This window comes from Halomonas sp. KAO, assembly GCF_015595025.1.
Lineage (GTDB): Bacteria > Pseudomonadota > Gammaproteobacteria > Pseudomonadales > Halomonadaceae > Halomonas.
This window is the reverse complement of the sequence record NZ_JADNRL010000037.1, coordinates 178,474-235,442: the sequence shown is the minus strand read 5'-3', so window position 1 is coordinate 235,442 and position 56,969 is coordinate 178,474. Positions and strand designations below refer to the sequence as shown.

49 protein-coding genes and 1 pseudogene (2 of these 50 only partly in view) are annotated in these 56,969 nt (G+C 65.5%); 34 read left to right on the top strand and 16 right to left on the bottom strand.

All coding sequences use genetic code 11. The features are described 5' to 3' along the window. Positions 1-65 carry the 3' portion of a PhnE/PtxC family ABC transporter permease gene (locus IOC61_RS17070; protein WP_195689926.1) on the top strand. 1,423 nt of this gene lie to the left of the window's left edge, so only the last 65 of its 1,488 coding nucleotides appear in the window; its start codon lies off the left edge, out of view; it ends in the stop codon at positions 63-65. Positions 66-77: 12 nt separating this feature from the next. On the opposite strand, the gene ilvD is transcribed toward IOC61_RS17070, so the two are convergent. Further along, positions 78-1,763: a dihydroxy-acid dehydratase gene (gene ilvD, locus IOC61_RS17065; protein ID WP_195689925.1), complete on the bottom strand. Its 1,686-nt coding sequence runs from the start codon at positions 1,761-1,763 to the stop codon at positions 78-80. Between the two features lie 174 nt (positions 1,764-1,937). Here ilvD and IOC61_RS17060 point away from each other — a divergent pair, with 174 nt between their 5' ends. The 8 genes from IOC61_RS17060 (at position 1,938) to IOC61_RS17025 (ending at position 9,581) form a co-directional block, all read left to right on the top strand. After that, a complete protein-coding gene (locus IOC61_RS17060) occupies positions 1,938-2,405 on the top strand; it encodes an Lrp/AsnC family transcriptional regulator (RefSeq protein WP_229333214.1) in 468 nt (155 codons plus the stop codon). Next, positions 2,335-4,056 (top strand): aminotransferase class V-fold PLP-dependent enzyme, encoded by a 1,722-nt coding sequence (locus tag IOC61_RS17055; RefSeq protein ID WP_195689924.1) that lies wholly within the window; start codon positions 2,335-2,337, stop codon positions 4,054-4,056. Before IOC61_RS17060 ends, IOC61_RS17055 begins: the two co-directional genes overlap by 71 nt. Continuing rightward, on the top strand, positions 4,053-5,507 hold the full coding sequence (locus tag IOC61_RS17050; protein WP_195689923.1) for an NAD(P)-binding domain-containing protein: 1,455 nt from the start codon (positions 4,053-4,055) through the stop codon (positions 5,505-5,507). The genes IOC61_RS17055 and IOC61_RS17050 overlap by 4 nt, the downstream gene beginning before the upstream one ends. A 45-nt stretch (positions 5,508-5,552) precedes the next feature. After that, positions 5,553-6,083, top strand: a complete 531-nt coding sequence (locus IOC61_RS17045; RefSeq protein ID WP_195689922.1) for a CMD domain-containing protein — start codon at positions 5,553-5,555, stop codon at positions 6,081-6,083. Then, on the top strand, positions 6,080-6,658 hold the full coding sequence (locus tag IOC61_RS17040) for a peroxidase-related enzyme (RefSeq protein ID WP_195689921.1): 579 nt from the start codon (positions 6,080-6,082) through the stop codon (positions 6,656-6,658). Before IOC61_RS17045 ends, IOC61_RS17040 begins: the two co-directional genes overlap by 4 nt. Positions 6,659-6,722: 64 nt before the next feature. Then, positions 6,723-7,712 (top strand): TRAP transporter substrate-binding protein, encoded by a 990-nt coding sequence (locus tag IOC61_RS17035; RefSeq protein ID WP_195689920.1) that lies wholly within the window; start codon positions 6,723-6,725, stop codon positions 7,710-7,712. 61 nt (positions 7,713-7,773) lie between these two features. Continuing rightward, positions 7,774-8,286, top strand: coding sequence for a TRAP transporter small permease (locus tag IOC61_RS17030; protein ID WP_195689919.1), 513 nt, complete (start codon positions 7,774-7,776; stop codon positions 8,284-8,286). Next, positions 8,283-9,581: a TRAP transporter large permease gene (locus IOC61_RS17025; RefSeq protein WP_195689918.1), complete on the top strand. Its 1,299-nt coding sequence runs from the start codon at positions 8,283-8,285 to the stop codon at positions 9,579-9,581. The genes IOC61_RS17030 and IOC61_RS17025 overlap by 4 nt, the downstream gene beginning before the upstream one ends. A gap of 167 nt (positions 9,582-9,748) precedes the next feature. Here the strand turns inward: IOC61_RS17025 and IOC61_RS17020 are convergent, their stop codons facing one another. The 4 genes from IOC61_RS17020 to IOC61_RS17005 form a co-directional block, all read right to left on the bottom strand. Beyond that, positions 9,749-10,396 carry a DsbA family oxidoreductase gene (locus tag IOC61_RS17020; protein WP_195689917.1) on the bottom strand — a complete coding sequence of 216 codons (648 nt, stop codon included), beginning with the start codon at positions 10,394-10,396 and terminating at the stop codon, positions 9,749-9,751. 106 nt (positions 10,397-10,502) lie between these two features. Beyond that, on the bottom strand, positions 10,503-11,090 hold the full coding sequence (locus tag IOC61_RS17015) for a peroxidase-related enzyme (RefSeq protein ID WP_195689916.1): 588 nt from the start codon (positions 11,088-11,090) through the stop codon (positions 10,503-10,505). A 102-nt stretch (positions 11,091-11,192) separates the two neighbouring features. Beyond that, a complete protein-coding gene (locus tag IOC61_RS17010; RefSeq protein WP_195689915.1) occupies positions 11,193-14,309 on the bottom strand; it encodes a DUF3427 domain-containing protein in 3,117 nt (1,038 codons plus the stop codon). A gap of 189 nt (positions 14,310-14,498) precedes the next feature. Continuing rightward, a complete protein-coding gene (locus IOC61_RS17005; RefSeq protein WP_195689914.1) occupies positions 14,499-15,998 on the bottom strand; it encodes a CoA-acylating methylmalonate-semialdehyde dehydrogenase in 1,500 nt (499 codons plus the stop codon). A gap of 254 nt (positions 15,999-16,252) precedes the next feature. Between IOC61_RS17005 and IOC61_RS17000 the strand changes: the two genes are divergently transcribed. After that, the gene (locus IOC61_RS17000) at positions 16,253-17,200 is read left to right on the top strand and encodes a LysR family transcriptional regulator (RefSeq protein WP_195689913.1); all 948 of its coding nucleotides are present in this window, start codon (positions 16,253-16,255) and stop codon (positions 17,198-17,200) included. 161 nt (positions 17,201-17,361) lie between these two features. On the opposite strand, the gene IOC61_RS16995 is transcribed toward IOC61_RS17000, so the two are convergent. Both IOC61_RS16995 and IOC61_RS16990 read right to left on the bottom strand, forming a co-directional pair. After that, entirely contained in the window at positions 17,362-18,840 is a 1,479-nt protein-coding gene (locus IOC61_RS16995; RefSeq protein ID WP_195689912.1) for a protein adenylyltransferase SelO, read from the bottom strand. 277 nt (positions 18,841-19,117) lie between these two features. Further along, a complete protein-coding gene (locus IOC61_RS16990; RefSeq protein WP_195689911.1) occupies positions 19,118-20,014 on the bottom strand; it encodes a LysR substrate-binding domain-containing protein in 897 nt (298 codons plus the stop codon). Between the two features lie 122 nt (positions 20,015-20,136). Here IOC61_RS16990 and IOC61_RS16985 point away from each other — a divergent pair, with 122 nt between their 5' ends. The 4 genes from IOC61_RS16985 to IOC61_RS16975 all read left to right on the top strand — a co-directional run bounded on the left by IOC61_RS16985 (position 20,137) and on the right by IOC61_RS16975 (position 24,087). Further along, the gene (locus tag IOC61_RS16985; RefSeq protein ID WP_195689910.1) at positions 20,137-21,072 is read left to right on the top strand and encodes a DMT family transporter; all 936 of its coding nucleotides are present in this window, start codon (positions 20,137-20,139) and stop codon (positions 21,070-21,072) included. Between the two features lie 484 nt (positions 21,073-21,556). Continuing rightward, positions 21,557-23,260, top strand: a complete 1,704-nt coding sequence (locus tag IOC61_RS16980; RefSeq protein WP_195689909.1) for a sodium:solute symporter family protein — start codon at positions 21,557-21,559, stop codon at positions 23,258-23,260. Positions 23,261-23,323: 63 nt separating this feature from the next. Next, the gene (locus tag IOC61_RS17735; RefSeq protein ID WP_229333213.1) at positions 23,324-23,452 is read left to right on the top strand and encodes a putative transporter small subunit; all 129 of its coding nucleotides are present in this window, start codon (positions 23,324-23,326) and stop codon (positions 23,450-23,452) included. Positions 23,453-23,589: 137 nt separating this feature from the next. Further along, positions 23,590-24,087, top strand: a complete 498-nt coding sequence (locus IOC61_RS16975) for a methylated-DNA--[protein]-cysteine S-methyltransferase (RefSeq protein ID WP_420706363.1) — start codon at positions 23,590-23,592, stop codon at positions 24,085-24,087. 12 nt (positions 24,088-24,099) lie between these two features. Here the strand turns inward: IOC61_RS16975 and IOC61_RS16970 are convergent, their stop codons facing one another. Continuing rightward, positions 24,100-24,792 (bottom strand): GntR family transcriptional regulator, encoded by a 693-nt coding sequence (locus tag IOC61_RS16970; protein ID WP_195689908.1) that lies wholly within the window; start codon positions 24,790-24,792, stop codon positions 24,100-24,102. Between the two features lie 144 nt (positions 24,793-24,936). On the opposite strand from IOC61_RS16970, the gene dctP reads away from it, so the two are divergent. The 5 genes from dctP to IOC61_RS16945 all read left to right on the top strand — a co-directional run bounded on the left by dctP (position 24,937) and on the right by IOC61_RS16945 (position 30,746). Beyond that, positions 24,937-25,938, top strand: a complete 1,002-nt coding sequence (gene dctP, locus IOC61_RS16965) for a TRAP transporter substrate-binding protein DctP (RefSeq protein WP_195689907.1) — start codon at positions 24,937-24,939, stop codon at positions 25,936-25,938. 67 nt (positions 25,939-26,005) lie between these two features. Beyond that, positions 26,006-26,527, top strand: coding sequence for a TRAP transporter small permease subunit (locus IOC61_RS16960; protein WP_195689906.1), 522 nt, complete (start codon positions 26,006-26,008; stop codon positions 26,525-26,527). 1 nt (position 26,528) lies between these two features. After that, positions 26,529-27,863 carry a TRAP transporter large permease gene (locus IOC61_RS16955; RefSeq protein ID WP_195689905.1) on the top strand — a complete coding sequence of 445 codons (1,335 nt, stop codon included), beginning with the start codon at positions 26,529-26,531 and terminating at the stop codon, positions 27,861-27,863. A gap of 13 nt (positions 27,864-27,876) precedes the next feature. Beyond that, positions 27,877-29,232: a malonyl-CoA decarboxylase gene (locus tag IOC61_RS16950; protein ID WP_195689904.1), complete on the top strand. Its 1,356-nt coding sequence runs from the start codon at positions 27,877-27,879 to the stop codon at positions 29,230-29,232. Continuing rightward, positions 29,229-30,746, top strand: coding sequence for a malonate--CoA ligase (locus IOC61_RS16945; protein ID WP_195689903.1), 1,518 nt, complete (start codon positions 29,229-29,231; stop codon positions 30,744-30,746). Before IOC61_RS16950 ends, IOC61_RS16945 begins: the two co-directional genes overlap by 4 nt. Positions 30,747-30,791: 45 nt before the next feature. Here the strand turns inward: IOC61_RS16945 and IOC61_RS16940 are convergent, their stop codons facing one another. Beyond that, positions 30,792-31,121, bottom strand: a complete 330-nt coding sequence (locus IOC61_RS16940) for a hypothetical protein (RefSeq protein ID WP_195689902.1) — start codon at positions 31,119-31,121, stop codon at positions 30,792-30,794. A 5-nt stretch (positions 31,122-31,126) separates the two neighbouring features. Then, a complete protein-coding gene (locus tag IOC61_RS16935; protein WP_195689901.1) occupies positions 31,127-31,777 on the bottom strand; it encodes a flavin reductase family protein in 651 nt (216 codons plus the stop codon). Between the two features lie 257 nt (positions 31,778-32,034). Here IOC61_RS16935 and IOC61_RS16930 point away from each other — a divergent pair, with 257 nt between their 5' ends. The 8 genes from IOC61_RS16930 to IOC61_RS16895 all read left to right on the top strand — a co-directional run bounded on the left by IOC61_RS16930 (position 32,035) and on the right by IOC61_RS16895 (position 45,677). Continuing rightward, positions 32,035-32,481, top strand: a complete 447-nt coding sequence (locus tag IOC61_RS16930) for a DoxX family protein (RefSeq protein ID WP_195689900.1) — start codon at positions 32,035-32,037, stop codon at positions 32,479-32,481. Positions 32,482-32,649: 168 nt separating this feature from the next. Then, the gene (locus tag IOC61_RS16925) at positions 32,650-33,339 is read left to right on the top strand and encodes a pirin family protein (protein ID WP_195689899.1); all 690 of its coding nucleotides are present in this window, start codon (positions 32,650-32,652) and stop codon (positions 33,337-33,339) included. Positions 33,340-33,423: 84 nt separating this feature from the next. Further along, complete coding sequence (locus IOC61_RS16920) at positions 33,424-33,993, top strand: NADPH-dependent FMN reductase (protein ID WP_195689898.1); 570 nt, start codon at positions 33,424-33,426, stop codon at positions 33,991-33,993. Next, positions 33,990-34,916: a pirin family protein gene (locus tag IOC61_RS16915; RefSeq protein ID WP_195689897.1), complete on the top strand. Its 927-nt coding sequence runs from the start codon at positions 33,990-33,992 to the stop codon at positions 34,914-34,916. Before IOC61_RS16920 ends, IOC61_RS16915 begins: the two co-directional genes overlap by 4 nt. A gap of 189 nt (positions 34,917-35,105) precedes the next feature. Continuing rightward, positions 35,106-38,798: an exodeoxyribonuclease V subunit gamma gene (recC, locus tag IOC61_RS16910; protein ID WP_195689896.1), complete on the top strand. Its 3,693-nt coding sequence runs from the start codon at positions 35,106-35,108 to the stop codon at positions 38,796-38,798. After that, positions 38,795-42,889 carry an exodeoxyribonuclease V subunit beta gene (recB, locus tag IOC61_RS16905; RefSeq protein WP_195689895.1) on the top strand — a complete coding sequence of 1,365 codons (4,095 nt, stop codon included), beginning with the start codon at positions 38,795-38,797 and terminating at the stop codon, positions 42,887-42,889. Before recC ends, recB begins: the two co-directional genes overlap by 4 nt. Next, the gene (gene recD, locus IOC61_RS16900; protein WP_195689894.1) at positions 42,886-45,153 is read left to right on the top strand and encodes an exodeoxyribonuclease V subunit alpha; all 2,268 of its coding nucleotides are present in this window, start codon (positions 42,886-42,888) and stop codon (positions 45,151-45,153) included. The genes recB and recD overlap by 4 nt, the downstream gene beginning before the upstream one ends. Before the next feature lie 287 nt (positions 45,154-45,440). Next, a complete protein-coding gene (locus tag IOC61_RS16895; RefSeq protein ID WP_195689893.1) occupies positions 45,441-45,677 on the top strand; it encodes a hypothetical protein in 237 nt (78 codons plus the stop codon). A gap of 290 nt (positions 45,678-45,967) precedes the next feature. Here the strand turns inward: IOC61_RS16895 and IOC61_RS16890 are convergent, their stop codons facing one another. Next, positions 45,968-46,270 (bottom strand): hypothetical protein, encoded by a 303-nt coding sequence (locus tag IOC61_RS16890; RefSeq protein ID WP_195689892.1) that lies wholly within the window; start codon positions 46,268-46,270, stop codon positions 45,968-45,970. 352 nt (positions 46,271-46,622) lie between these two features. Between IOC61_RS16890 and IOC61_RS16885 the strand changes: the two genes are divergently transcribed. Continuing rightward, complete coding sequence (locus IOC61_RS16885; protein ID WP_195689891.1) at positions 46,623-47,897, top strand: GGDEF domain-containing protein; 1,275 nt, start codon at positions 46,623-46,625, stop codon at positions 47,895-47,897. Beyond that, positions 47,885-48,067 (top strand): annotated as a pseudogene (locus IOC61_RS17995) (hypothetical protein); the annotation flags it as partial. The gene IOC61_RS16885 and the pseudogene IOC61_RS17995, both read left to right, overlap by 13 nt. Positions 48,068-48,172: 105 nt before the next feature. On the opposite strand, the gene IOC61_RS16880 reads toward IOC61_RS17995, so the two are convergent. The 4 genes from IOC61_RS16880 to IOC61_RS16865 form a co-directional block, all read right to left on the bottom strand. Continuing rightward, positions 48,173-49,228: an alcohol dehydrogenase family protein gene (locus tag IOC61_RS16880; RefSeq protein WP_229333212.1), complete on the bottom strand. Its 1,056-nt coding sequence runs from the start codon at positions 49,226-49,228 to the stop codon at positions 48,173-48,175. A gap of 170 nt (positions 49,229-49,398) precedes the next feature. Continuing rightward, positions 49,399-49,800, bottom strand: coding sequence for a VOC family protein (locus IOC61_RS16875; RefSeq protein WP_195689890.1), 402 nt, complete (start codon positions 49,798-49,800; stop codon positions 49,399-49,401). A gap of 136 nt (positions 49,801-49,936) precedes the next feature. Further along, complete coding sequence (locus tag IOC61_RS16870; RefSeq protein ID WP_195689889.1) at positions 49,937-50,269, bottom strand: DUF427 domain-containing protein; 333 nt, start codon at positions 50,267-50,269, stop codon at positions 49,937-49,939. Between the two features lie 108 nt (positions 50,270-50,377). Then, the gene (locus IOC61_RS16865) at positions 50,378-51,664 is read right to left on the bottom strand and encodes an MFS transporter (protein ID WP_195689888.1); all 1,287 of its coding nucleotides are present in this window, start codon (positions 51,662-51,664) and stop codon (positions 50,378-50,380) included. 201 nt (positions 51,665-51,865) lie between these two features. Between IOC61_RS16865 and pncB the strand changes: the two genes are divergently transcribed. The 4 genes from pncB (at position 51,866) to IOC61_RS16850 (ending at position 54,652) form a co-directional block, all read left to right on the top strand. Next, the gene (gene pncB / locus IOC61_RS16860) at positions 51,866-53,086 is read left to right on the top strand and encodes a nicotinate phosphoribosyltransferase (RefSeq protein WP_195689887.1); all 1,221 of its coding nucleotides are present in this window, start codon (positions 51,866-51,868) and stop codon (positions 53,084-53,086) included. A gap of 109 nt (positions 53,087-53,195) precedes the next feature. Further along, positions 53,196-53,324 (top strand): hypothetical protein, encoded by a 129-nt coding sequence (locus tag IOC61_RS17845; RefSeq protein ID WP_267491324.1) that lies wholly within the window; start codon positions 53,196-53,198, stop codon positions 53,322-53,324. After that, positions 53,321-53,614 (top strand): coiled coil domain-containing protein, encoded by a 294-nt coding sequence (locus IOC61_RS16855; protein ID WP_195689886.1) that lies wholly within the window; start codon positions 53,321-53,323, stop codon positions 53,612-53,614. The genes IOC61_RS17845 and IOC61_RS16855 overlap by 4 nt, the downstream gene beginning before the upstream one ends. A 36-nt stretch (positions 53,615-53,650) precedes the next feature. Further along, on the top strand, positions 53,651-54,652 hold the full coding sequence (locus tag IOC61_RS16850) for an ion transporter (RefSeq protein ID WP_195689885.1): 1,002 nt from the start codon (positions 53,651-53,653) through the stop codon (positions 54,650-54,652). On the opposite strand, the gene IOC61_RS16845 is transcribed toward IOC61_RS16850, so the two are convergent. Continuing rightward, entirely contained in the window at positions 54,643-55,116 is a 474-nt protein-coding gene (locus tag IOC61_RS16845) for a MerR family transcriptional regulator (RefSeq protein WP_195689884.1), read from the bottom strand. The genes IOC61_RS16850 and IOC61_RS16845 overlap by 10 nt on opposite strands. Positions 55,117-55,241: 125 nt before the next feature. On the opposite strand from IOC61_RS16845, the gene IOC61_RS16840 reads away from it, so the two are divergent. Continuing rightward, positions 55,242-56,969, top strand: partial view of a heavy metal translocating P-type ATPase gene (locus IOC61_RS16840; RefSeq protein ID WP_195689883.1) — the 5' portion only. The gene runs 456 nt beyond the window's last position; the window shows 1,728 of its 2,184 coding nt (coding positions 1-1,728); the start codon lies at positions 55,242-55,244; its stop codon lies beyond the right edge, outside the window.

Genomic DNA, 56,969 nt, shown 5'->3' with positions numbered 1-56,969 from the left:
ATATCCTGGCGCGCCGCCTGCGCAACCGGCTGCGCCTGCGGCACACCGCCAGCTGCGAACCCTGATGCCTCCCGACGCTACTCCGGAAGGTCGGTCAGCGCCCCGGTGCTAGCCGAGCTGACCAGCCGGGCGTACTTGGCCAGCACCCCACGGGTGTAACGCGGCTCAGGCGGCTGCCAGGCGGACTTGCGGCTCTCCAGCTCCTCGACGGTGAGGGCGACGTCGATGGTGTCGGCCTCGGCATCGATGGTGATCCGGTCACCATCCTCCACCAGGGCCAGGGGTCCACCGTCGAACGCCTCGGGGGTCACGTGGCCCACCACGAAGCCGTGGCTGCCGCCGGAGAAGCGCCCGTCGGTGATCAGCGCCACCTCGCTGCCGAGCCCCCGGCCCATGATCGCCGAGGTGGGGGTGAGCATCTCGCGCATGCCGGGGCCGCCTCGCGGTCCCTCGTAGCGGATCACCACCACGTCTCCCGCCACCACGCTGCCATCGTTGATGCCTGCCTGGGCCTCCTCCTCGGAGTTGAACACCCGCGCCGTGCCGGCGAAGCGCGTGCCCTCCTTGCCGGTGATCTTGGCCACCGCCCCTTCCGGCGCCAGATTGCCATGCAGGATACGCAGATGGCTCTCCGCCTTGATGGGGTTGTTCAGCGCCGCGATGATCCGCTGGTCATCAGGATAGGGGGCCACATCGGCCAGGTTCTCGGCCAGGGTCCTGCCGGTCACCGTCAGACAGTCGCCGTGCAGGAGGCCGGCATCGAGCAGCATCTTCATCAGCGGCTGGATGCCGCCGATCGCCACCAGCTCGCTCATCATGTAGTGGCCACTGGGGCGCAGGTCGGCCACCACCGGCACGCGCTTGCCGATCTCGGTGAAGTCGGCGAGCGACAGCTCGACGCCGATGGTGCGCGCCATGGCGATCAGGTGCAGCACCGCATTGGTGGAGCCGCCCAGGGCGATCACCACGCTGATGGCGTTCTCGAAGGCCTGGCGGGTCATGATGTCCGAGGGCTTGAGGTCGCGCTCGAGCAGTTCGAGCACCGCGGCACCGGCCGCATCGCAATCCTCGCGCTTGTCGTTGGAGACGGCGTTCTGGGCCGAGCTGCCCGGCAGGCTCATGCCCAGCGCCTCGATGGCCGATGCCATGGTGTTGGCGGTATACATGCCGCCGCAGGAGCCGGGGCCGGGTATCGCGGTCTCCTCGATCTGCTTGAGCTCGATCAGGTCGATATCACCCCGACCATGAGCGCCCATGGCCTCGAACACCGAGACGATATCGGTGTGGTTCTTGCCGGGCTGGATGGTGCCGCCGTAGACGAACACACTGGGACGATCGAGGCGCGCCAGGCCCATCAGACAGCCGGGCATGTTCTTGTCACAGCCCCCGATGGCCACCAGGCCATCGAAGCCCTCGCAGCCGGCCACCGTCTCGATGGAGTCGGCGATCACCTCCCGCGACACCATCGAGTACTTCATGCCCTCGGTACCGTTGGCGATGCCGTCGGAGATGGTGATGGTGTTGAAGATCACCCCCTTGCCGCCGGCGCTGTCCGCCCCGTCGCTGGCGTGACGCGCCAGCTCGTCGATATGGCTGTTGCAGGGGGTGAGGTTGCTCCAGGTCGAGGCGATGCCCACCTGGGGCTTCGCGAAGTCCTCGTCCTGAAAGCCTACCGCTCGCAACATGGCACGGCTGGCCGCCTTGCCGGGGCCATCCACCACCCGGGCGGAGTGGCGGCGGATATCTTTCGGGGAATCGGACATGACAGGTCTCCTGAGCATACAAGCAATGACGACCTATTAGAGTGGACTGCGAAGCCAACGGCTGTCCATGGCGACGGCTGTCCATGGTGATGCGTCTGCAGTAGCGCACCTTGACCTGCCGCCCCCTTTTGCCTGAAATAAAATTTCTAAAAGACGGGAAAATCAGGAAATATCATGCCAATCGACAGCTTTGACTCCAAAATCCTTGATCAACTTCAGCGCGATGCTAGCTTATCCATTGCAAAGATCGCTGACCGCGTCGGCCTGTCGCCGACCCCCTGCTGGCGGCGAATTCAGCGCCTAGAGAAGGAAGGCTTCATCGAACGGCGTGTCGCGGTGCTCAACCCCGTGAAGCTGGGCCTGGGGTTGACCGTGTTCGTGATGATCAAGACCGACAAGCACAACCAGGCCTGGCTGGACCGCTTTCAGGCGGTCACCCAGGCGCTCGATGAGATCATCGAGGTCAATCGCCTGGCCGGCGAGTACGACTATCTGCTCAAGGTGATCACCCGTGACAACCAGTCCTTCGACGCCTTCTACAAGCGACTCATTTCCAGAATCGAGCTGAGCAATGTCACATCCTGTTTCTCCATGGAGCACGTCAAGCGCACCCACGCCCTCCCCCTCTCCACGGGCCAATGAGTGGGTCGCGCGCATCCGTCACGACATCATCGGCGAAGGCCGAGCCATTCCCGGCCCCTTCGGACCGCGCCCCCAGGTCTACACCGACTACACTGCCTCGGGCCGTGCCCTGCACATGATCGAGCGGGTCATCCAGGAGGAGGTGCTGCCCAACTACGGCAACACCCATACCGAGACCTCCTACACCGGGATGCGCACCACCCGGCTGCGCGAGGCGGCCCGTCAGGCCGTGCGCGAGGGAGTGGGGGCCGGCCCCGAACACGCGGTGATCTTCGCCGGGAGCGGCGCCACCGCGGCCATCGACCGCTTCTCGCGCATTCTCGACCTGCCCGGCCTGCACCGGCCGGCCGAAGCGGCACGCCCGGTGATCTTCATCGGCCCCTTCGAACACCACTCCAACGACCTGGCCTGGCGCGAGGCCGATGCCGACCTGGTACGCATCCCGCTTGACGCCGACGGCCTGCCCGACCTGGTCGAGCTGGAGCGCGCGCTCCAGGCCCATGCCGAGCGGCCCCTGAAGGTGGCGGCCTTCTCCGCGGCCTCCAACGTTACCGGCGTGCTGACCGACGTGCGCCAGCTGGCCGCGCTGGTCCACCGCCACGGCGGCATCCTGGCCTGTGACTATGCCGCCGCCGGCCCCTATGTGCCGATCGACATGGCGGAAAGCGCCCCCGGCGCCAACGATCATATCGACGCCATCTTCCTGTCGCCGCACAAGTTCATCGGCGGGCCCGGCACCTCCGGCGTCCTGGTCATCGACCGCGCCCTGTGCCGCAACGCCGTGCCCGGTGTGGCCGGTGGCGGCACCGTCTCCTATGTGACCGACGGCGAACACCACTACGTCACCGACCCCGAACGGCGCGAGGAGGGTGGCACCCCCGGCATCGTCGAGAACATTCGCACCGGGCTGGTCTTCACCCTCAAGCAGCAGGTGGGGGCTGCGCACATTGCCGAACTCGAGACGGCATTGACCCAACGAGCCATGGAGCGCTGGTCGCGACTCGACAACCTACACATCCTGGGGCCGCGGCACACCCCGCGCCTGGGCATCGTTTCGTTCAATATCTCCGCCGGGTCGCGCCTGCTGCACCATAACCTGGTGGTGGCACTGCTCAATGACCTGTTCGGTATCCAGGCCCGGGGCGGCTGCTCCTGCGCCGGTCCCTATGCTCACTCCCTGCTGGACATCAGTGAGACCCAGGCCCGACAACATGCCGAACTAGTCCATAAGGGAAAAAGCTTATTCCGCCCAGGCTGGGTAAGACTCGGTTTTAATTACTTCTTTAACAGTGAGACGGCTTGCTATATTATCGATGCCGTCGAATTTATCGCCCGTCATGCCGCCGTGCTGATGCGGCTCTATCGTGTCGATGTGCAGAGTGGTACCTGGCGTGCTCGCCAGGCTCAGGCGCCCTGCGAAACGCCCTCGCTGAGCGCTCTGCTGAGCCCCGACGCACCCCACCCCGAACCGACTCCGCCAGACTTCGAGCAGTGCTTCGCCCAGGCTCAGGCGCTGGTCGATAGCGCGCGCACGTCTGTCATCGAGCCGCCCCCGAGCAGCTGTAAAGACGAAGAGGCGCTGCGCTGGTTCTGGTGGCCACACGAATCCGGCGAGGCCGCCTCCGCCCAAGACGAGAAGATGACTCCATGACCCAGACGCCATCCTTCGCCACCGCCGGCCTCGACCAGCTCAACGCCCGGGTGCGCCACGACCTGGCGTGTCTCAATCTGCCCGCCGCCAACTGGGTGCCCTCCCGGCACACGGCCACTGGCAGGCATGTCCACGACGTCGTGATCATCGGTGGTGGCCAGTGCGGCATGGTGGCCGCCTTTGCCCTGCTCTCCGGCGGTATCCGCAACATCCGCATCCTCGACCGCAGCCCCGAGGGCCATGAGGGACCCTGGCTGGACTACGCGCGCATGGAGACGCTGCGCTCTCCCAAGACACTACCCGGCCCCAGCTACGGCATGGGCTCGCTGACGTTTCGCGCCTGGTACGAGGCCCAGTTCGGCAATGAGGCCTGGGAGGCCCTGGACAAGATCCCGCGCCCGATGTGGATGGACTACCTGCGCTGGTATCGCCGGGTGCTCGAGCTGCCCGTCGACAACGAGGTGAAGGTGGAGCATGTGCGCCCCGAAGGCGACCTGCTGCAGCTGGAGCTCTCAGGCCGCAACGCCCCCGATGAGCCCCTGTTCACCCGCAAGCTGATCATGGCGACCGGCCGTGAAGGCACCGGCGGTCCCAAGATTCCGGCCTTCGTCGACCCGCTGCCGCGCCACGTCTGGGCCCACTCCTCCGACGAGATCGACTTCGCCAGCCTGGCCGACAAGCGAGTGGTGGTGGTCGGCGTCGGTGCCTCGGCGGTGGACAACGCCGCCGAGGCGCTCGAGCATGGCGCCCGGGAAGTCCGCCACCTGATTCGCCGCCCGGCGATGCCCACCATCAACAAAATGATGGGCATCGGCTCGTTCGGTTTCACCCATGGCTACGCCGGGCTGCCCGACGAGTGGCGCTGGCGCTTCATGCACTACTCCTTCGTCACCCAGACGCCGCCGCCCCGCGGCTCGACCCTGCGCGTCAGCCGCCACCCCAATGCCCACTTCCACTTCAATGCCGGCGTCACCGCCACGCGCATGGAGGGCGACGAGATCGTCATCGAGACCTCCCGGGGCAAGGAGCTGCGTTGCGACTACCTGATCCTGGGTACCGGCTTTCAGATCGACCCCATGGCACGCACCGAGCTGGCCGGCTATGCCGATCGGATCCTGCTGTGGAAGGATCGCTACAGCCCGCCTGCGGAACTCGAGCACGCCGAGCTGGGCAACTTCCCCTATGTGGGGAGCGACTTCGCCTTCCAGGAGCGCCAGCCCGGCACTGCTCCCTGGCTTGGCAACATTCACTGCTTCAACTACGGCGCCTCGCTGAGCATGGGCAAGGTGAGCGGTGATATCCCCGGCATCAGCGAGGGCGCCAGCTGGCTGGCCAGCGCCATCGCCGCCCAGCTCTACCGGGAGGATATCGAGACCCACTGGCAGACCCTGCAGGCCTACGACACCCCCGAGCTGCTCGGCGACGAGTGGCAGCCCGAACCGCTGCCCTGATCTCGCGCCCGTGAACCATCGCCCCGTTATCGACAAGGAGTCGTCATGACCTCCCCCTCTTCATCCGCGGACTCGACTCCGCAGCACGTACTCGAGCAGGCCGCCGGCGTGGCGGCGGCCCAGAGGCCGCTGGGTGACGCCCTGGCACGGCGCCAGGCGCTGATGAGCCGCACCCAGGCCTCCTACGAAGCGGCCCTGCTGCCCGAGGATCCGGGCGGGCTCTCCCATGCCGAGCGTGCCGTGCTCGCCTGCCGCATGGCGCGGATCTGTCAGCAGTCCGGACTGACCGAGCACTACGCCGCCCTGCTCGACGAAAAAGGCAGCAGCGCCGAACTGGCCGTACTGGCCACGCCCGGCGCCCAGCCCCCGGCGGAGGACGCCCGGCTCATGGCCATCGTCGCCTATGTGGACCTCGTCACCGAGTCCCCTCGCGACGCCAGCCCCGAGGATATCCAGCGCCTGCAGCAGGCCGGCATCGCCGAGAGCGATATCGTGCGCCTGGCGGGTCTGGTCGCCTTCGTCAACTACCAGCTGCGCGTGGCCGCGGTGCTGGCCGTGATGGGAGAGCCGACATGAGCCGTGTGATCCGCAAGTTCACTACCCGTGTGCCCCAGTGGCGTCCGCACCTGACCCCGGTGGATCTCGACAACGCGACCCCGGCCCAGCGTGAGGCCCTCAAGGAGACCCCGTCGAACACCAAGGTCTCCGACTATGTACTGGTGCTGGCTCATGATCCCGAGTCGCTGCGCATTCGCACGGCGCTGTTCAACGGCATCATGTATGACCCCGACGGCCTGTCTCGTGCCGAGCGCGAGCTGGGCGCCGTGGCCGCCTCGTTCGTGAACCGCTGCATCTACTGCGCCGCCGTGCATGCCCAGCGCTACAACCAGCTGACCGGCGAGGACGCCGTGATGCAGGAGATCTTCTTCCACGGCGAGAAGGCCCGGCTCGACCCCCGCCAGCAGGCCATCCTGCGCTTTGCGGTGGGCCTGTCCGAATGCCCGCCGAAGGTCGGCGCCGATGACATCGCCAGCCTGCGCGAGGCCGGCCTCGACGAGCTGGAGATCCTCGACCTGACCCTGGCGACCACCCTGTTCGGCTGGGCCAACCGCCTGATGCACACCCTGGGCGAGCCGGTGGCCGCCTCCTGAACGACAACGAAACCCGCGCCGGCCTGCCGGCGCACCCCCTCTGACGACCAATGGAGCGCCTGTCATGGCCATAACAACACGTCTTACCCAGTTCACTCTGCTCTCCGCCGCCACCCTGCTGGCCGCCTCCCCCGCCCTGGCCCAGAAGCTGCGCCTGGCCACCGTGGTCAGTGCGCCCCACCCCTGGGTCGATGCCGCCGAGGCCTTCAAGACCGAGGTCGAGGAGGCGACCGACCAGCGGATCACCGTGGAGCTGTTCCCCGGCGGCCAGCTGGGCAATGACCAGACCGTGGTCGACGAGATCCGCATCGGCACCACCGACATGATCATCGGCGGGGTCCAGAACATCGCCCCCTACGTGCAGGACTTCGAGATCTTCAGTCTCAACTACCTGTTCGACGACATGGACGCCTTCCGTGCGGCCACCGACCCCGACTCAGCGGTGTTCGCCCACTTCGCCGAGGAGATGGAGAGCGCCGGCACCGGCCTCAAGCTGCTGGCACTGACCGGCGGCGGCACCCGCAACCTGAGCACCAACACCGGACCGGTCACCGAGCCTGCCGATCTGGACGACGTCAAGATGCGCATCACCGGCTCGCAGCTGGACGCCAAGATGTGGCAGGCGGTAGGCGCGCTGACCACCTCGCTGCCCTGGACCGAGATCTACACCGGCATGCAGACCGGGGTCATCGGCGCTTTCGAGAGCACCATCAGCGGCTTCTACTCCAGCCGTCTCTATGAAGTGGCGCCCTACCACGCCAAGACCGAACACCAGGTGATGATGAGTCACTTCTCCATCGGCGAGCGTAGCTTCTCGCGCCTCTCCGAGGAGGATCAGGCCATCGTGCTGGCCGCCGCCCAGCGGGCCGGCGAGCTGGGTACCGAAAAGGGGGTGGAGTACGACGCCGCCCTGATCGACACCCTGAAGGAGCAGGACGTGACAGTCACCGAGGTGGACAAGCAGGCCTTCATCGATGCCAGCGTGCCCCTTCATGACGAGTATGCCGCCGAGCGCGGTGTGGATGACCTGCTGACACTGATCCGCGAGCTGTAACAGTGCCGACACGGCCGCGGCATGCCCCCGCGGCCGTGTCGTTTCGGGAGAGCAACACGATATGCGGCGACTCAACGATCTTATCGAAACCCTGTTCCTGCTGGTGAGCGGGACCCTGTTCGCGGTCTTCATCACCACCATTCTGTATCAGGTACTGGCACGCAACTATCTGAAGATCTCGGTGGCCTGGTCCGACGAAGTGGCCATGGCCTGCTTCATCTGGTCGGTCTTCCTGGGCGCCGCGGTGGCACTACGCCGGCGCAGCCACTATGTGATCGAGATGCTGCCCCCTCGCTTCGCGATCACCAACCGGGCCCTGCGCCTGTTCGGCGGCCTGGCCTGCCTGCCCTTGATCTATGTACTGGTGGTCCACGGCCAGATCCTCACCGACATGGGCTGGGGGCGCCGCTCGGTATCGCTGGGCACCCCCATGGCCTACGTCTTCATGGCGATGCCGATCGCCGGCGTGGCCATGGCGCTGTTCTCCCTCGAGGTGCTCCACGAGGATATTCGCGCCCTGATCGGTCGACCCGCCTCGACGTCCACCGCAGCCGAGGAGAGCACCTGCTCATGAGTCCCATCGTTACGCTTATCGCCAGCTTCCTGCTGCTGATCGCGCTGAGCGTCCCCATCGCCTTCGCCATCGGCCTGGCCTCCATCATCACCATCTGGCAGCTCGATATTCCGCTGACCTCGGTGGTCAACCAGATGTTCGCCAGCATCAACTCCTTCCCGCTGCTCGCGGTACCGTTCTTCCTACTGCTGGGACGGCTGATGAACGATGGCGGCATCACCGACCGCCTGCTGCGCTTCGCCGACAGCACCGTGGGCCATATTCGCGGTGGCCTGGGCCATATCAACGTCATGGTGTCGATGATGTTCGCCAGCCTCTCCGGCTCGGCTGCCGCCGACACGGCCAGCGTCGGCGCGGTGCTGATCCCGGCCATGAAGAAGGCCGGCTACCCCTCGCCCTTCGCGGTGGCACTGACCGCCGCCTCCTCGGTGCTGGGCGGCATCATCCCGCCGTCGATCCTGATGGTGATCTACGGTGCCTTCGGCAACGTCTCGGTAGGCGCACTGTTCCTGGGCGGCGTGGTACCGGGGCTGCTGATCGGCCTGGCCCAGATGGGCTACGCCTACAGCGTGGCCCGACGCCACAACCTGCAGGCGGAGAGCGAGTTCTCGCTGCGCCAGGTCGCTCGCACCGGCCTGGTCGCCGCCCCGCCGATGATCCTGCCCATCGTGGTGCTGGGCGGCATCACCGCCGGGGTGTTCACCGCCACCGAGGCGGCCTCGGTAGCGGTGCTGGTGGGCCTGTTGCTGGCGGTGGTGTTCTATCGCGCCATCCGTCTGCGCGCCCTCCCCGGCATCCTCGCCGAGTCGGTGATCGCCTACTCGCTGCCGATGTTCGCCGTGGCTGCCGCCGGCATCATGGGCTGGCTGATCTCCTATCTCGGCATTGCCGACGAGGTGGCCCGCTTCATCCTCTCGGTCACCCAGACACGCATCGGCATCATGCTGATGGTCATGGCCTTCATGCTGATCATCGGTACCGTGCTCAGCCCGGTCACCGCGGTGATCATCTTCCTGCCGATCATCCAGAGCATCTGCGTGGCCGCCGACATCAACCAGATCCATATGGCGCTGATCGTGATCCTGTCGCTGACCCTGGGCCTGGTGACGCCGCCCTACGGCATCTGTCTGCTGATCGCCAGCCAGATCGGCGCGGTCTCCACCCCCCGGGCCTTCGTCGCCATCCTGCCGCTGATCGGCCTGGTGATGCTGATCATTATGGCCGGCATCCTGATCCCGGACCTGTTCCTATTCCTGCCCCAGACGATCATGCCCGAGGCGTTCGGCGGTCGCTGATCCCCGTCCTACGGCACCCCTGACACCAGCGACGCCCTGCCGGTCACCCCCGGCAGGGCGTCGTTGGTGTCAGGGGGCTACAGATCCAGGCCGGTTATCGGTGCCGACCGGATAACGCCAAGGGCCATCCCCCGGGCCGCGTCGGTACAATAAACCCACGCTGCCGGCTATGGCGACTCCGCGGCGATCTCCTGCAGTGCGCCCACCAGGGTGTCAGGCTCCTGCGCCCCGGCAATCAGGTACTTGTCGTTGATAATGAAGGCCGGAACGGACGAGACACCGGCATGCTGATAGCGGGCCTCATCCTCGCGCACGGCATCGGCATACTGCGCCGACTCAAGCACTTCCCCGGCGCCTTCCGGGGACAACCCCGCGGCCTCAACGCAGCGGACAAGCACATCGGGGTCCGAGACATCTTCCGCCCTGCCGAAATAGGCCTCGAACAGCGCCTGCTTCACGGCGGTGGCCTCGCCCTTCTCACCGGCCCACTTGACCAGCCGATGGGCATCGAAGGTATTGCAGGTGCGTCGCTCCTGGATCTTCGCGAAGTTGATGCCGAGCTCCTCCGCGATGGTCATCATCTGACCCTGAGACGCGCTCATCTCCTCCTCGCTGCGCCCATACTTGCGCGCCAGCGCCGGCAGGATCGGCTCCCCCTCTCCGCTCTGTTCAGGATTCAGCTCGAAGGCGTGCCAGCGGATCGTGAATGCGAACTCTGACGCCAGCCGCTGCATGGCCAGCTCCAGCCGAGCATAGCCGATGGCACACCAGGGGCAGGCAATATCCGAAACAATATCTATATCGATCTTCTTCATGACGGTCACACCTCCAATAACTGGTTGTTCGCCCGGTATATGACCCTTTTCGATGATTAGCCTACCAGCCTATACATCGCGCCAATCAATTATTGGAGCTCGCTGTCTACTTCTCCCGCGGTACCCGCCCCATCAGGTAGAACTCCTCGTTGGGTGGCGTGCCGGTCAGGGTGACCAGGCGGTTGGAGAGGCCGAAGAAGGCGGCGACGGCGCCGATATCCCAAATATCGTCGCGAGTGAAGCCGGCCGACTCCAGGCGAGTCTCCCACTCCTCGGTAAGCTCCCCCACCTCCAGGGCGCAGTACATCGCGAAGTCGAGCATGGTGCGATGCCGCTCGCTGATCGGCGCGGTGCGATGGTTGATCGCCACCTGGTCGGCCAGCAACGGGTCCTTGCTGTAGATACGCACCAGGGCACCGTGGGCCACCACGCAGTAGAGGCACCGGTTGCGGGCGCTGGTGGCCACCACGATCATCTCCTTCTCCGCCTTGGTCAGCGTATCGGACTCACGCTCCATCAGGGCGTCATGGTAGGCGAAGAAGGCGCGGAACTCGGCCGGGCGATGCGCCAGCATCAGGAAGACATTGGGCACGAAGCCGGCCTTCTCCTGCACCGCCAGGATGGCGTCGCGGATATCGTCGGGCAGGTCGTGGATCGACTCCGGTACGGGAAAACGGCTGATTGAACTGGTCATGGTGAGTCCTGGTTTGTGGTTGTTGTCGCCTCGCTCACGATATCAGCTTACGTTAACGTCAACACGCCTGCTAAAGTCGCATGCGGTTTGTCGAGGCCTCGGCTATGCCGGCCTCGCCTCCTCGAACATCCCGGCCGGCATGGGGTGGGCCAACTCCCAGGTCATGGCGATGGGCCGGTCCCCCTGAAGGCTCGTCAATGCCTTCGCGGGCCCCAGGAAGATAAAGGGTGCCGTTTCGCCCTCGATTCGCTTGGTCAAGCGTGCGAAGAAGAGAATGGTATAACCGCGTTCCTGAAAGTGGATGTAGTTCTGCCCCGTAGAGCTAAGCTGCGTGGTGTTCGACTGACTCTCCCAGTGAAGTAGCGTACGGCTGATGGGGTAGTCGCGATAACGCGTCGTGGGGGAAAAATCGCTGTCATCTTTCTGGAAGGTCACCAGGTGGATATAGGCGCGAATCTCCTTAGCATGGATCACCCCCACGCCGGTCGAGCCCGGCTTCTCCAAGCTTGCTAGCCCAAGTGCTGCCTTGATTTCTGCCATCCCATAGGCGCCATGCAATAGCAGCCCACAGTCGAATGGAAGATCGTTAAGGGGACGCAGCGGTACCTGCTGGTGGCCGCGTCGCCATGCAGCCACTTCTGCGGCATCTGCCGCCACATTGGGGTTATCTCGCCACTTGTGCAGCGACTGCTCGAGAGTGTCGATACCTACCAGACCGCCCTTCCTTCCCCACAGCAGATAGTGCAACGCCGTCTGTTGCGCGGTGTCGTAGCGCCCCAGCGCTTCCTCGACGCCCTCGGGTTGTCCCAGGGTTTCGATGGCCGTGAGCAGTTCGGGGTCGCTACGCAGTGCGATACGCGGCAACGCCTTGCGCGCCTGATCGAGATCGGGGTCCTCGGGCATCGCTCGCCGCTCCGCCAACGCCTTCCACTCGGTCCAGCTACGGCGTGACAGCACCTGGACAGGCGTCAGCCCGGTCGCCTCCAGGAAGCGTCCGAAGGTGAGCGGCTGCCCCACCTCTTCCGACCAGGTGCGCAGCGTCTCGGGAATAAAGTGGTTAAGGTCGGCCAGTACCGAGCGGATTTTGCCAAGCACTCGCTCTCGCGCCACCCGCTCGAGTTGGATGCTGCAGCCGGGCGGTAGGCTGGGAAAGTCGGCTTCCACCTCTCGATCCAGGCGTTGGCGCCGCCCGGTTAGCAAGGCCGTAAACCGGGTATCCAGTCGGTAGCGACGATGGGGTTGTCCAACGAAGTCCAGAACGGTGAGGCACTCCTTCCCTGGCGCATGACGAAGACCACGACCCAGCTGCTGCAGAAACACCGTCAGACTCTCGGTAGGGCGCAGGAACATCACTAGGTTGATATCGGGAACATCGACCCCTTCACTCAGTACATCGACGGTGAAGAGAAAGGGGAGTCTTCCTTCGCGGAACTCGCGCAGTCGCTCGGCACGCAGCTCGGTCGGCGTGTCACCAACAATCACGGCGGCCCGGTACGCTTCGCCCAGCCGGTTGAAGCACTCCGCCATATACTCGGCGTGGCGTACCCCGGCACAGAATCCTACGGCGCGCACACCGTGCAGGTCGGGCTGATAACGCTCCAAAGCCTGCACAACGGTATCCACCCGCTGCTTGGCACGGAAGTCGTCTCCGGTCAGCAGATGCTCCAGCTGACGAGCATCATATCGGCCGTTACGCCACAGGCTGTCATCGCTGAGATCGACGCTATCGCTGACCCCGAAGTAGTGAAAGGGACACAGCAGCTTCTCTTCGAGGGCCTCGGGGAGTCGAATCTCCGCAGCAAAGTCGCCATCGAAGTCCGGCAGGATGCTGCTTCCATCCATTCGCTCGGGCGTGGCCGTCAACCCAAGCAGCACGGCCGGCTCAAGCTCCTCGAGGAGTGCCCGATAGCTGCTGGCGGTCTCATGATGGGCCTCGTCGATCACCACATAGTGGAAGTGGTCGGCTCCCAATGATGCCCATGGCCGCTGTCTGTTCAGCATTTGAACCGAGGCAAATAAATGACGATGTTCCGTCGGCACGTACCCACCGACCCAGAGCTCACCGAAGTTCTGGTCGCGAAGCACGGTGCGGTAACAGGACTGAGCCTGCTCCAGGACCTCCTTGCGATGGGCAACAAATAGCAAAGGCACCTGACGCCCCTCCCGCTCGCAGATCCGCCGATAATCCAGCGCCGATATCACCGTCTTGCCGGTACCGGTGGCCGCGACCACCAGATTACGATACGAGCCGCGCTGGCGTGCTGCATCGATCGCCTCAAGAATTCTGAGCTGAAAAGGCCGTGGTGTGATTTCGGCAAAGAACGTTGCCCCTCTCTGCGCGCGCTCTTTATGGGCCGCGATCGCACGCCGAAATCGCGTGAAATCAGACTCCGTGTAGGGCTCAAACTCGTCGCTCTCCCAGTAGGCGGCAAACTCCGCCTCGAAGCGCTCAAGAATATGCGGCATGTCCTGGGCGGTAACCTTGACGGTCCACTCAAGCCCCTGGGTCATCGCCGAGTGAGACATATTCGCGGAGCCGATATAGGCGGTTGAATACCCACTTGCACGTCGAAAGTGATAGGCCTTGGCGTGCAGTCGCGTGCCACCGGTATCGTAGGAGACTCGCACGGTGACATTGGACTGTTGGGTCAGCCACTCCAGCGCCGTCGGGTCACTGGCCCCCATATAGCTGGTGGAGATCAAGCGAACCGGTATATTACGGTCGGCCAAGTGCTCGAAGGCGGGCATCAACAGCCTTAGCCCCGACCACTTGATAAATGACACCAGGATATCGACGCTATCGGCCGTAGCCATTTCGGCACGAAGCTCGTGCTCCAAGGGCGGGTCATGCCCCAGCCCGGTCAACAGAGCACTGGTCGCCAGTGGCGTAGCCGGTCGGGGCAGACGCTGGGCACCCTGCACCAGCTCGCCAAGCACCGGCTTATCCGTCTCCAGCAGTTTCTTTCGCGCCAGATAATCGAGGCCATCGGTAGCCGACATTAGCTCGATAAGGCGATTGAGAAGAGGAAGGCGATGATCGCCATCGACGATTCGCAAGGCTTGATGAAGTAACTGGCCGAGGAACTGGGCGTAGACGTGGGGAGCCGTCTCATCATCGAGCTTACGTAACACTGGCTTGAGATCAGGCTGCGCCTCCAGCTGCTCCCTGAGCTCTTCATCGAGAAGCCGCTCATAGAGGCCTTCCGGTAACCGTTCCATGGTGTTCCTCTCCCTGCCCTATCGACGGCTACCCAGGGTAGCAGCTATAGGGTCCGGCTGGGCGTCATGGCGACCCTCACTGCGAGCCCGCAGCCGGGCCACTTACTGGGTTCGCTGCCAGCGTCTACTTTGAACGCAGGCGGCCCCGCCTCTTTCGAGACGGGGCCGCTGTTCACTGGGCCGAAAGGATCAGCCCAGAGAGATGGTGCTGTTGATGCCGCTGGAGACGTTCTCGGGCTCGAACCAGCGAGCGGTTACGGTCTTGGTCTGGGTCCAGAAGGCGATGGCCTGCTTGCCGTTGGGGCCCAGGTCGCCGAGCTTGGAAGCACGCGAACCGGTGAAGCTGAAGTAGGCGACCGGCACCGGGATCGGCACGTTGATACCGATTTGGCCGACGTCGATATCGGTCTCGAAGCGACGCGCCACCCAGCCGGAGTTGGTGAAGATCGAGGTGCCGTTGCCGTTGGGGTTGGCGTTGATGAACTCGATCGCCTCGTCCAGGGTCTCGACACTTACCACGCAGAGCACGGGGCCGAAGACCTCTTCACGGTAGATGGTCATCTCCGGAGTGACGTCGGCGAACAGGGTCGGGCCGACGAAGTTGCCGTTCGGGTAGCCTTCCACCTCGTAGCCGCGGCCGTCGACCAGCAGCTTGGCCCCCTCCTTCTCGCCGGCGGTGATCAGGCGCTCGACGCGCTCCTTGGCCTGGGGCGAGACCAGCGGACCGAGGTCGGCGTCGGTCTGGGTGCCGGGGCCCACCTTCATGTTGCGGGCGCCCTCGACGATATCGTCCAGCCACTCGCGCGCCTCACCCACCAGCACCACCACGGAGTTGGCCATGCAGCGCTGGCCGGCGGCACCGAAGGCGGAGCCCAGCAGGTTGTTGATCGCCTGGCTGCGGTTGGCATCCGGCATCACGACACAGTGGTTCTTGGCGCCCATCATCGACTGCATGCGCTTGCCGGCGGCCGCGGCGCGGTTGTAGAGCAGCGAGCCCACGTGGGTGGAACCGATGAAGGAGAGCGCCTTGATGTCCTGGTGGTCGGCGATCTGGTTGGCCACGTCCGGGCCACCGTGAACCACGTTGAGCACGCCGGCCGGCACGCCCGCCTCGTGGGCCAGCTCGACGAGACGCATGGAGGAGCTGGGATCCTGCTCGGAGGGCTTGAGCACGAAGGTGTTGCCGGTGGCGATGGCCAGCGGGAACATGAAGCAGGGCAGCATGATCGGGAAGTTGAAGGCGGTGATGCCGGCGCCCACGCCCAGCGGCTGGTGCATGGTGTAGACATCCACCTCGTTGGCGGCATTCTCGGCCAGCTCGCCCAGCTGCAGGGAGGTGATCGAGCAGGCGTGCTCCACCACTTCCAGGCCGCGACCCACTTCACCGGCAGCATCGGGCAGGGTCTTGCCGTGCTCCTCGGTGATCAGCGCGGCCAGCTCATCGGTATGCTCGCGGATCAGCGCCTGCAGCTTGAGCATGATGCGCATGCGCTTGCCGAGCGGCACCTTGCGCCAGGTCTTGAAGGCCTCCTTGGCGCTGGCCACGGCACGCTCCACCTCCTCTGCGGTACAGAACGGCACCCGAGCCACCACTTCCTGGGTAGCGGGATTGACCACATCGCGCCACTCCTGGCTGGCGGACTGGATGGGCTGGCCGTCGATGTACATGGGGATTTCGCGGACTGACATGGGCGTGCTCCTCTGGATTGTCGCTACCGGCATCGAGTCGTGTCGGTGTCATGCTGTGGCTGGCGGAGGACTGGCTTGTCGTTGTGGGCCGTATCGGCGGCCGTTGCCATCATCCGTCATTAGACTTTGTGTGTAGAAATACACGCAAGAGAGTGAAGATGAGTCTATCCAGAGGTCGCATGGCATGACAACGGGTACTCGGGCACATTGCTTGTGCATTAATGCACAAGCAAACCACCCGGTGGAGAGCCATCATGCTCGACTGGCACGACATCCAGATCTTCCTCGAGGTCGCCCGCAGTCAGCGGCTTACCGATGCCGCCCGACGCCTGGGGCTGGACCACTCCACCCTGTCGCGGCGCACCCGGCGCTTCGAGCAGAGGCTCAACACCCAGCTCTTCGAGCGCAGCACCCATGGCTATCACCTCACCGAGGCCGGCCAGCAGCTGCTCGCCCACGCTGAGGAGATGGCCCGTCACGCCTTCGAGGCCGGCGAGAGCCTGACCGACAAGAACCACCAGATCAGTGGCCAGATCCGCCTCGGCGTGACCGAAGGCTTCAGCACCTGGGTGATCGCCCCCCTGCTCTCGGCCTTCTGCGAGCGCCATCCAGGGGTCACCCTGGACCTGCTCGCCCTGCCCCGGGTGGTCAACCTGAGCCGCCACGAGGCGGACCTGGCGATCACCGTGGAGCGCCCGGTCAGCCCAGGCCTGGTGATCTCGCGGCTGTGTGACTATCGCCTGCGGCTCTATGGCAGCGAGGGCTATCTGGCTCGCCACGGCACGCCGCAGCACCTCTCCGAGCTGGGCGAACATCGTCTGGTGGGCTATGTCGACGATCTGATCTTCAGCGAGCAGCTCAGCTATCTGGAGCCGCTGCTCGAGCCGTCGACCATCGGCAAGCCGCCCCACTTCACCATGCGCAGCACCAGCGTGACCACGCAGCACGCCGCGTGCGTCCACGGTGCGGGGCTCGCCATCCTGCCCTGTTTCATGGCCAGCACCTCGCCGATCCTGCACAACGTGCTGGAGCAGGAGATCGCGGTGGACCGTCAGTTCTGGATCACCGCCCGGCAGGAGCAGCGCCGGCTGGCCAGGGTGCGCCTGCTGTGGGACTACCTGCGCGAGGCGCTGGAGGCCAACCGCGCCTTTCTGATGGGGGCGACGAAGGAGATGGTGATCCCGGCGACCGGCGCCGGCTGATGCCTGAAACGGAAGCAGAAACGAAATGGCCTGGCCCCCAAGAGATACAGGGCCCAGACCATGACCGACGATTGAAACTTGAGACCGCCGGGCCGGCCATTCAATCATTGAGGGTCAGTTGGCGATCCGTGCGCCCAGCTTCGGCTTGTGGCAGTGGCCTGTCAGGTCCCGCAGAAGGTGCGAAAGACCCGCTCGGTGGACGGGGCAGGCTGCGTATACTCCTCCCGGCCAGGCTGCTCGGTAAAGGGCTCTGCCAGCACTTCACCGAGGGCCTCGAAGGGACCGAAGTCGTCGTGTTCGACGGCGGCGGCAATCACTCTTTCCACCTGGTGGTTGCGCGGGATATAGAGCGGGTTGACGCCGTTCATGCGGGCGGCGATCGCGCCGGCATCGGCCGTCTCCCGAGCCAGGCGCTCGCGCCAGCGCGGCAGCCAGGCGGCCAGGCCGTCGCCGGTCTCGAACAGTTCGAACAGCGCGGGGGCGTCCTGCTCCAGCGCCTCGCTCAGGCGGCGAAAGGTCAGGGTGAAGTCGGCGCGTCCGGCCTGCATCGCCTCGAGCAGGGCCTCGACTAGCTCACGGTCGCCCTCCTCCTCCCGCTCCAGCCCCAGCTTGGCACGCATCACCGCCAGCCACTCGGCCTCGTACCACGGCTCATAGCGCTTGATCACCTCGGTGGCCTTCGCGACCGCCGTCTCCTGGTCATCGTCGATCAGCGAAATCAGGGTCTCGGCGAAACGCGCCAGATTCCACTGGGCGATCCACGGCTGATTGCGGTAGGCGTAGCGCCCCTGCTCATCGATGGAGCTGAACACCATGGTCGGCGAGTAGGCTTCCATGAAGGCGCAGGGGCCATAGTCGATGGTCTCGCCCGAGATGGTGCAGTTGTCGGTATTCATCACCCCGTGGACAAAGCCTAACCCCATCCACTTCGCCACCAGTGACGCCTGACGGTCGGCCACCGCTTCGAGCAGGCCCAGGTAGCGCTCGCCCTCGCCCTGCTCGGCGGTCAGCAGGCCTGGATAGTGCCGCTCGATGGCCATATCAGCCAGCATGCGCACCGCCTCACCATCATCACGCGCGGCGAAGTACTGGAAGGTGCCCACCCGCAGATGGCTCGCCGCCACCCGGGTCAGCACGGCCCCCGGCTCCGGCACGCGGCGAAACAGCCGCTCGCCGCTGGTCACCGCGGCAAGCGCTCGGGTGGTGGGCACGCCGAGCCGGTGCATCGCCTCGCTGATCAGATACTCGCGCAGCACCGGGCCCAGCGGTGCACGCCCGTCGGCCCCCCGGGAGAAGGGGGTCATGCCGGCGCCCTTGAGCTGAATATCGCGCAGGTGGCCCTCTCGATCGGTCACCTCGCCGAGCAGCACCGCTCGACCGTCGCCGAGACGCGGATTGAAGTGCCCGAACTGGTGGCCCGCATAGGCCTGGGCGAGGGGCTCGGCGCCCTGTGGTACACGATTGCCGGAGAACCACCGGGCGGCGCCTTGCGCTTCGAAGGCGTCGAGATCGAAGCCCAGCGCCTCCGCAAGCGGCCGATTGAAGACGACCAGTCGAGGCTCGGGCACCGGCACGGGGTCGAAGCGCAGATAGAAACGTTCGGGCAGGCGCGCGAAACGCAGTGTGAACTCGGGAAACATGGCGGCTCCAGTCGCGGGCCAGCGTGGCCGGGGGAAAGAGAGGAGTAAATACCCGAGTATAACGCTCGGACATCTCCCTATCGACCCAACTCCTGTCGACCCCTGGACCATTGCAGATGGCAGCATCGCTCAAGACTGTTCCGGCGACAGGTCTACAAGGGGGCGCTACAAGTACTTCCTTGTAGGCTACCTCGGCCATCCCTGGTCCTCGGACCCCCTCTTCGACCTGTCCCCGGCGCCTTTCACTATCACCCTGTCGGAAACCTCGATAACCCTGCTATCGACCTAACTCGTCCCGGCTGACCCAGCTCATTCTGGCCGGCGCCAGCTCTTCACGGATCAGCTCGGCCAGGCGCCGGGCGGGCTCGGTCGGGCGGCGGGCGGCACGGTGCAGGGCCAGCTCCACGGCCGGCAGCGGCGGCATTCCACTGGATTCGTCCAGGGCACGCAGCTGGGGCCCGAGCATGCTGCGGGTGACCACCACGATGGCCAGCCCCGCCTGCACCACCGGTGCCAGCCCGGCCATGGATTGACTGGTATAGGCCACCCGCCAGTCACGACCCGCGGCGGCCAGGGCGTCCTCCGCCGACTCACGAAAGAGGTCCGCGCCGGGCGAATAGAGTGCCAGCGGCAGGGGGTCGGAGAGCGGCGGCTGACGCTCCAGCCCCACCGCCCAGGTCAGCGGTTCGCGGCGGATCATCTCGCCGCCCGGCGAACGGCGTTGACGAGTGACCAGCGCCAGGTCGAGTTCATCGGCACGCACGCGCTCCACCAGCTCGGCACTGACGCCGCAGGTGACCTGCAGACCGACATCCGGATAGAGCTGATGAAACCAGGAGAACACCGCCGTCAGCAGCGGTGCATAGTCCTCGGGAATCCCCAGGTTGAGCTCTCCGGTGACACGCCGTGTACGCATGTCGGCCAGCACCTCGTCGTTGAGCGCCAGCAGCCGTCGGGCATGCTCCAGCAGCCGTTCCCCTTCGGCGGTGAAGCGGATGCGCCGCCCCTGCCGCTCGTGGAGCGACACCTCGAGCACCGCCTCCAGGCGCGAGAGCTGCATGCTCACGGTCGACTGGGTAAAGGCCAGGCGCCGCGCGGCGGCGGTGACGCTTCCGGTATCGGCCACCGCCACCAGGGTGCGCAGCAGGGCGAGATCGAGGGTCGGGGCACGCATGATTCATCAATCCTCTTGATGAGAATGATCAATTAAGATCGATATTGTGATGAGTATGGCACGGCTAGCATGGGGTCAACATCCAGTCTGACTCCATCCACGCTTCACGGGAGGCCTCGACCATGCAACTTCAGCGTCCACACCTCACACACTCTCCCTGGCTCGGCGGCGGCGCCGCGGCGCTGGCGGTATTGCTGTGGGCGCTGGTACCGCTGCTGGCCAATCAGGCGGGCGACCTGCCGCCGTTGCGCCTCTCGGCGCTGGCACTGCTGGCCGGTGCGCTGGGCACCCTGCCCATGGCACGCCGTCGCCGTCACCGGGATGCCCCGCTGCGTCCGCTGGAAGGGGTGGTCGTCTACCTGGGCGTGCCACTGTTGACCGCCGGTGCGGTAGGCGCCTGCTTCGCCGCATTCAACCGGGCGCCGGCCGAGCAGGTCGCGCTGATTCTCTACACCTGGCCGGTGCTGTTTCTGCTGGCCAGCCAGTGGCGAGCCCTGGGCCGCCTGCCGGGGAACTGCCTGCTCGGTACCAGTCTGGCCTTCTCTGGCGCCGCGCTGCTGGTGGGGCCCCAGGCGCTGAGCGGCGGCGCCTCCGGCTCCTGGGTGGGCTATCTGTTGGCTGCGCTGGGCGCGCTGTGCTGGGCGCTCTACTCCCTGGCGGGACAGGTCGCGGCCTGGCGCCTGGGAGACCGCATGCCACACCTGCTGCTGATCGCCAGCCTGCTGACCGGCGGCGCCAGCCTGGCCCTGGAGGGCACCATCGCTTTGCCTGCCAGGGACACCCTGGTGATCGTCGTCGCCCTGGGGCTGGGCCCCTACGGACTGGCCATGCTGGCCTGGGACCGCGCCATGCGCGATCCCCTGGCCCACCGCGTCGGCAACCTGGCCCATGGCGTGCCGGTGGTGGCCACCCTCTTCCTGGTACTGGCGGGCGTCAGCGTACCGGACTGGCGACTGCCGCTGGCGGCCGTGCTGGTGGTCGCGGGCAGCGTGGTCGCCGCCGCGGAGCCGAAGCGCGCCGCCCCCTCCTTCTCGAGGCGAGCTTTTCGGCGTAGCTGAGCACAATTGCCTTCTGATTCGAGACCGATTGGACATATCCCCCCTGTGTGGGTAGGGTAAGTGGGCCCTGGATCAGGCCACTGTGCCTCCAGCGGCTCTCTGACGGGCGATGGCCCCTGCGCCCCGCCCCCCTGGTCTTGCCTCATCGCAGACTGGATCGCCGTTACCTCGGCCGATCGTCGATGACGTTATCGAAAGAGAAGGAATCCATGTCGCTACACTTTGCCAACAAGGGCAGACGCATGCCGTCACGCCCTCCACCTGCTCCCCCCGCGCTGGGGTAATACCGTATTGTCGCGGCACTCGCCTGCCGCCATAGAGCCGACCACCCGCTACAGCGCCGCTGCCGCCGCCCAGGACCTCCTGTGCGCGCTAGCCCCTGTCTATCGTTCGGATTTTGCCCGGCTCGGCCCATTGCGTCCTGCTTACAGCACCGACAAGAAGTGCCCAGGACGTGTTCTATCCACCTACCGAGGGACTGCCCTTGAACAGCGAATCTCTATACCAATTCTCCACCCTGACCGTGATCCTGCTGCTGCTGGCCTTCTACGGCGGCACCTACCTGCTCACGCTCGGCATCCGCAAGAAGAAGGAGTGTGCCGACGAGTTCATGGTCTCCAACCACCGCATCGGGTTCGGCATCGGCGCCGCCAGCATGACCGCCACCTGGATCTGGGCCGCCTCCTTCTACGCCGCCGCCACCTCGGGCTACACCTATGGCGTCTCGGGCCCCATCCACTATGGCCTGTGGGGCGCCCTGATGATCCTGTTCATCTACCCGTTCGGCCGGCGCTTCAGGAAGCTCGCCCCCAACGCCGCCACCCTTGGCGAGCTGATCCACGCCCGTCACGGCAGCTCCAGCCAGCTGATCCTGGCGTTTTCCAACGTGCTGGGCAGCATCATCAGCCTGATGGTCAACTTCACCGCCGCCGGTGCGCTGGTTTCGGTGCTTTCGCCGCTCTCCTTCCAGGCCGGCGTCATCATCTCCGGTGTCGGCGTGCTGATGTATACCCTGTGGTCGGGCTTTCGTGCCTCGGTACTCACCGACTTCGCCCAGCTGGTGGCGCTCATGGCCATTGCCATCGTGATCATTCCCGCGGTGTTCTTCGCCATGGGCGGCCCCTCCGAGCTGGTCGCCGGTCTCGACAACCTGACCGTGGAGCAGACCAACTTCTTCTCCAGCGATGCCATCCTCAACCAGGGCGCTCCCTTCTTCGTCGCCGTGCTGGCCTATGCCATCGGTAACCAGACCATCTCTCAGCGCCTGTTCGCGGTGAACGAGAATCACATCAAGCCGACCTTCCTGACCGCCACCGTGGGCTACGGCGCCATCGTCATCGGCCTGGGCATGATCGGCCTGATGGCGCTGACGCTGGGCATGGAGCCGCTGAACGGCAACATGAACAACCTGATTCCGCAGATGGTTTCCGGCTACCTGCCGCCGATCTTCATCGCACTGTTCTTTATCCTGGTGATCGGCTCGCTCTCCTCCACCGCCGATTCCGACCTCTCGGCACTGTCGGCGATCATGATGGCCGACGTCTACGGCAAGAATATCGCCCGCGACAATGTCGACCCCAAACGCATGCTGCTGGTGGGCCGCCTGACCATGATCACCGCCACGGTCGTCGGCATCGTCTTCGCCAGCTTCTCGCTGGATATCCTGGTGATGCTGGTCTTCGTGGGTGCCCTGTGGGGAGCCATCGTCTTCCCGGTGATCGCCAGCTGCTTCTGGAACCGCATTACCAACCAGGCCTTTACCGTATCGGTACTGGTCGCCATGGTGCTGTTCTGTGTGGCGCGCTTCGAGCTGGTCGACCTGGCCGGTCCCGGCGGCCTGTTCTTCGAACTGCTGGCCAGCATCGGCGGCGGCGTGATCATCGGCCTGATGGCATTCGGCTTCTTCGGCCGCACCGTCGGCTTTATCGCCGGGTTTCTGGCAATGATCGCCATGCTGATCTTCGCCACCGGCTTCCTGCGCGACTACACCGTGCTGCTGGCCTCGCTGACCGCCTACGGCACCAGCACCCTGGTCTGCGTGGTGATGAGCCTGAACAGCCGCGAGCGCTTCGACTTCGACACCATCGCCGAACGCGTGGGCAACTACAGCGACTCGGCGCAGGACGCCAAGCCGACCACGCGGCCGGAAGAGGCTCCGGTGACCGCAGGCCTCGCCACCCAGCGCTGATATTCGCCCATCAACCATATGGGTAGCGCCGGCCACCCCGGCGCCACCCGGAGGAGATCGACCATGACCACGCTGTTTACCTTTTACGTACTGATCTGGCCCGCCCTGACCCTGGGCGTGCTGACACTGATCTGCCGCGCCGTGATCCGCGATCGTCGCAAGGCGCAGGAAGAGAATCGCGAACTGGTGTGACGCCCAGGTGTGATACTCAGGCGTCACCCGCAACGGCCCCGCGCGCACGAGCTGCCCGCGGGGCCGTTTCACTCTGTGGCACCACCCATCAAAGCGGGTAGACTCCGGGAAGGCCTTCGCACTGCCAGGAGCACGCCATGAGCATGAGCCGCGACACCATCGACTACTACCGGCCACCGGCGGCCGACGCCCTCGGCCTGATTCGCCTTCGCGCCAATGCGACCGGCATCACCGAGATCGACTTCGTCGATACCGAGACCGACCCACCCCACCCCGGCCCGCTGACCGACCAGGCCCGCGAGCAGCTGGCCGAGTACTTTGCCGGCACCCGCCGCGACTTCGACCTGCCGCTGGCCCCCCGGGGCACCGACTTCCAGCGCCGGGTGTGGTCCGCACTCGAGAGGATCCCCTATGGCGAGACCCGCAACTACGGCGAACTCGCCGAGCAGCTGGGCAGCAAGGGCGGCCAGCGCGCGGTAGGCGCCGCCAACGGCAGAAATCCCATCTCCATCGTGGTGCCCTGCCACCGGGTGATCGGCAGTGACGGTCGCATGACCGGCTACGCCGGTGGCATCGGCCGCAAGCGCTGGCTGCTCGCCTTCGAGGCGGGCGAGGTGCCGATGCTGCTGGAATAACCCTGTGGGAGACTAGCGAGAGGCCTCACCACCGTCCATTGCCTCCCGACCGAGGCCGAAGCGTCGCACGCTGGAAACGAAGTCGCTGAACCGCTCCCCCTGGATCAACACATGCTCGCGCAGGGCTTGTTCGGCACCTGCGGCATCACCGGACTCGATCGCCGCGACAATGTCGCGATGCTCCTCCAACGATGACATGAGCCGCTGGCGTACCTGCAGCTGCAGCCGTCGGTAGGGCTTCAGGCGTTGTTTCAGCTGCCTCGCCTCACCGGCCAGAAAGCCGTTGTGGCTGGCAAGGTATATGCAGTCATGAAAGGCCTCGTTCTCATAGTAGTAGTCGTCCGAGTCCCCAGCCCTGGCGGCGACCTCGCAACGTTCATGGGCCTGGCGCAGCACTTCCAGCTCAGCCTGATCGATGCGACGAGCAGCCAGGCGGCCACACATACCCTCCAGCTCGGCCATTACCTCAAACATCTCGATAAGCTCATCGATGCCAATTCTGGCCACGAAGGTGCCTTTCTTGGGCGAGACCGTTACCAGACCACTGGCCACCAGCTGCTGCACTGCCTCCCGCACCGGTGTACGCGACACACCGAACTCATGACACAACGCATCGGCATCCAGACGCTCCCCCGGGGCTCGTCGACCATTGATGATGTCATCCTCGAGAGCGTCCCTGAGGCGCTGTGCATTGGAGCGTTTCATGGCACGATTTCCTCCATTCCCGTAGAAGACCCACCTTGGTCTAACACCGCAAAATTGACACTGGCATACCAATAGGTCTATTGAAGTATACATCAGCCTTGCTGATAAACACTTCATACAAGAACAACCTTAGCTGGAGATGCCATGAAACGCTCAATCAGCCCACTATTGGCGGGCCTGGCCCTCGCCACCCTGGCCGTCAGCACCACCGCCTCCGCCCAGACTGTCCTGCGGGCCTCCCACCAGTTCCCCGGCGGCCAGGGAGATGTGCGTGACGAGATGGTCCAGATGATCGCCGACAAGGTCGCCGAAGCCGACGTCGGCCTGGAAATTGAAGTGTATCCGGGTCAGTCGCTGTTCAAGGCGCGCGAGCAGTGGGCCGCCATTTCGCGTGGCCGCCTGGACATCACTGCCTTGCCCCTCGACTACGCCAGTGGCCGTCATCCCGAGTTCTCCGCGACCTTGATGCCCGGCCTGGTACGTAATCACGAGCACGCCCAGCGTCTGAATGACTCCGAGTTCATGGATATGATCAAGGAGGTCATCAACGAAGGTGGAGCCCGCGTGCTGGCCGACGCCTGGCTGGCCGGAGGCTTCGCTTCAAGCCAGAACTGCATCACGTCCCCCGAGACAGTCGACGGCCAGACCTTCCGCGCAGCCGGCCCCGCCTTCGAGCAGATGCTGGAAGGCGCCGGAGCCTCGATCGCCTCCATGCCCTCTTCTGAGATCTATACCGCACTGCAGACCGGAGTCCTGGACGCTGCCAACACCTCCTCGATGTCCTTCGTCTCCTACCGTATCTACGAGCAGGTAGATTGCCTCACCGAGCCCGGCGAGCATGCACTGTGGTTCATGTACGAGCCGGTCCTGATCTCAAACCAGAGCTGGGAGAAGCTCAACGACGAGCAGCAACAGGCATTGACCACTGCTGCCGAGGAAGCCGAGGCCTTCTTCGCCGCCGAGGCTGCTGGCCTGGACCAGAAGATGGTCGAAGCCTACGAGGAGAATGGCGTAGAGGTGGTCAGCATGAGCGAGGAGGACTACAACGCCTGGCTGAAGATTGCCAAGGAGACCTCCTACAAGAACTTCGCCGACAACGTCCCCAACGGCCAGGCTCTGATCGACGCCGCTCTGGCCGTCGAGTAAGGCGGTTCGTTTTTCAGCCATCGGCGCCGGCCCAGGTGGCCGGCGCCCCTGACTCATGAGGGACGACATGACCATGGCCATTTCCTCGCCACACTCCCGACGCCTGCCGCTTGTTCACGTCTATATCCGCCTGATGGATACCATTTCCCGCGCCTCGGCCTATCTCGCCGCCGCGATGTTCATTGCCGGTGTGCTGGCCATCTGCCACATGGTCTTCGTGCGCTACGTGCTGGGCCAGAGCACCAGCTGGCAGACCGAGTTCACCATCTTCTCGGTCACCGGCGCCATGCTGATGGGTAGCGCCTATGTGCTGATGACCGGTGGCCACGTGGCCATCACCCTGCTGCCCGACGCCCTGGGCGGAATCGCCAAGAAGGTCATGTGGTGGATCGCCTCGCTCTTCGGCCTGGCCTTCTGTGCCGCCCTGGCCTACGGCAGCTGGGTCTACGTCGTCGAGGCCTTCCACGGCCAGTGGACCACCGGCACCGTGTGGAACCCTCCACTGTGGCCGGCTCTGCTGCCAGTCTCTGTTGGCGCCACCCTGCTGACGCTGCAGTACGTCGCCGAAATGCTGCGAGGGGAGGACTGACATGGACCCTATTACCCTTGGCATCATCGTTGCCGTCGCACTCATGGTACTGATGGCCATTGGCACCCCCATCGCCTTCGCGCTGGGCGGTGTCTCGCTGATGGCGCTGCTCTATGACCGCGGCTTGCCCGAGCTCACCTACTTCGGCGAGACCTTCTTCGAACGTCTCGCCGAGTTCGGCTTCGTGGCCATCCCCATGTTTATCCTGATGGGCGCAGCGGTAGCGTCTTCCCCTACCGGCCGTGACCTTTATCGCTCGCTGGACCTGTGGATGGGCCGACTGCCCGCCGGCCTGGCCGTCTCCAATATCGGCGCCTGCTCGATCTTCGCCGCCCTCTCCGGTTCCTCCCCCGCCACCTGCGCGGCCATCGGCAAGATGGGCATTCCCGAGATGCGCAGCCGCGGCTACCCGGATGGCGTCGCCGCCGGCTGCATCGCCGCCGGCGGCACCCTGGGCATTCTAATCCCGCCTTCGGTGACCATGATCATCTACGGTATCGCCAGCGAGACCTCCATCGGTCGCCTGTTCATCGCCGGGGTGGTGCCGGGCTTCATGCTGGCCGGTCTGTTCATGATCTGGACGGTGATCGCCTGCAAGATGGCCGGCGGCTACAACAATCCCCTGGGACAGGCCGCCGGGCAGATGAAGGAGACCATCAAGGCCAACGTCGACACCAATCTCAAGGCGCTGGTTCGTGTGCTGCCCTTCCTGGCGGTGGTGGTAGGCATCCTCTTCGCACTCTACGGTGGCGTGGCAACCCCCTCCGAGGCGGCCGGCGTCGGTGCCTTCCTGTGCCTGGCCCTGGCGATCATCATCTATCGCATGTGGCAGCTCGGACCGATCAAGCTGATCATGCGCGACTCGCTGCGCGAGAGTGTGATGATCATGCTGGTGATTGCCTGTGCGGAGGTGTTTGCCTATGCGCTCTCGTCACTGTTCATCACCCAGACCGTGGCCGGCGCCATCGCCGACCTGGAGGTCAATCGCTGGGTATTGATGGCGGTGATCAACCTCTTCCTGCTGGTCGCCGGCTTCTTCCTGCCACCGGTAGCGGTGATTGTGATGACAGCCCCCATCCTGCTGCCGATCATTCTCGCCGCCGACTTCGATCCCTACTGGTTTGCGGTTGTGCTGACCATCAACCTGGAGATCGGACTGATCACTCCGCCGGTCGGACTCAACCTGTTTATCATCAAGGGCATCGCGCCGGATATATCGCTGCGCAACATTCTGATGGGCAGCCTGCCCTACGCCCTGTGCATGGTGCTGGCGATCATTCTGCTTTGCTTCTTCCCGGGTATCGCCCTGTGGCTGCCCAACCTGCTGATGGGCTGATGGAGTCGACACCATGAACATGACTTTCCTGCAGGAGCTGTTCAACAACATTACTCAGCGCGACGCCCTGCTGAGGCGAAGGCGAGGGTCTGGCGAGTCGCCGAATCACGGTGACCTGGTGGCGGCTTGCCATGCACTACTCGAGAGCGACGGCGAAGCCTCCAGCATCGCCCTGGCCAGCCGCGCTCTGGAAATGTACGAGTGCCTAACCGCAGATGAGCGTCTGGCCTTCTTCACCCGACTGAGTGAAGAGTTTGCCGCCGAGCCGTCGACCATCGATGCCGCCTACGCGGCATACCGCGAGAGCCGCGACAACGCCACCCTGGAGGCCCTGTTCGAGGCCTGCGAACCACGTCGTCAGGAGCTGTTCCGGCGTCTCAACCTGGCTCGCGACGGCACCTACTCGCTGGTTCGTATACGCGAGGACCTTCTCGACATGCTCCGCAAGCACCCAAACCTCGCGGCCATAGATGCCGATTTTGCACACTTGTTCGGCTCCTGGTTCAACCGTGGTTTCCTGATGCTCAAACGCATGGACTGGAACACTCCGGCCTCAATCCTGGAGAAGATCATCCGCTACGAGGCGGTCCATGAGATCCGTGACTGGGACGACCTGCGTCGACGCCTCGATGCCCGGGACCGACGCTGCTTCGCCTTCTTCCACCCGGCGATCGGCGACGAGCCATTGATCTTCGTGGAGGTAGCGCTGTGCAAGGGCTTACCGGCGCGTATCCAACCAATCCTGGCCGGCGAGGACGGTGGCGTAGAAGAGCCCGAGGAAGCAGACTCGGCCGCCTTCTTCGGCATCAGCAACTGCCAGACTGGCCTGCGTGGCATTTCCTTCGGCAACTTCTTGATCAAGCAGGTGGTGCAGGAACTCAAGCAGGAACTGCCACAGCTCAAGAACTTCGTCACCCTCTCGCCAGTTCCGGGCTTTGCCCAGTGGCTGGCCGAACGTGGCCACGACGAGAACCTACCTACCGAACTCCGCGACGCTATCGGCGACATGCAGAATGCCGGCTGGCACCGGAACGATGAACTCACCAAGACGTTTGGCTCCCGGCTCCGGCCACTAGCCGCACGCTATCTTGCCGAAGAGAAGAACACCCGTGGCCTGCCGCTCAATCCGGTGGCCCGCTTTCACCTGGGAAACGGCGCCGAGCTGCACCGCATCAACTGGCTAGGTGACATTTCGACCAAGGGGATCGAGCAAGGCGCCGGCCTGATGGTCAACTACCTCTACGTGCTCAACGATATCGAGCGAAACCACGAGAACTACACGGCCCATGGAACCGTGGCCTGCTCGAGCGAGGTCAAGGACCTCGTTCGCAAGGCCAGGAAGCAGGCCAAGGGAGAAGCGACAAAATGAGCCACAACCTGTTCGAGACCTTTGCCCGCCGCATGCACGAGCGTGGCGACGCCGACTTCATCACCACCCGCGAGGGGCGCGACTATTCATATGCCGATGCGCTGGCCATGAGTGCACGCCTGGCCGGCGCCCTGATCGAGCTGGGCGTGGCGCCCGGCGACCGGGTAGCGGTGCAGGTCGACAAGAGTCCCGAGGCAATCCTGCTTTACCTGGCCACCCTGCGCATCGGTGCCGTCTATCTGCCACTCAACACCGGCTACACCGGCGACGAGATCCGCTACTTCCTCGGTGACGCCGAGCCGGCGCTGTTCGTCTGTCGCCCCGCCGCCGTGGAGGAGGCGCGCGCACTCGCCGCCGAGACCGGCTGCCCTGCGGTACAGACCCTGGGCACCGCCGCCGACGGCAGCCTGGTGGAAGCGGCCGCCGCGGCGACCCCGCACGAGGCGGTGGAGCCCCGCGACGAAGACGACCTGGCCGCCATCCTCTACACCTCCGGCACCACCGGGCGCTCCAAGGGGGCCATGCTCACCCACCGCAACCTCGGCTCGAATGCCGCCACCCTGGCCGAGGCATGGCACTTCAGCGAAACGGACCGGCTGATCCACGCCCTGCCGATCTTCCACACCCACGGCCTCTTCGTGGCCTGCAACGTCACCCTGATGGCCGGCGCCAGCATGCTCTTCCTGGCCAAGTTCGATGCCGACGTGATCATCGAGGCGATGGCCCACGGCACGGTGCTGATGGGGGTACCCACCTTCTATACCCGCCTGGTGGCAGACCCGCGCCTGACTCCCGAGGTTACCGCCAGGATGCGACTGTTCGTCTCCGGTTCGGCACCGCTGACCGCCGAGACTCACCAGGCCTTCGAGGAGAAGACCGGTCACGCCATCCTCGAGCGCTACGGCATGACCGAGACCAACATGAATATCTCCAACCCCTACGACGGGACGCGCCGTGCCGGCACCGTGGGTCGGCCGCTACCGGGGGTGGAGATCCGCATCATCGATCGCGAGACCGGCCGGGAAGTGGCCGATGGCGAGATCGGCATCCTTCAGTTGCGCGGCCCCAACGTCTTCATCGGCTACTGGCGCATGCCCGAGAAGACGCGTGAGGAGCTGCTGGATGACGGCTTCTTCATTACCGGCGACCTGGCCATGATCGACGGCCATGGCTACGTGCAGATCGTTGGCCGTGACAAGGACCTGGTAATTTCCGGTGGCTTCAATGTCTACCCCAGGGAGGTAGAGGAGGTAATCGATGAGCATGCAGGCGTGGTGGAGTCGGCGGTGATCGGCCTGCCCCACCCCGACCTTGGCGAGGGCGTTACCGCCGTGGTGGTACTACAGCCTGGGGACAGGCTCGACGAGGCTGAAGTGCTCGGTCATCTCGAGGGACGGCTGGCCCGTTACAAGCAACCCAGGCGGGTGTTCTTCATCGATAGCCTGCCCCGCAACACCATGGGCAAGGTGCAGAAGAACCAGCTGCGCCAGCAGTTTGAGGACACCTACCGCTGAGGGGCGCCCTTGCCAGCCTCAGGCTTGAGCCAAACGGGGGCATCCTTATCTAGCCCCCAAGCCAGCGAACCAGTCCGCATAGGGAGTGTTCTCGACCTTGCGCCGCGTATAGTCCGGCGCATTGTCCTCCCACCACACCGGGCCGCGCTCGCCCAGCGCCCGCTTTGCAGCATCGACCCGTTCACGTGCCTCGCGCTCGGCACGGGTGTCACCGGTGCGGCGGGCCTGGCCGACATCGCGACGGGCCTTCATCAGCCGCTGTACCTCCTCCCTGCGCTGGGAGTCCGGCAGGGAGGGGTCACTGCAGCGCCATAGCCGGCCACGAACGACGATATAGCGACCGTCAGGCGTTGTGAGTGGCGTCGAGCTCACCATCCGGCTCAACCGCCGCGCTGCTGGGCGCTCATGGCGCTCCCCGAGGCCGGGCGCTCCACCTCGAAGAGATCGCTGCAGCGGGCGTAGTCATTGCCGGCCATTCGCCCGAGTGGGCGCAGCCCCTCGACGCTGACGTGCCGGCCATCCCACACGGCATCGTCGACATGGATCGACACCACCTCGGCGAGCACCAGGTTGCCGGCCAGTGGTTGATCACCGAAGCGGATGATCTCACGCAGCCGACAGCCGAAGGCCACCGGTGCCCCGGCCACTCTGGGTACCGAAACGCCAGCCATGGCGACCTTCTCTAGCCCGGCATGGATGAATTCGTCATCACCGTGTTCGAGCCCGGCACTGGTGGCATTCATCTCCTGAACCAACCCCTCACCGCTGATATGCACCACGCACTCGCCCACCTGCTCCAGGTTGCGAATGGTGCCCTTTGGATTGGCGTCACCATCGAGCAGGGGGGAAAAGCCCAGCACCGGCGGGTTGACGCTGACGACATTGAAGAACGAGAAGGGTGCCAGGTTGGCATTGCCACGGTCGTCCAGGGTCGAGACCCAGGCGATCGGTCGCGGACAGATGCTGCCCGAGAACAGCCGGTAGATCTTTCCGGCGCTTAGCTCCTGCTCGCCCAGCAGATAGTCGCTCATGACTGTGCCTCCATTATCGAATCCTTCCTCGATGGTACCCCATTCTCGAGTGCGCCCAGCCCCCCGGCAGCGCACGTGATGGTTTCGCTCACCGGCACGCTCCGCTCAAAACATTTCTAAAATATCGAACATAAAGTGCAAAAACAGCCGCTTTTCATCGATACAAGTGAACGCCTACCATGCACACATCGCTTCGGAGGGCTTAGCCACCAACGACGCTCTCCACCCGGCTTATCCCATACTCCAGGAGGTACGACATGACTACGGCACTCGTTCAAAAGGCACTCGCGACCCCGGCAAGCCTGGCTCCCCTCGCCCTGCGCATTCCCGCCGGCATCATCTTCATGGCTCACGGCGCCCAGAAACTGTTCGGCTGGTTCGGCGGTTTCGGCCTGGAAGGAACCGGGCAGTGGCTGGCCTCCATTGGCCTGGAGCCCGGTTACCTGATGGCCCTCGCCTCCGGGAGTGCCGAGTTCTTCGGCGGCCTCGCGCTGTTGATCGGCCTGCTGACGCGCCCCGCGGCACTGGTCCTGACCGTCACCATGCTGGTCGCGATCTTCACTGTCCATATCGGCAACGGCATGTTCATGAGCAACAACGGCTATGAATTTGCCCTCGCCATGGCCGCCATCTCGGCATCACTGGCGATCAGCGGTGGCGGACGGTTCTCGCTGGATCAGCATCTGGCCAGGAAGGTGCAATAAGCCTTTCAAGGGCAGAAGAAAGACCTCAACCGTCGATGATGGAGACCGAGGCTCGTCGGTCCGCACTCGAGACCAGGCCGTGATCGGCGTCACGGCCTCGATAAGGCGCCATCGTGTGACGGTGTCATTTCCCCAGACATCAACTCCCCGAGACATCCAGGAGGCAACATGATACTGCGACGCGCCAATGAACGCGGTCATGCCGATCACGGCTGGTTACGCTCCCGACACACCTTCTCGTTCGCCGACTACTTCGACCCCGCCCATATGGGGTTCAGGAAGCTGCGTGTCATCAACGAAGACCGAGTCCAGGGCGGGGCCGGCTTCGGTGCCCACCCGCACCGGAACATGGAGATCATCTCCTACGTGCTGTCGGGCACCATGGCCCACAAGGACAGCATGGGCAATGGGGCGGTCATGCAACCCGGTGATGTACAGCGCATGTCGGCGGGCACCGGTGTGGTGCACAGTGAGTTCAACAACTCCTCGAGTGAGGAGCTTCACTTCCTGCAGATCTGGATCGAGCCGAAGCTGCAGGGTATCGCTCCCAGCTACGAGCAGAAGAGCTTTCCGGAAGAACAGCGACAGGGTGAGTGGCGACTGGTCGTTTCCGAAGCGGGCCGCGATGGTTCGGTCAGCATCAACCAGGACGTCAACCTCCATGCCGGACTGTTCGATGCCGGCGAACAGGCAGCGACACCGACGGTACGCCATGCCTGGCTGCATGTGGTCCGCGGCGAAGCCGAGGTCAACGGCCAGCGGCTCTCGGCCGGCGACGCCGCCGCCTTCGAGCCCGGCGAGTCCATCGACGTGACCGGCGTCGAGGCCTCGGAAATTCTACTGTTTGATCTGGCATAACGCCTCGGGATAGTGTCGACCGGCGGTGTCACCGACCTCCGCTGGTTCGACCCCAACTGCAATCACATCGTCCAGGGAGACGTCATGACTGACACACTCAAGGTTCTCGCCATTTCCGGCAGCCTGCGAAAGGATTCCTACAATACCGCGGCACTTCATGCGGCCCGAGACGCGGCCCCTGCCGACATCAGCATCGAGTTCGCCGATCTGTCACGGATTCCCCTCTACGACCAGGACCAGCGTGACGAGAACGTACCGGCTGCCGTGACCAGGCTCGTGGAGCAGGTCAAGGAAGCCGACGCGCTGCTGTTCGCCACACCGGAATACAACTACTCGATGTCGGGCGTGCTGAAAAATGCCATCGACTGGGTCTCCCGCGAGCAGCCTCAGCCATTCGCCGGCAAGCCCGCCGCGATCATGAGCGCCAGCATGAGTCTGCTGGGCGGCGTGCGAGCGCAATACGACCTGCGGCGCTCCATGGTCTTCCTGGACATGCACTGCGTGAACAAGCCGGAAGTGATGATTGCCTCTGCCCATGAACGCTTCGATGCCGAAGGCCGTCTTACCGATGAGACCACCCGCGAGTTCATCGCCAAGCTGGTAACGGCCCTGGGCGACTGGACCCGGCAACTGCAGGCAGGAGAACAGCGATGAGCACACTGACACGGCAACCCGATGAAGCCCTTGACCAGGACTGCACAAGTCCGGTCGGCTGCCAGGCGATCGACCTGTTGATCGAGCCGCGTGACAAGGACCTGGGCGGTTTCTCGGTACGTCGCCTGCTGCCCGTCCAGAAGCGCCGCATGGTCGGCCCCTGGATCTTCTTCGATCATATGGGTCCTGCCGACTTCCCCGCCGGGGAAGGCATCAACGTGCGGCCCCACCCGCATATCAACCTGGCCACGGTCACCTACCTGTTCGAGGGCGAGATACTGCACCGGGATTCGGTCGGCAGTTACCAGCCCATCCGCCCCGGTGACGTCAATCTCATGGTCGCGGGCAGGGGGATCAACCACTCCGAGCGTGAGCGCCCGGAGGTCACCGAGAGGGCCCATCGCCTCAACGGCCTTCAGCTCTGGCTGGCGCTGCCCGAAGCCGACGAGGAGACCGATCCGGCGTTTTACCACTACCCCGACGCCGATATCCCCCGTGTCGAGGTCGCGGGCGTGCCGATCCGCGTGATCATGGGCAGCGCCTACGGCGCTACCTCGCCCGTCAAGGTGTTTGCGGACACGCTGTATGTCGAGGCGCACCTGCGCGCCGGGCAGAGCATCAAGGTACCGGCGGCGGAGGAGCGCGCCGTCTATGTGGCCGAGGGTGAGCTGAACACCGATGACACCCGCATCCCCGAGCACGCGATGGCCGTGTTGACTGATGCCCCCGACATCGAGCTGACGGCAACACGCGACTCGCGCATCGCCATCGTCGGTGGGCAGCACCTGGGCCATCGCCATATCGAATGGAACTTCGTCTCCAGCCGTCGCGAGCGCATCAGGCAAGCCAAGGCGGACTGGAAGGCCCAGAACTTCCCCAGGGTGGCGGGGGACGAGGAGGAGTTTATCCCCTTCCCTGAATGACTCGGCCCTAAACCATAGGCAGGGGCCAAGGCTATCGCAGATGGCAGTACCGCTCAAGACCGTTCCGGCGCCTTTCGCTATCACCCTGTCGGTCACGGCGATAGCCCCGAGGCAGGGGCATGCCCCGCTTCATGCCCCTGCCGATTTACGGCACCATGAGGGTCCGCCTATCGTTGCGAAGGACTCGCCATGCCCTCATGCCTCTCCCAGGAAACCGAGCTTACTCCCGGGTTCATGGTGATCCATGGCAACCGCCTGGAGGCCCTGCGGGGCCTGGCGGTCGAATGGATGCGCCGCCACCCGCTCGCGCCACTGGAGAACGAGACGATCCTGGTGCAGAGCAACGGCATCAGCCAGTGGCTGAAGCTGGCGCTCGCCGAGGACCGCGACCAGGGTGGCGCCGGGATCGCCGCGGCCCTGGACGTGACCCTGCCCGCGCGCTTCCTGTGGCAGGCCTACCGGGCCGTGCTCTCCCAACGAGAAGGCGAAGACGCCGTGCCCCCGGTCTCCCCCTTCGACAAGCCGCGCCTGGCGTGGCGGCTGATGCGGCTGCTGCCGACCCTGCTCGACTCCTCCACCTTCGCTCCCCTGGCACGCTTCCTGGAAGGCGACGATGACCTGCGCAAGCGCCATCAGCTCGCCGAGCGCCTGGCGGACCTCTTCGACCAGTACCAGGTCTATCGCGCCGACTGGCTCGCCGCCTGGGCGAAGGGGGAGGATGTGCTGATCTCCGCCCGGGGCGAGGCGCGCCCCCTCGCCGAGGAGCAGTGCTGGCAGGCCGAGCTGTGGCGGGTGCTGCGCGACGATATCGCCAGGGCCCATGGTGAGGCGGGCCTCGCCTCGAGCCGCGCGGCGGTGCACGAACGCTTTCTGGCGGCATGCCGGGAGCTCGACACAACGCATCGTCCTCACGGCCTGCCCCGCCGGGTCATCGTCTTCGGCATCTCCTCGCTGCCCGCCCAGACCCTAGAGGCGCTGGCCGCCATGGCGCGGGTCAGCCAGGTGCTGCTCTGCGTGCACAACCCCTGCCGCCACTACTGGGCGGATATCATCGAGCACAAGGACCTCCTTCGGGCGGAGCGCCGGCGCCAGCAGCGGCGCCCCGGCATGCCGGCGGACCTGGCCGAGACCGAGCTGCATCTGCATGCCCAGCCTCTGCTGGCCGCCTGGGGCAAGCAGGGCCGCGACTACCTGCGCCTGCTGGATGAGTTCGACGAGGCCCAGGCCTATCGTCGTCTGTTCGAGGGCGAGTCGCTGCGCATCGACCTGTTCGAATCCCCCCTGGGCGAGAGCGAGGCAGCGGCGGCCTCCCCGGAGATGAACCCCGGCCTGCTTCGCCAGCTGCAGGACGATATCCTCGAGCTGCGCCCCCTCCAGGAGACCCGCGACACCTGGCCGGCGGTGGACCCGGCCCACGACCGTTCGCTGCGCTTTCAGGTGGCCCACAGCGCCCTGCGTGAGGTGGAGATCCTTCACGACCAGCTGCTCGCCGCCTTCAGCGAGGACCCGACCCTCAAGCCCCGCGACATCCTGGTGATGGTGCCCGACGTGGACCAGTACGCCGCCGCGGTGCAGGCGGTATTCGGCCGCCTCGACGCCGACGATCCGCGCCATATCCCCTTCACCCTATCCGACCAGGCCAGCCGCCACCGCCTGCCGCTGCTGATCGCCCTGGAATCGCTGCTGCGCCTGCCGGAGCTGCGACTCTCGGTAAGCGACCTGCTCGACCTGCTGGAGGTGCCGGCGCTGCGTGCGCGTTTCGGCATTCCGGAGAGTGGCCTGCCCACCCTGCGCCGCTGGATCGAGGGTGCCGGCATTCGCTGGGGGCTCGACGCCCATCAGCGCCAGAGCCTCGACCTGCCGGAGGGCCTCACCGCCAACACCTGGTCCTTCGGCCTGCGCCGGCTGCTGCTCGGCTATGCGGTAGGCGCCGCCGCCGAGGGGCCCTGGCAGGACGTGGAACCCTATGACGATATCGGCGGCCTGGAGGCGGCTCTGGCCGGCCCGCTGATTGACCTTGTCGATACCCTGGAAACCCAGTGGCGCACCCTGGCCGAGCCCTGTGATGTGGCCACCTGGGGCGAGCGGCTGCGCGGCCTGCTGGAGGCCTGTTTCCTGGCCGACTCGGACCAGGACCTGATGGCGCTGACCCGGCTCGAGCAGGCACTGGAAAGCTGGCAAGAGAGCGCCGAGGAGGCCGAGCTCAGCGAACCCCTGCCGCTCTCGGTGGTGCGCGAGCACTGGCTTGCCCAGATCGACGAGGCGAGCCTCTCGCAGCGCTTCCTGGCCGGGGCGGTGAACATCGCCACCCTGATGCCGATGCGCGCCATCCCCTTCCGCCACGTCTGCCTGCTGGGCATGAACGATGCCGACTACCCGCGGGTGCAGCGCCCGCTGGATATCGACCTGATGGCTCAGGACTACCGTCCCGGCGACCGCTCGCGCCGCGAGGACGACCGCTACCTGTTCCTCGAGGCGCTGCTCTCGGCCCGCGATCGGCTGAGCATCAGCTGGGTGGGACGCAGCATCATCGACAACACGGAGCAGCCCCCCTCGGTGCTGCTCGGTCAGCTGCGCGATCACCTCGCCCGGGGCTGGCGCCTGGCCGGAAGCGAGGACGAGGCCAACGGCAACGCCCTGCTGGCCGCGCTGACCACCGAACACCCGCTGCAACCCTTCAGCATCGACTATTTCCGGGGTGCGGCACCGGGCACCGGTGGAGAGGGCTCGGGTCTTGCCACCTACGCCCACGAGTGGCGCGAGCTGCATCGCCCCGACGCCGAGTCCGAGGCCGACTCGACCATGGCGACACCGCTGGCGCCATTCCGCCAGGAGAACCCGCTGACCCTGGCCCAGCTGGGCAACTTCCTCAAGGCGCCGGTGGAGGCCTTCTACAACACTCGCCTCAAGGTCCATCTCGACACCGAGGCCACCGAGTCCCTCGACAGCGAACCCTTCACCCTGGACGGCCTCGATCGCTGGCAGCTGCAGAATGCCCTGATCGAGGCGAGCCGCGCGGCGGTGGAGGCCGGCGAGCCCCATGAACCCGCCATGCTGGCCACCCTGGAGCGTCTGGAGCGCGAGGGGCGCCTGGCCATGGGCGGCTTCGCCGAGCGCATGCGTGACGAGCTCGTCGAGCCCATGGAGAGTCTCTTCTCCGAATATCGTCAGGTGCTCGAGGAGTGGCCCCACGCCATGCAGGAGCCGCTGGACATCTCCCTCGACCTCCGGGAGACACCGGGCGACACGCCGGTACTGGAGGACTGGCTGGGCGAGCTGCGGGTCAACGATGCCATGGAGCGCTGCCGTGTGCTGCTTACCACCAGCAGCCTTGTCAACAAGGGCAGGTACCACTGGAAGCACTGGCTCACCCCCTGGGTCGCCCATCTCGCCGGCCAGCTGGAAGGGCCCATGACCACCCGGCTGCTCTCCCGCGCCGGTGGTGGCACCCTCGCTCCGCTGCCCGCCGAGGAGGCCCGCGCGCACCTGGCGATCATCGTCGCCGCCTGGCAGCACGGCATGGCCACGCCCCTGCCGCTGGCCCGGGATGCCGCCTTCGCCTGGCTCGAGAAGGGCGGCACGCCCCAGGCCATGCAACACTGCCTCGCCGGCGAGGCAGGCGCGGAGGATGACAAGGCCTGGAGAGCCCTCGTCACCGCCTACTACGGCAGTGGCTTCAACAATGACCATGGCGAGCGCGGCCGCGACGCCTACCTGATGCGCCAGTGGCCACAGCTGGAGATCATGCTGCACTCGACGGAGGCCGGCGGCTTCGCCGAGCTGGCCGAGGCGCTCTACGCCCCGTTGCTACATGCGGTGAAGAAGCCGAAAGGGAAGAGCACCAGGGGAAGCACCGGAAAGGGCAAGGGAGACAGGACATGACCCCACAGGACCAGACGCCCCCGACCCTGGACCCGATCCACCTGCCGCTCACCGGCAGCCGGCTGATCGAGGCCAGCGCCGGCACCGGCAAGACCTTCACCATCGCCCTGCTCTACGTGCGCCTGGTACTGGGCCCGCGGGACGAGACCGACACCCTTAGCTTCCCCCGCGCCCTTACCCCGCCGGAGATTCTGGTGGTCACCTTTACCAACGCCGCCACCCGGGAGCTGCGCGACCGCATCCGTGCTCGGCTGGTGGAAGCCGCCGAGGTGTTTCAATCGGAAGCTCCGTCCAATTTCAGTAAGGCAGTAGAAGAAGCCACCGAAGGGGCGCCTGGGGCAGGTCGTCGCGGAGGTCCTATGCCAGGGACGGCATCGGTAGCGCCCAGGGAGGGGTTCACAGCGCCTCCGCAGAGGCCTGCCTCAGGGAAAGCCCCGTCCATGGCAAGGGACCTTTTCGACGAACCGGCAGTGGATAATTCCCCCGCTGACTCCGGTCCCTCGAGCGACCCGCTGCTGGCCCTGCGCGACAGCTACCCCCGGGAGCGCTGGCCCGCCTGCGCTCGGCGCCTGCAGCTGGCCGCCGAGTGGATGGACGAGGCCGCCGTCTCCACCATCCACTCCTGGTGCCACCGCATGCTGCGCGAGCACGCCTTCGAGAGCGGCAGTCTCTTCTCCCTGGAGATGAACCTCGACCAGTCGGAACTCGAGCTCGAGGTTGCCCGGGACTACTGGCGCAGCTTCTACTACGCCCTGGATGCCGAGGCCCTGGCGGTCGTCAGCCGCTACTGGGAGAGCCCCGACGCCCTGGCCGAGGACGTACGCCGCCTGCAGGGCGACGCCGACCTGCTCCACGATGCCCCGTCCCCCGCCGGGGCGCTGGCCAGCATGCAGGCAGAACGCAGGCGAGTGCTGGGCGAGCTCAAGGCGCCCTGGCCCGCCTGGCTCGATGAGCTCGACGAGGCCCTGGAGACAGCCGCCGCCGGCAAGGCCTTCGATCAGCGCAAGCTCAACAGCAAAAGCCGCGCCAACTGGCTGGGCGCCCTGCGCGACTGGGTCAACGACCCCGAACTCGACACCCCGGCACTGACCGACGCCGCCTGGAAGCGCCTGACCCCGGAGGGCATCGCCGAGATCTGGAAGGACGGCGCGCCCCTGGACCACCCCGCCCTGCAGGCCATCGCCGAACTGCCCGACCGGCTCCAGGCCCTGCCCGATGCCCATGCCGACCTGCTGGCCCACGCCGTACGCTGGATGAACGAGCGTCGCCGGCGGGTACAGCAGCGTCGCGCCGAACTCGGCCCCGATGACCTGCTCGAGCGTCTCGATGTCGCCTTTGCCGGCCCCTCCGGCGAGGCCCTGGCCACCCATGTGCGGCGCCAGTTCCCGGTGGCGCTGGTGGACGAGTTCCAGGACACCGACCCGGTGCAGTACCGGCTGTTCGACCATGTCTATCGGCTCGCGGCGGAGCCGGACCCCGATACCCCCAGCGGCATCCTGCTGATCGGCGATCCCAAGCAGGCGATCTACGCCTTCCGCGGCGCCGATATCCACACCTACCTGCAGGCCCGCCGCGACACCGCCGGCCGCCATGTCACCCTGGGCACCAACTTCCGATCGGCCGAGGCGATGGTGGCGGCCGTCAACCGGGTGTTTCGGTTCGCCGAGTCGCACCCGGCCGGGCGCGGCGCCTTCCTGTTTCGCTCGACCGAAGGCGACAACCCCGTGCCGTTCCTGCCGGTCGCCGCCAAGGGCAGGAAGGATGTGCTGACCCGCGAGGGGGCCCCGGTGCCCGCGATGACGCTCTGGCATCTACCCACCGAGGACGGTGCCGCCGAAGAGGGTATCGCCAAGGGTGCCTACTTCGAGGAGATGGCGGCGCGCTGTGCCACCCATATGGCCGAACTGCTGCGCGAGGGACAGGCCGGGCGCACCGGTTTCAGCGAGCCCGGCGAGCCATTCAGAGCGCTGGCGCCCTCGGATCTGGCGGTGCTGGTCAACAACGCCGGCGAGGCCAGGGCGATCCGCGATGCCTTGCTCGAGCGCGGCATCAAGAGCGTCTATCTCTCCGACAAGGAGGGCGTGTTCGAGACGCCCGCGGCCCTGGAGCTGGAGATATGGCTGGCCGCCTGCGCCGAGCCCGACAGCGAGCGCCGCCTGCATGCGGCGCTCGCCATGCCCAGCCTGGGCATGAGCCTCGCCGCACTCGATGCCCTGCAGCACGACGAGCTGGTCTGGGAGGAGCGCGTCCTGCAGTTCCGGGCCTATCAACGCCAGTGGCAGCGCCAGGGGGTGCTGCCCATGCTGCATCGGCTGCTGGCCGACTTCGGCGTGCCCACCCGGCTGCTGAAGAGTACCAGCGGCGAACGCCACCTCACCGACCTTCTCCACCTGGGCGAACTGCTCCAGCAGGCCAGTGCCGAACTGGACGGCGAGCACGCCCTGCTCCGCCACCTCGGCGAGGCCCGTGCCCAGCCGCCGGCCCAGGCGGATAGCCACCGGCTGCGCCTGGAGAGTGACGCCGACCTGGTCCAGGTGATCACCATCCACAAGTCCAAGGGGCTGGAGTACCCGCTGGTCTTCCTGCCCTTTATCTGCGCCTTCCGGGCGAAGAAGGCCAGCGACCTGCCGCTGACCTGGCATGACGAGGCGGGGCGCCCCCGGCTCTCCCTGGAGCCCGACGAAACCGTGCTGGCACGCGCCGACGACGAGCGTCTGGGCGAGGACCTGCGCAAGCTCTATGTGGCCCTGACCCGTGCGCGGCATGCCACCTGGCTGGGCCTCGCGCCGCTCAAGGAGCTGGAGCGCAGCGCCATCGGCCAGGTACTGACCGCCGGGGCGCCGCTCTCGCCACCCGCGACGGATGGACTGCTCGAGGCCCTCTTCCCCCTTGCCCAGGGGGCGAAGGAGACGGAGCTACAGGTGCTGCCGGCCCCCGAGGCCGACAACCGGGTGGTGGCTCTCGAGACCAGCGATGCGCCCCTGCGCGAGGCCCTGAGCCCCGTTCGTCGAGCCCGGGAGCACTGGTGGATCGCCAGCTATTCCGCATTACAGATGGGCAGCGGACGCATCGGCGGTGGGGAGGAGGAGTCCGCTCTTCTGGAAGAACCCGAAACGGCACTGTTGATAGAGCCCGAAACCGCTCTGGAGGCCACCGCCCGGGAGTTGCGCGACGAGCCCAGCGACAGGGTGGCGCCAGACATGGAACGCCATCGAGCGAAGGCCAGACAAGGCGATATCTTGCGAGAAGGCGGAGTTCACACGCCGTTAAATGAGCATTTCGAGCAAGATATCAACGCCGTATGGCCAAGCGCAGATCGTTCCATTCACCGTTTCCCGCGGGGCCCGGCGGCGGGGACCTTCCTGCACGGCCTGCTGGAGTGGGCCGGCCAGGAGGGCTTCTCGCGACTGGCCGCCGAGCCCGTGCGGCTGGACGACACCCTGGCGCGGCGCGCCAACCTGCGTGGCTGGCGCGATCGCATCCCGGCGCTGCAGGCCTGGCTGCGCGGCCTGCTGGCAAGCGAGCTGCCGGTGCCGAACGCCCCCGAAGGCCCGGTGGCGCCACTGCGCCTCGACCGGCTGGAGAGCACTCGCTACCAGGTGGAGCTGGAGTTCTGGTTCGCCGCGCACAGGGTCGATACCACGCGTCTGGACGCGCTGGTCAGCACTCACACCCTGGGCGGCGCGGCACGCCCGGCACTGGAGCGCGACCGTCTCAATGGCATGCTCAAGGGCTTTATCGACCTGGTGGTGGAACACGAGGGGCGTTTCTACGTGCTGGACTGGAAGTCCAACCACCTGGGCCGTGACGACGAGGCCTACTCCGAGGCGGCCATGCGCGATGCGGTGCTCGAGCGGCGCTACGACCTGCAGTACTGCCTCTACCTGCTGGCCCTGCATCGACTGCTCAGGGCACGCCTGCCGAACTACGATATCGACCGTCATCTGGGCGGGGCGCTCTACGTATTCCTGCGCGGCCAGCATGCCCCCTCCCGCGGCGTGCATCGCGAACGTCCGCCACGCCAGCTGATCGAGGCGCTCGATGCCCTGTTTCGTGACGCCGACGCTACCACCCCGGAGGCACAGCCATGAGGTCCAGGGAGTCCACCGTGAGCGATTTCTCACCCACCGCCGAGGCCCTGCACGACACCGCAGCACTGTTCGCCCTGCTCGACCGCTGGGTGGATCGCGGCTGGCTGCGCGCCCTGGACCGCGCCTTCGCCGCCTTCCTGGCCCGGGAGGTGGCCGACACCCCCACCCCGCTGCTGCTGGCCGCGGCACTCGCCAGCCACCAGCTCGGCCGCGGCCATGTCTGCCTGGACCTGACCCAGACCCTGGCCGAGCCCGACCTGGCACTCTCGCTGCCGCCGGAGGGCGACAGCCTGGAGGACCCACCGCCTCGACCCAGCCAGCTGCTCACCGAGCTCAGCCTCGCCGACTGGCTGACGGCGCTCGCTCACCCGACGATCATCGGCGACGGCCCCGGCAGTACCCCGCTGGTGCTCGAGGGCACTCGGCTCTACCTGCGCCGCTACTGGCATCATGAGCGCTCGATCCAGCAGCATATCGCCGCCCGCCTGGAGGGCGACGCCGGTGGGGGCACCGATCATGCTCACCATGCGGCAGAGACCAGCACGCTCTCCCAGGCGCTTGCCGCCCTCTTCCCGTCATCCGACACCCTGGACTGGCAGAAGGCCGCCTGTGCCCTGGCCATCCGCTCGCCCTTCGCGGTGATCACCGGCGGGCCCGGCACCGGCAAGACCACCACCGTGGTCAAGCTGCTGACCCTGCTGCAGGCCCTGGCCCTGAGCGAAGGCCAGCGCCCGCTGCGCATTCGCCTGGCCGCCCCCACCGGCAAGGCCGCCGCGCGACTCAACGAGTCCATCGCCGGGCAGGTCAGCTCCCTGGGACTGGACGGCCTGGCCACCCTGTGGGAGCCCAATTTATCGGCGACTCATCAGTCCTCCCAGGACAACAGCGAGCGACTTCGCCAAGCGGTCCCCACCGAGGTCACCACCCTGCACCGCCTGCTGGGTTCGCGCCCCGATACCCGCCACTTCCGCCACAACGCGCGTAATCCATTGCCGCTGGATGTGCTGGTGGTGGACGAGGCCTCCATGGTCGATGTGGAGATGATGGCCGCGCTGCTCGACGCCCTGCCGCGCCGTGCCCGCCTGGTGCTGCTGGGTGACAAGGACCAGCTCGCCTCGGTCGAGGCCGGCTCGGTGCTGGGCGATCTGTGTGCCCGGGCCGAGGGTGGCCACTACACGCCGGCTACCGCCGACTGGCTCAGCGAGGCCACCGGCCAGGTGCTGCCCACGGAGATGCTCGACCCCGCTGGGGCGCCGCTGGACCAGGCCATCGCCATGCTGCGGGTCAGTCACCGCTTCGATGCCGAGAGCGGCATCGGCCAGCTCGCCGGTGCGGTCAATCGCGACCCGGTCAAGCGTGCCCCGGTCAGGCGTGACCCGGTCAATCGAGATGTACCGGGCAGGCAGAAGCGCGCCGACATTCGCCGCGTGCTCGAACACGGCTACGCCGATCTCTCGCACCTCAAGCTCGACACCGACCACGACCGCCGCCTGGAACGGTTGGTGGTCTCGGGTCACGCCGAAGGCTTCCCCGGCGCCGGCGAGGGTCGCCGGCTGCGCGGCCAGCCGCTGCCGCCACCGGTGGGGTATCGCCACTATCTGGAGACGATGAAAGACACCGCGCCACCGGCGGAAACGAACGGTGAAATCGACCGGGAGACCCTGGATGACTGGGCCCGCGCGGTGCTGGCCGCCCACGGCCAGTTTCAGCTGCTCTGCGCCCTGCGCCGCGGCCCCTGGGGCGTGGAGGGGCTCAACGAGCGCATCCGCACCGCGCTGGAGAAGGAGGGGTTGATCGACACCGGCAACGGCCGGCGGCTCTGGTACCCCGGCCGGCCGGTGCTGGTGACCCGCAACGACTACGGCCTGGGGCTGATGAACGGCGATATCGGCATCACCCTGGCGCTGCCGCGGCCGCGAGCTCCATCCGAGGGGCCTGTTCGCGGCGTTCAGGCACTGCGCGTCGCCTTCCCGGCCGGGGACGGCAGTGGCCGGATCAAGTGGGTGCTGCCCAGCCGCCTGCAGGCGGTGGAGACGGTCTACGCCATGACGGTGCACAAGTCCCAGGGCTCGGAATTTACCCACACCGCCCTGCTCCTCCCCGATGCCCCCAATCCGATCCTGACCCGGGAGCTGGTCTACACCGGCATCACCCGCGCCAGACACTGGCTCAGCCTGGTCGAAACCGGCCGCGGCCAGCTGCTGGACGCGGTGGAGAGACGGGTGATGCGGGTGAGTGGGCTGGGAGCCCCCGGGAAGACCTGAACACCCGGAAAACTGGCTGAATGACGACATTGACCCTCGAGGGGCAGGCTTCTGCTCCTACGGGGGTTCACCGGATGCTGTCAGTCGCGCGGCAGGCTGTCGCTGTCAGCGGCTGTTAGCCCCCGCCCCAAAATCATTCAATTTTATTGAATGAAAAGTGCGATATAAGCACTTTTTATTCTACATAGTGGTTGAATTATCATTCTAACTATCGGCGAGAGAGGTTGCCTCTACGTCGCCCTGCCAAGTACAGGCCACTTATCACCCTATAGACACGAGGTATTGCCATGAAAACTCGAAACGTCGCACTGGCCATGATGACACTGATGCTGAGCACAGGCCCCCTGATGGCAATGGATTCCCAGTATCAGGAAAGTCAGCGTAAGGCGTTGCAGGAAGAAAGCACAGGCGTGGCCATGCAGGCGGATTCTTCCAACGACCAGCAGCGCGAGGACGGCCAGCACCTAAGGGAAGATGGCGCAGAATCACTGACACAGGAAGCCCTGCGCTTCTGGTGGCTGTAACGCTTCACTGAAGCAGGAGACCCGACTCCAGAGACCCACACGATGTGCCCCGCCAGGTTGGCGGGGCACATCTCTATCTGCACGAAAAATTCTTTTGGCTCATCGAATCAATCGATGAATCTATTCGGCCGGAATGACAAAGAAAGACGCCCCGACACGATAATGGCCCGCTCGATGAGCGGGCCATTATCGTGTCGGCTGGATCGTGCTAACCGGCAGAGGAAGGCACTGCTGTATCGACGACACATTTCGTGCCTTTCCTCTCAGTAGCCTCGTTCGGCTACACCCTTTCATTTGGTCGCATTCAGGCTCAACTGCAGAGCATCGCTGGACGCTTCCACACGTGGAACGTCCTGGTGTTGCGCGCTCAGGTTTGCTCGGGCCTTGGCCATCGCAGTGCTCTGGTCGGCATGCTCGAAGGTCTGGGCAATCGTCATCATCGCAACGGGCTCCGGAGAATCCTGGATAGTGGCCTGTTCGGGAGTGGACAGCGGTTCGTGCAACTGAATGCTGCGCTCGGAGGCCTGGCCGGCCTGAGCGACCATCGGAAGAGCGGCGATGAACAGAGCGAAAAGGGTCGGTTTGAACTTCATGAGGTGCCTCCTTTGTTTCGGCTTTGAGATTCATGCCCTAACGGCTTGTGAGCATACTAGCGGAACGACAAAGTCGAACAAAAGCGGCTTAAATTGGAATTTAAATTCTAAAAAATAGAAAAATTTGCGTAGCCTAAGCTGCGGCCCGCTCGGCTACCGCTGCTGCTCAAGAGTGCCGACGAGGCGCTCTACCGCGCCAGGCGCGGCGGCCGCGATCGCGTCTGTCTGGCATCACCGGCCTCGCTGCCCCAGCACGACTCCGCGCCAGCGAATACCACGTAGGCCGATTCAACGTCAGGCAACGCCCGGTTCCGATACCCTGACCCGGGATCCAGGCACCTTCAGGGCCACCATGCCCAGCGAGAGGCGCCATGCCCTTCAACCCAAACTGGACGGGGAGGACCTGGCCTTGCCGGCACCAGGCACCACACATCACTTGCACCGGCTGACCGGTCAGTTCCACGAGCAGAGCAGGGAAGCGCTGTATCGCCGGAGCATCGAGCCACGAGTCCGAACGGAAACCGGCCTGGCGCTAAGCGTGGCGTCCCTGATCTACGCCATGTTTGCCATCTCGGACTACTTTTATACCGGCTTGACCCCGGAGTTCTTCCTGTTGACCACCATGCGCACCCTGGTGGTCGTCTCATGCCTGACCCTGGCCGTCGTGATCGGACGGCGGGGCAACGACACCCCCCATGTCTGGCTGCACGCCCTGCCACTCTGGATACTGGCGACCGGTATCATCCTGATCGTTCCCTTGCGCCCCGAGACCCTTTCGACCCAGGTGCCGGCGGTGGTGGTCGCCACCATGGCCTTCTACCTGCTCATCCCCAATCTGCTGCCCGTCGCGGCAGTCGCCAGCCTCTATCTGGGCATCGGCTTTCTGGTTGCGTCCGTGATGGCGGCGGACGCCCCTGCCGTGGTCGTGATGCGCACCACCCTGCTGCTTATCATGACCAATGGCGTAGGCTTCTTCACCCTGCTGCGCCTGGAGAAGCTGCAGCGCAAGCAGTTCGCGCTTCTGCAGGAGGAGCGCGTGCAGAACCGCCAGCTGGTCGAGGAGATCACGCACCGCAGGTCACTCGAGGCTCAGCTGCGCAGGCTCGCCGAGCAGGATGCACTGACCGGCCTGGACTCTCGCCGCCACTTCATGACCCGCGCCGAGGCGATGCTACGGCGCTCGCGGCACGCCCAGGCGCCCTTCTGCCTGTTCATGATCGACGTGGATCACTTCAAGGCCATCAACGATACCTGGGGACATGATCAGGGGGATCGTGTACTGACCGCGATCGCCGAAGCCTGTCAGCGATCCCTCCGGCCCCAGGATGTGATCGGACGCTTCGGAGGCGAGGAGTTCATCGTGGCCCTGCCGGAGACCCATCTGAAGGACGCACGGATGGTGGCGGAGCGCCTGCGGAGGCAGGTCAGCGAGCTGACGGTGATGGAAGCGGTGCCCGCCCACCGCCTGACCGTCACCATCGGCATCGCAGGAGTTCGCGACGAGGAAGCCGACCTGGACGACCTGATCCAGCGGGCCGACCGCGCCCTCTACGCCGGCAAGCACGGCGGCAGGAATCGGGTGGTCAGTCACGAAGGGAGCGAAGAGGCCCCCTCAACCCAACCCTGAGACCAAAGCTGGTCTACACCGGCATCACCCGCGCCAGACACTGGCTCAGCCTGGTGGAAACCGGACGCGGCCAACTGTTGGACGCGGTGGAGAGACGGGTAATGCGGGTGAGTGGGTTGGGAATATCCAGGCGGACATCACCATCAGCTGAGCTGCCGTCATCTGGATGATAGGCGCGGCCTGAGTCAAGACAATCATGTGAGCTGAGTTAACTCTCGCCGTATCGACAGCAAGTGCCATACACCCGAGGTGGCCACGATTCGGCGTCCAGGTGACTACCCCGCTGCGCCAACCTCAAGCACGATTTTTCCGACATGACGCTTTTCCTGGAACAGCGCCTGTGCCTCACCAATCTGCTCGAGGGGAAAAGTCGCCGCCACCAGGGGGGCAATGCGCCCCTTCTCGATGTGTGCGACCAGATTGCCGAAGACCTCCGGCTCCAGCACCGTGCAGCCCAACAGGCTCAGGTCCTTGAGGTAGAGCGTTCGAACATCCAGTTCGACGATGGGGCCGGCGATGGCGCCCGAGACGGCATAGCGTCCCTGACGGCGCAGCACCTCCAGGTATTGCGGCCACTGCTCGCCGGCGACCAGATCTGCCACGACATCGACGCTGCCGGCTTCGAGGGCATCGCGCAGCGCCTGGTCTCGCAATACCACCTCGTCGGCGCCCAGTTCCCGCAGCATCTCGGCCTTCTCCGCGCTGGTGATAGCGATGACATAGGCCCCACGCGCCTTGGCCAGCTGGACGGCGGCCGAGCCGACCCCGCCGGAGGCCCCCGTGACCAGCACGCGTTCCCCCGATGCGACCCGGGCCCGCGTCAACAGATTCTCGGCAGTGGAGTAGGAGCAGGGAAAGGAGGCGAGCTCGACGTCGCTCAGCTCACTGTCGACGCGATAGGCATGCCGCGCGGCTACGGTGGTGTATTCCGCGAAGCCGCCGTCGCACTCGGAGCCGAAGTACCAGGGCGAATCCAGCGGCACGCCGCGATGCTCCCTGAGGGCTGGCTCGACCAGCACCCGTTCGCCGATCCGCTCGGCGCTCACGCCCTCCCCGACGGCGGCGATCCGGCCGCAGACATCGGCCCCCTGAATACGCGGGAACTGAAGCGGGTTGCCGGACCAGCTGGCATCCTCACTGTCAGCGTCGCCCTTCGAGTACCAGGCGAGTCGAGTATTGACGTCGGTGTTGTTGACGCCGGCAGCAGCCACCCGAATCAGCACATCCCCCGGCCCCGGGGTCGGCACGGGGATATCGTGGCGGGCGTGAAGGACATCCGGTCCGCCATGTCCGGTAAGCTGGATGCCGAGCATCGTGTCAGGCAGCTTCATGATCGGTTTTCCTCATCAGTTGTTGGGCCCCGCCGTCCAGGCCGAGCGAATGGCTTCCTCTCCCGGCGTGGGCCAGGCCGCCGAGGCCCCCTCGTGGAGCAAAAAGAGTTCTCCGCCAGCTCCTCTCGACCGCTCAGGTTCGCCAGTAATCGGCGCATGTCTTGCTTGTGCTACTCGACATCGCCGCGATAGACGATATGGACCTTATTCCCATCTAAATCTCGAAAATACGCGCCATAGTAACCGGGGCCATAGTGAGGCCTTTCACCTGGCGCACCTTCGTCTACGGCCCCATTCTCTACAGCCTTCTTGTACGCAGCTTCGACATTCTCGACAGACGATGCTGCGAAGGCGACCATGCTGCCATTACCGGCGCTGGCTGCCTTACCATTGAACGGCTGATATACATAAAAACACGGCAAAGAATTTCCGGCGAGTCCCCAGCACGCTGACTCCGGGGCGCCGTCTGGAGTTACTGGTCGCCGATGAATCCCCAACACCTCAAGAACGGCATCGTAAAAGCTGGCAGCTCGACTCAGATCCGAGCATCCGAATGTTACGTGGCTAAACATATGCCCTCGCTTATACCCAACAGGCACTATACCGCAAGACTGATACTGCACTTCAACGTGTACGCGTGTTCAATAATCGCCCGATTAACCGGGCTCCCACGATAACCATGCGATGACCCGCTCGAGTCGAAAATGTTCATTTATCTTCCTCATCACCATAGAATGCCAACCGCCCCTCAATCTCCTCCACTCCCTCCTTTGGCCGCTCATAACTCCACGCCACATACTTGTGCTCGCCGAAGGAGTAATAAATAGCATCGCCCTTGAAGGGGCAATGAGTCACGGTGTGGGAGGAGGTCAGCAGATCCATCCGTACATCGTCGCGGGAGAGGTACTGCCGCGGCGGGTAGTCGCGCTCGCGCAGCTCGATGGCGCGGGTGGTGTCGGCCAGCAGGGTGCCGTCGATGACGATACGCACCCGACGCGAGTGCGGGTGCAGGGTGATGCAGGGCTCGGGGGCATCGTCCATGATCGTTCCCTGTGTGGTTTTTCTAATATGCCCCACAGGGTAGCAGCCCGGGCATCGCCCTGCCCTTCGCCATTGGTGGCTGGGTGATCACCCGGCCACCGGGGCCGTTCACGACATGGAGGCGGGTGCCTCGTCTTCCCCCTCGACGGGCTCCTCCAGCGGCTCGCCCTCCTCATTCTTGAGTTGGTGATCATAGGCCGCCTGAAGGCCGCTCTCCTCCTCGGTGGCCTCCTCTTCCGCCAGGGCGATGGCGCCCGGGTAGAAGGGCGAGAGCATGGCCACCAGGATGCCGAGGGCCGCGAACATGGCGAAGGCGTCGGCATGGCCGAAGCCCTCCACCAGCGCCCCCACTGCCGGCGAGCCGGTGGCCTGGCCCAGCGATACCGCCATGAAGGGCAGCACCGGCCCCATCGAGAGCCGGCCCGGCAGCAACCGGATGCCGGTCATCAGATAGAGACCGGTCAGGCTCATGTAGGCCAGGCCGAAGACCAGCGCGGAAAAGGCCGCCAGCACCGCGTTGGCGGGGCTGGCAGCCAGTAGCGCCAGGCTCGCCGCCAGCATCATCAGCATCAGGGCCTGGGTAATCGGCGGGTTGTTGCGATCGGCCAGATCGGCCACCACGGCACCGCCAAGCCCCGCGATGCCCACCGCCAGCCATAACCACCCGGTAACGCCCGGGGGAAGGCCACCCAGGGTGACCACCAGGTCAGGCGCGAAGATCCAGTAGGCAGAGGAGACGAAACCCATCACGTAGGCGAAGAGCGATAGCCGGATCAGACGCGACCATGGCAGTTCATTGAGTGGCGGCGGTTCCGCCGCGTCGGCCGGCACGACCCGCGAGACCGAGGGTAGCAGAAGCCAGGCGGCGATCACACCGAGAACGGCAAGAACGGCGAAGGAGAGATAGGCGTGGCGCCAGGCGCCAGCCAGGAACAGCACCGTCGGGACGGCCACGATCACGCCGATGCTGGTCCCCGCGTTCATCACCGAGCTGACGCGGCCATGCAACGACCGTCTGACTGTCGCCTGCATGGCCGCGGTCAGCGCAGGCATCATCAAGCCGGTGCAGATGCCACATGCGAATACCCCCGAGCCCAGCATCAGCGCCCCACTGGCCCGACTGATCAGCGTAAGCCCCACAGCACCGAAGAGTCCCGAGAGTACCGCCGTATAGCGGGCGCCGAGATGGTCGGTGATCACGGGGGCCACCGCGGTGGCCAGCAGGAAGCTGATCAGCGGCAGTGAGCCGATGATGCCGATCACATAGGAGGAGAGGCCCAACTCGTCGCGTATCGGGGGCACGAAGAGCCCGAAGGCGAAGCGCGCCAGTCCATAGCTGATGGCAATCAGCGCGGCCCCGAAGATCGCGAATCCCGTTCCCGAAAGTGCTTTCATGGCGGCTCCTCCTGTCGGATTTCGAGGGTGCGCTCCCGCGGTGTGGCCGAAATGGCGACGCGGACATGCCTGACTCGACCTTGCCACCGACCCGGGTCGCCATGCCACCGAAGCAAGGGTGTCTTGTCTGTTGCCTCTCGAAATGGCCGCCCCCGGGCGATACGATGACCATCGATGCCATCACCACACAGGGAGCACTCCATGGCGGCCGCGTATCGCGCACCGGGCCAGATCATCACCTCACTGCTCGATACCGACTGGTACAAGCTGACCATGATGCAGGGGGTGCACCACAAGTACCCCAACGCCAACGTGGCCTGGGAGTTTCGCTGCCGCAACGCCGAGAACCTGGCGCCCTACCTGGGCGAGATTCGCGACCAGATCGATCGGCTGGCCAGCCTGGCCCTGAGCCGTGACGAGTCGACCTACCTGAGCGGCTTTCCCTACCTGTCCCCCGACTTCATTCGCTTCCTGGAGCTGTACCGCTTCCGCCCGGAGTACGTGTCCACCTATATGGAAGGCAGCGAGCTGTGCATCGTCATCGACGGTCCCTGGTCGCACAGCATCCTGTTCGAGATCGTGATCCTGGCGATCATCAGCGAGGTGCGCAATCGGGTGCTGCATCCCGGTGCCCGCATCGATGAGGCGGTGGACCGACTGCGCGACAAGCTGGCGGCGCTGCGCCGCGACTACACGCCGGCCCAGTTGGCCGACTTCCGCCTGGCCGACTTCGGCACCCGACGGCGGCTGTCGCAGCCGGTGCAGGAGGCGATTATCGGCGTACTGGCCGAGGAGTTTCCGGGCCAGTTCGTCGGCACCAGCAACGTCGATATCGCCCGCCGCCACGGCCTGGCGCCCATGGGTACCATGGCCCACGAGTGGGTGATGGCCCATCAGCAGCTGGGCAGCCGACTGGTGGATAGCCAGCGCGCCGCCCTGGAGGCCTGGGTCCAGGAGTATCGCGGCCACCTCGGCGTGGCGCTGACCGATACCATCACCCTAGATGCCTTCCTGGCCGATTTCGATCTCTACTTCGCCAAGCTGTTCGATGGCCTGCGCCACGACAGCGGCGATCCACTGGTGTTCGCCGAGAAGTGCATCCGCCACTATGAGCGGCTGGGCATCGACCCCAGGGGCAAGACGCTGATCTTCAGCGATGCGTTGACCTTCGACTCGGCCATGGCCATCAAGCAGGCGCTGAAGGGGCGCATTCGCACCAGCTTCGGCATCGGCACCAGCCTGACCTGCGACCTGCCCGGAGTGACGCCGATGAACATCGTCATCAAGATGGTCTCGTGCAACGGTCAGCCGGTAGCCAAGATCTCCGATGCCCCGGGCAAGGCCTCCACCCGCGACCCGGAATATGTCCACTACCTGCGAAGCGTGTTCAACGTCGAAGAGCCAGAAGAGTCTGGGCGATGAACTCTGCCAGGAAGCCCATGACCCAGGCGGTCAGGAATTGACTATTCTCGATGGATCCAAGGCCAACCGCGGGGCTGGCCCGGCGCGCCCTTGTCCCACCGACGTAGAGATGTCATCTTCAAAGGAGCATGTCATCAATAGTGCCACCCCTGCCGCGCAGGGGCTCTTCCTGGGCCCACCGCGCTTCGAGGGGTTCGAGGTTATCCAGACCGTCGACAACGAGGAGAGCGACAGATGAGCACGCGAGACGCCTACGAGCAGAAGCTGCGCGCCAAGCTGGACGAATGGCAGGCCGAGATCGACAAGCTGAAGGCACAGGCGCAAAGCTCCGAGGCCGATGCAAGGCTCAAGGAGGAACGCAAGCAGGAGGCCGAGCAGCTGGAGCAGAAGCGTGAAGAACTGCGCCAGAAGCTGGAGGAGATGCGTGCCTCCGGCGATGACGCCTGGGATGACCTCAAGCAGGGTGCCGAGCGCGCCTGGAAGTCGATGAGCGACTCCTTCGAGAAGGCTCGCTCACGCTTCAAGTAACCGCCCCGAACGACGATGCCGCCGCCAGGAGGCGCCATGTCAGATGCCCGCAACACGTCTCTCGGCCCATTAGGGGAGCGCGTTCATCTGGCCTGGGACCTGCTGATCATTGCGCTGGTCATCGCCAACCTGGCCCTGCTGCTGTTCGACAGCCTGTTTCTGCTGCCGCCGCTGAACGGCGCCTTCGAGGCCGTGACGCCAGGCCTTCACGGCGCCTACGAGCGCCATATCCATGCCAACTTTCTCACCATCGACCTGGCGTTCGTGGCGGTATTTATTCTCGATGTGCTGCTGGGCTGGGCGGTGGCCATCGCCGAGCGGCGCTATCACCGCTGGTTTTTCTACCCCTTCGTGCACTGGTACGACGTGCTCGGCTGCATCCCGCTGGGTGGCTTCCGGCTGCTGCGTGTCCTGCGGGTCATCTCGCTGCTGCACCGTCTGCAGCGGCTGGACATGATCGATGTACGCCGCTGGTACCTCTATGCCGTTCTCGCCAAGTACTACGACATCCTGATGGAGGAGCTCACCGACCGCATCGCCATCCGCATGCTGGACAACGTCCAGGCCCAGGTGCGTTCTCGCGACTCCCTCACCAATAGCGTGGTGGAGCGGGTGGTGCGGCCTCGCCAGCAGGCACTGATCCAGGAGATCAGCCAGCGCCTGGAGGCCATGGCGGGCAGTGCCTACACCCACAATCGCCCGGATATCCTGCGCTACGTGCGCGGCCTGGTGGGCCGCACCCTGACGGAGAGCCCGGAGATCCAGCGGCTCTCGCGCCTGCCGATGGGCGGCCAGTTGACCCGGGGACTCGAGGCCTCGCTCTCCGACCTGGCCTGTCGTCTGGTCAACGAGGCCCTGGCAGGGCTGCAGTCGCCAGAGTTCTCCACCCTGGTGGAGCATCTGGCCGAAAGCGGCCTCGATGCCTGGCTGCGCACCGACCCGCACTCCGAACAGGTCACCGAGCAGGTGCTGGTCGACATGCTGGAGCTGCTCAAGGAGCAGGTCGCGGTCAAGGAGTGGCGACAGCGCTACGAATGAGGGCCCTGTTTCAGATCACCGGCGCCACCATGGGCCTGCTCGCTGTTGCACAACTGGTGATCGCTCAGCACCTCGATGATGCGACAGCTCTCGACCTTGCCGCCAGCACACTGTCCCACCATCCGGCGCAGCTCGTCGCGCAGTGCCTCGAGGCGCTGCAGCCGTGACTCCACCTCCTCGAGGTGGTGCTTGGCGATGACATCCACCTCATGACAGGACATGTCGGGCCGATCCGACATCGTCAGCAGTTCACGCACCGCGTCCACCGAGAACCCGAAGTCCCGGGCATGACGAATGAAGGTCAGCCGTCTCACGGCCTCCTCACCATAGCGGCGCTGGCCCCCCTCGGTACGCATCGCACCACTCATCAAGCCGACACGTTCGTAATAGCGCACCGTTTCAGGCTTGCAGCCGGCACGACGCGCCAGCTCCCCGATGCCGATGGCGGCGTTGGTCTCCGACATGCTGACGAACCTCCCGTAACGACTTGAACCTATTCCTTGAACCTATCCCTTGAATCTATTCCTTGAATCTATAGTTGCTACAAGGTTTATGCTGTAGACAGTAACCTACCAGCAGGAGTGCCACCATGGAAACTTCCCCCACTATGCAAGCCTCCTCGGCGCTGACCCTCCGGGTCGAAGGCATGGACTGCGGCGGCTGCGAGCGCAAGGTCGAGTCCGCCCTGGGGCGCCTGGAGGGCATCGAACAGGTACAGGCAAGCTCGGTCACCGGCTCGGTGAAAATTGTTCCGGCATCGCAGGGCTCTCCGAACCACGAGACAATCGAGCGTACCCTCGACGAGCTGGGCTATCGGGTCGTCACCGGTGATCAGCGAAACCAGGCGAGCGACTCGCCAACCCCCTGGTGGCAAACCGCCAAGGGACGGCTGGTACTGGTCACGGGCGGCCTGCTGGCGCTGGCCTTTATCCTGCGCCTGACCTTTCCGGCCCTTGGCAACTGGCCCTTTGTGGCGGCCACCGTGGTGGGCCTGGTGCCCATCATCCAGGGGGCCTGGGGGGCGCTGAAGATGCGCAACCCCTTCACCATCGAGATGCTGATGAGCATTGCCGCCCTGGGCGCGCTGGCGATCGACGCCGCCGCCGAGGCCGCCGTGGTGGTATTCCTGTTTGCCGTGGGTGAGCTCCTGGAGGGGGTGGCCGCCTCTCGGGCGCGACGCAGCATCTCGGCCCTGGCGAACCTGGCGCCGTCGACGGCGAGGCTGATCGATGAGCAGGGGACCCGCGAGGTGTCGGCCTCCTCCCTCACCCCTGGCCAGCGCGTCATGATTCGGCCGGGTGACCGCGTTCCCTGCGATGGTCGCATCCTGGCGGGAACCTCCGAGCTCGACGAGTCACCGGTCAATGGCGAGTCCGTGCCCCGCTCGCGCTCGGTCGACGATGAGGTACTTGCCGGCACGGTGAACCTGAATGCCGCCCTCGAGGTGGAGGTGACCCGCGGTGCCGAGGACAACACCATCGCGCGGGTCATTCGCCTGGTCGAGGAGGCCCAGGCCGCCAAGGCACCGGTGGCACGCTTCATCGACCGCTTCGCCTACTACTACATGCCGGCGGTGGTCGGGCTGGCCCTGCTGATGGCGGTGGTGCCGCCACTGGTCTCGAGCATGGCCTGGTCGGAGTCGATCTATCGCGCCCTGGCACTGCTGCTGATCGCCTGCCCCTGTGCCCTGGTGATCTCGACTCCGGCGGCGATCGCGGCCGGCCTCTCGACGGGGGCGCGTCGTGGGCTGCTGATCAAGGGCGGCGCCGTGCTCGAACAGCTGGGCAAGCTACGCCTGGTGGCGCTGGACAAGACCGGCACGCTTACCGTCGGTGCGCCGCAGGTCACCGATGTGGCTGACTGGACCGGCGACCAGGGCGAACACGAGGTGCTGCGCCTGGCGGCGGCGATGGAGCAGGACTCCAGCCACCCGATCGCTCAGGCCATCCTGGGCCATGCCCAGCAGCAGGGTCTGACGCTGCCCCGGGCCAGCGAGAGCCGTGCCGTGGCGGGTCGGGGGATCGACGCCTGGGTCGAGGGGCGTGAGCTTGGCCTGGTGCCACCCCATCACCTCCTCGACCGGGGGCTCCTCGACGACAGGCAGAGCGCACAGGTCAGCGCCCTGGAGGAGGCCGGCAAGAGCCTCGCCGTGCTGGTGGAGGGCGAGCGCCCGCTCGGCCTGATCGCCGTACGCGATGAACCCCGCGACGATGCCCGCGAGGGCCTCGCGGCCCTCTCGCGCCTCGGCGTACAGGCGGTGATGCTCAGCGGTGACAACGTGCGCACCGCCAGGGCCATCGGCGACAGCCTGGGCATC

What these genes read in the sequence shown, in the direction of transcription:
- IOC61_RS16970 (WP_195689908.1), bottom strand. Translation starts at nt 24,792, where the DNA reads ATGAAACGCTCCAATGCACAGCGCCTCAGGGACGCTCTCGAGGATGAC.
- IOC61_RS16925 (WP_195689899.1), top strand. Translation starts at nt 32,650, where the DNA reads ATGATACTGCGACGCGCCAATGAACGCGGTCATGCCGATCACGGCTGG.
- IOC61_RS16930 (WP_195689900.1), top strand. Translation starts at nt 32,035, where the DNA reads ATGACTACGGCACTCGTTCAAAAGGCACTCGCGACCCCGGCAAGCCTG.
- IOC61_RS16885 (WP_195689891.1), top strand. Translation starts at nt 46,623, where the DNA reads ATGCCCAGCGAGAGGCGCCATGCCCTTCAACCCAAACTGGACGGGGAG.
- IOC61_RS16975 (WP_420706363.1), top strand. Translation starts at nt 23,590, where the DNA reads ATGAGCATGAGCCGCGACACCATCGACTACTACCGGCCACCGGCGGCC.
- IOC61_RS16890 (WP_195689892.1), bottom strand. Translation starts at nt 46,270, where the DNA reads ATGAAGTTCAAACCGACCCTTTTCGCTCTGTTCATCGCCGCTCTTCCG.
- IOC61_RS17010 (WP_195689915.1), bottom strand. Translation starts at nt 14,309, where the DNA reads ATGGAACGGTTACCGGAAGGCCTCTATGAGCGGCTTCTCGATGAAGAG.
- IOC61_RS16995 (WP_195689912.1), bottom strand. Translation starts at nt 18,840, where the DNA reads ATGTTTCCCGAGTTCACACTGCGTTTCGCGCGCCTGCCCGAACGTTTC.
- IOC61_RS17030 (WP_195689919.1), top strand. Translation starts at nt 7,774, where the DNA reads ATGCGGCGACTCAACGATCTTATCGAAACCCTGTTCCTGCTGGTGAGC.
- dctP (WP_195689907.1), top strand. Translation starts at nt 24,937, where the DNA reads ATGAAACGCTCAATCAGCCCACTATTGGCGGGCCTGGCCCTCGCCACC.
- IOC61_RS17040 (WP_195689921.1), top strand. Translation starts at nt 6,080, where the DNA reads ATGAGCCGTGTGATCCGCAAGTTCACTACCCGTGTGCCCCAGTGGCGT.
- IOC61_RS16865 (WP_195689888.1), bottom strand. Translation starts at nt 51,664, where the DNA reads ATGAAAGCACTTTCGGGAACGGGATTCGCGATCTTCGGGGCCGCGCTG.
- IOC61_RS16935 (WP_195689901.1), bottom strand. Translation starts at nt 31,777, where the DNA reads ATGAGCGACTATCTGCTGGGCGAGCAGGAGCTAAGCGCCGGAAAGATC.
- recD (WP_195689894.1), top strand. Translation starts at nt 42,886, where the DNA reads ATGAGGTCCAGGGAGTCCACCGTGAGCGATTTCTCACCCACCGCCGAG.
- IOC61_RS16940 (WP_195689902.1), bottom strand. Translation starts at nt 31,121, where the DNA reads ATGGTGAGCTCGACGCCACTCACAACGCCTGACGGTCGCTATATCGTC.
- IOC61_RS16855 (WP_195689886.1), top strand. Translation starts at nt 53,321, where the DNA reads ATGAGCACGCGAGACGCCTACGAGCAGAAGCTGCGCGCCAAGCTGGAC.
- IOC61_RS17045 (WP_195689922.1), top strand. Translation starts at nt 5,553, where the DNA reads ATGACCTCCCCCTCTTCATCCGCGGACTCGACTCCGCAGCACGTACTC.
- IOC61_RS17055 (WP_195689924.1), top strand. Translation starts at nt 2,335, where the DNA reads ATGTCACATCCTGTTTCTCCATGGAGCACGTCAAGCGCACCCACGCCC.
- IOC61_RS16845 (WP_195689884.1), bottom strand. Translation starts at nt 55,116, where the DNA reads ATGTCGGAGACCAACGCCGCCATCGGCATCGGGGAGCTGGCGCGTCGT.
- IOC61_RS17845 (WP_267491324.1), top strand. Translation starts at nt 53,196, where the DNA reads ATGTCATCTTCAAAGGAGCATGTCATCAATAGTGCCACCCCTGCCGCG.
- IOC61_RS17005 (WP_195689914.1), bottom strand. Translation starts at nt 15,998, where the DNA reads ATGTCAGTCCGCGAAATCCCCATGTACATCGACGGCCAGCCCATCCAG.
- IOC61_RS17035 (WP_195689920.1), top strand. Translation starts at nt 6,723, where the DNA reads ATGGCCATAACAACACGTCTTACCCAGTTCACTCTGCTCTCCGCCGCC.
- IOC61_RS17060 (WP_229333214.1), top strand. Translation starts at nt 1,938, where the DNA reads ATGCCAATCGACAGCTTTGACTCCAAAATCCTTGATCAACTTCAGCGC.
- IOC61_RS17000 (WP_195689913.1), top strand. Translation starts at nt 16,253, where the DNA reads ATGCTCGACTGGCACGACATCCAGATCTTCCTCGAGGTCGCCCGCAGT.
- IOC61_RS16955 (WP_195689905.1), top strand. Translation starts at nt 26,529, where the DNA reads ATGGACCCTATTACCCTTGGCATCATCGTTGCCGTCGCACTCATGGTA.
- IOC61_RS16990 (WP_195689911.1), bottom strand. Translation starts at nt 20,014, where the DNA reads ATGCGTGCCCCGACCCTCGATCTCGCCCTGCTGCGCACCCTGGTGGCG.
- IOC61_RS16870 (WP_195689889.1), bottom strand. Translation starts at nt 50,269, where the DNA reads ATGGACGATGCCCCCGAGCCCTGCATCACCCTGCACCCGCACTCGCGT.
- IOC61_RS16895 (WP_195689893.1), top strand. Translation starts at nt 45,441, where the DNA reads ATGAAAACTCGAAACGTCGCACTGGCCATGATGACACTGATGCTGAGC.
- IOC61_RS16985 (WP_195689910.1), top strand. Translation starts at nt 20,137, where the DNA reads ATGCAACTTCAGCGTCCACACCTCACACACTCTCCCTGGCTCGGCGGC.
- recB (WP_195689895.1), top strand. Translation starts at nt 38,795, where the DNA reads ATGACCCCACAGGACCAGACGCCCCCGACCCTGGACCCGATCCACCTG.
- IOC61_RS17020 (WP_195689917.1), bottom strand. Translation starts at nt 10,396, where the DNA reads ATGAAGAAGATCGATATAGATATTGTTTCGGATATTGCCTGCCCCTGG.
- IOC61_RS16915 (WP_195689897.1), top strand. Translation starts at nt 33,990, where the DNA reads ATGAGCACACTGACACGGCAACCCGATGAAGCCCTTGACCAGGACTGC.
- IOC61_RS16945 (WP_195689903.1), top strand. Translation starts at nt 29,229, where the DNA reads ATGAGCCACAACCTGTTCGAGACCTTTGCCCGCCGCATGCACGAGCGT.
- IOC61_RS16920 (WP_195689898.1), top strand. Translation starts at nt 33,424, where the DNA reads ATGACTGACACACTCAAGGTTCTCGCCATTTCCGGCAGCCTGCGAAAG.
- IOC61_RS17735 (WP_229333213.1), top strand. Translation starts at nt 23,324, where the DNA reads ATGACCACGCTGTTTACCTTTTACGTACTGATCTGGCCCGCCCTGACC.
- IOC61_RS16875 (WP_195689890.1), bottom strand. Translation starts at nt 49,800, where the DNA reads ATGTTTAGCCACGTAACATTCGGATGCTCGGATCTGAGTCGAGCTGCC.
- IOC61_RS16880 (WP_229333212.1), bottom strand. Translation starts at nt 49,228, where the DNA reads ATGAAGCTGCCTGACACGATGCTCGGCATCCAGCTTACCGGACATGGC.
- IOC61_RS16960 (WP_195689906.1), top strand. Translation starts at nt 26,006, where the DNA reads ATGACCATGGCCATTTCCTCGCCACACTCCCGACGCCTGCCGCTTGTT.
- ilvD (WP_195689925.1), bottom strand. Translation starts at nt 1,763, where the DNA reads ATGTCCGATTCCCCGAAAGATATCCGCCGCCACTCCGCCCGGGTGGTG.
- pncB (WP_195689887.1), top strand. Translation starts at nt 51,866, where the DNA reads ATGGCGGCCGCGTATCGCGCACCGGGCCAGATCATCACCTCACTGCTC.
- IOC61_RS17050 (WP_195689923.1), top strand. Translation starts at nt 4,053, where the DNA reads ATGACCCAGACGCCATCCTTCGCCACCGCCGGCCTCGACCAGCTCAAC.
- IOC61_RS17015 (WP_195689916.1), bottom strand. Translation starts at nt 11,090, where the DNA reads ATGACCAGTTCAATCAGCCGTTTTCCCGTACCGGAGTCGATCCACGAC.
- IOC61_RS16950 (WP_195689904.1), top strand. Translation starts at nt 27,877, where the DNA reads ATGAACATGACTTTCCTGCAGGAGCTGTTCAACAACATTACTCAGCGC.
- IOC61_RS17025 (WP_195689918.1), top strand. Translation starts at nt 8,283, where the DNA reads ATGAGTCCCATCGTTACGCTTATCGCCAGCTTCCTGCTGCTGATCGCG.
- recC (WP_195689896.1), top strand. Translation starts at nt 35,106, where the DNA reads ATGCCCTCATGCCTCTCCCAGGAAACCGAGCTTACTCCCGGGTTCATG.
- IOC61_RS16850 (WP_195689885.1), top strand. Translation starts at nt 53,651, where the DNA reads ATGTCAGATGCCCGCAACACGTCTCTCGGCCCATTAGGGGAGCGCGTT.